Annotated in this window: 58 protein-coding genes and 1 tRNA gene (1 of these 59 only partly in view); 27 read left to right on the forward strand and 32 right to left on the reverse strand. The window is 68.3% G+C overall.

Annotation, left to right across the window (positions count from 1 at the left end):
• The 3 genes from ACYVJJ_RS11015 to ACYVJJ_RS11025 form a co-directional block, all read right to left on the reverse strand.
• Positions 1 to 1350 (reverse strand): pseudouridine synthase (locus ACYVJJ_RS11015; protein ID WP_460833558.1); only part of this gene is annotated, 1350 nt, incomplete at its 3' end.
• Positions 1343 to 2455: an SMC-Scp complex subunit ScpB gene (gene scpB, locus ACYVJJ_RS11020; RefSeq protein WP_460833559.1), complete on the reverse strand. Its 1113-nt coding sequence runs from the start codon at positions 2453 to 2455 to the stop codon at positions 1343 to 1345. The genes scpB and ACYVJJ_RS11015, both read right to left, overlap by 8 nt.
• 67 nt (positions 2456 to 2522) lie before the next feature.
• Positions 2523 to 3440 carry a segregation and condensation protein A gene (locus ACYVJJ_RS11025; protein ID WP_460833561.1) on the reverse strand — a complete coding sequence of 306 codons (918 nt, stop codon included), beginning with the start codon at positions 3438 to 3440 and terminating at the stop codon, positions 2523 to 2525.
• Between the two features lie 295 nt (positions 3441 to 3735).
• Here ACYVJJ_RS11025 and ACYVJJ_RS11030 point away from each other — a divergent pair, with 295 nt between their 5' ends.
• Together ACYVJJ_RS11030 and ACYVJJ_RS11035 are read left to right on the forward strand one after the other, a co-directional pair.
• Complete coding sequence (locus ACYVJJ_RS11030; RefSeq protein WP_460833562.1) at positions 3736 to 4035, forward strand: YciI family protein; 300 nt, start codon at positions 3736 to 3738, stop codon at positions 4033 to 4035.
• A complete protein-coding gene (locus ACYVJJ_RS11035; protein WP_460833564.1) occupies positions 4032 to 4310 on the forward strand; it encodes a BolA family protein in 279 nt (92 codons plus the stop codon). The genes ACYVJJ_RS11030 and ACYVJJ_RS11035 overlap by 4 nt, the downstream gene beginning before the upstream one ends.
• Positions 4311 to 4312: 2 nt before the next feature.
• Here the strand turns inward: ACYVJJ_RS11035 and ACYVJJ_RS11040 are convergent, their stop codons facing one another.
• Positions 4313 to 5077 carry a 6-phosphogluconolactonase gene (locus tag ACYVJJ_RS11040; protein WP_460833565.1) on the reverse strand — a complete coding sequence of 255 codons (765 nt, stop codon included), beginning with the start codon at positions 5075 to 5077 and terminating at the stop codon, positions 4313 to 4315.
• A 140-nt stretch (positions 5078 to 5217) separates the two neighbouring features.
• On the opposite strand from ACYVJJ_RS11040, the gene smc reads away from it, so the two are divergent.
• The 6 genes from smc (at position 5218) to ACYVJJ_RS11070 (ending at position 11027) form a co-directional block, all read left to right on the forward strand.
• Positions 5218 to 8721 (forward strand): chromosome segregation protein SMC, encoded by a 3504-nt coding sequence (gene smc, locus ACYVJJ_RS11045; protein WP_460833567.1) that lies wholly within the window; start codon positions 5218 to 5220, stop codon positions 8719 to 8721.
• Positions 8722 to 8743: 22 nt separating this feature from the next.
• Entirely contained in the window at positions 8744 to 9466 is a 723-nt protein-coding gene (gene zipA, locus ACYVJJ_RS11050) for a cell division protein ZipA (protein ID WP_460833568.1), read from the forward strand.
• A gap of 63 nt (positions 9467 to 9529) precedes the next feature.
• The gene (locus ACYVJJ_RS11055; RefSeq protein WP_460833570.1) at positions 9530 to 9727 is read left to right on the forward strand and encodes a PspC domain-containing protein; all 198 of its coding nucleotides are present in this window, start codon (positions 9530 to 9532) and stop codon (positions 9725 to 9727) included.
• A 6-nt stretch (positions 9728 to 9733) separates the two neighbouring features.
• A complete protein-coding gene (locus ACYVJJ_RS11060) occupies positions 9734 to 10294 on the forward strand; it encodes a hypothetical protein (RefSeq protein ID WP_460833571.1) in 561 nt (186 codons plus the stop codon).
• A gap of 62 nt (positions 10295 to 10356) precedes the next feature.
• The gene (locus ACYVJJ_RS11065; protein ID WP_460833573.1) at positions 10357 to 10611 is read left to right on the forward strand and encodes a hypothetical protein; all 255 of its coding nucleotides are present in this window, start codon (positions 10357 to 10359) and stop codon (positions 10609 to 10611) included.
• 137 nt (positions 10612 to 10748) lie between these two features.
• Positions 10749 to 11027 (forward strand): hypothetical protein, encoded by a 279-nt coding sequence (locus ACYVJJ_RS11070; protein ID WP_460833574.1) that lies wholly within the window; start codon positions 10749 to 10751, stop codon positions 11025 to 11027.
• 39 nt (positions 11028 to 11066) lie between these two features.
• On the opposite strand, the gene ACYVJJ_RS11075 is transcribed toward ACYVJJ_RS11070, so the two are convergent.
• From ACYVJJ_RS11075 to metX, 4 genes are all read right to left on the reverse strand, one after another.
• Positions 11067 to 11153, reverse strand: a tRNA-Leu gene (locus tag ACYVJJ_RS11075).
• Between the two features lie 29 nt (positions 11154 to 11182).
• Positions 11183 to 11629 carry a DUF2214 family protein gene (locus ACYVJJ_RS11080; RefSeq protein WP_460833576.1) on the reverse strand — a complete coding sequence of 149 codons (447 nt, stop codon included), beginning with the start codon at positions 11627 to 11629 and terminating at the stop codon, positions 11183 to 11185.
• A 1-nt stretch (position 11630) separates the two neighbouring features.
• Positions 11631 to 12218 (reverse strand): cysteine dioxygenase family protein, encoded by a 588-nt coding sequence (locus tag ACYVJJ_RS11085; RefSeq protein WP_460833578.1) that lies wholly within the window; start codon positions 12216 to 12218, stop codon positions 11631 to 11633.
• Positions 12215 to 13384 carry a homoserine O-acetyltransferase MetX gene (gene metX / locus ACYVJJ_RS11090; RefSeq protein WP_460833580.1) on the reverse strand — a complete coding sequence of 390 codons (1170 nt, stop codon included), beginning with the start codon at positions 13382 to 13384 and terminating at the stop codon, positions 12215 to 12217. The genes ACYVJJ_RS11085 and metX overlap by 4 nt, the downstream gene beginning before the upstream one ends.
• Positions 13385 to 13519: 135 nt before the next feature.
• On the opposite strand from metX, the gene ACYVJJ_RS11095 reads away from it, so the two are divergent.
• Positions 13520 to 14290 (forward strand): hypothetical protein, encoded by a 771-nt coding sequence (locus ACYVJJ_RS11095; protein WP_460833581.1) that lies wholly within the window; start codon positions 13520 to 13522, stop codon positions 14288 to 14290.
• A gap of 31 nt (positions 14291 to 14321) precedes the next feature.
• Here ACYVJJ_RS11095 and ACYVJJ_RS11100 read toward each other — a convergent pair whose 3' ends face one another.
• Complete coding sequence (locus tag ACYVJJ_RS11100) at positions 14322 to 14957, reverse strand: type 1 glutamine amidotransferase (RefSeq protein WP_460833583.1); 636 nt, start codon at positions 14955 to 14957, stop codon at positions 14322 to 14324.
• Entirely contained in the window at positions 14954 to 15547 is a 594-nt protein-coding gene (locus ACYVJJ_RS11105) for a hypothetical protein (protein WP_460833584.1), read from the reverse strand. Before ACYVJJ_RS11105 ends, ACYVJJ_RS11100 begins: the two co-directional genes overlap by 4 nt.
• 205 nt (positions 15548 to 15752) lie before the next feature.
• Here ACYVJJ_RS11105 and ACYVJJ_RS11110 point away from each other — a divergent pair, with 205 nt between their 5' ends.
• Positions 15753 to 16631: a LysR family transcriptional regulator gene (locus tag ACYVJJ_RS11110; protein WP_460833585.1), complete on the forward strand. Its 879-nt coding sequence runs from the start codon at positions 15753 to 15755 to the stop codon at positions 16629 to 16631.
• 326 nt (positions 16632 to 16957) lie between these two features.
• On the opposite strand, the gene ACYVJJ_RS11115 is transcribed toward ACYVJJ_RS11110, so the two are convergent.
• Positions 16958 to 17107: a hypothetical protein gene (locus ACYVJJ_RS11115; protein ID WP_460833587.1), complete on the reverse strand. Its 150-nt coding sequence runs from the start codon at positions 17105 to 17107 to the stop codon at positions 16958 to 16960.
• Between the two features lie 205 nt (positions 17108 to 17312).
• Between ACYVJJ_RS11115 and ACYVJJ_RS11120 the strand changes: the two genes are divergently transcribed.
• From ACYVJJ_RS11120 to ACYVJJ_RS11130, 3 genes are all read left to right on the forward strand, one after another.
• The gene (locus tag ACYVJJ_RS11120) at positions 17313 to 17591 is read left to right on the forward strand and encodes a heavy-metal-associated domain-containing protein (protein ID WP_460833588.1); all 279 of its coding nucleotides are present in this window, start codon (positions 17313 to 17315) and stop codon (positions 17589 to 17591) included.
• Complete coding sequence (locus ACYVJJ_RS11125) at positions 17581 to 17817, forward strand: GDCCVxC domain-containing (seleno)protein (RefSeq protein ID WP_460833589.1); 237 nt, start codon at positions 17581 to 17583, stop codon at positions 17815 to 17817. Before ACYVJJ_RS11120 ends, ACYVJJ_RS11125 begins: the two co-directional genes overlap by 11 nt.
• Before the next feature lie 611 nt (positions 17818 to 18428).
• Positions 18429 to 18968 carry a hypothetical protein gene (locus ACYVJJ_RS11130; RefSeq protein ID WP_460833590.1) on the forward strand — a complete coding sequence of 180 codons (540 nt, stop codon included), beginning with the start codon at positions 18429 to 18431 and terminating at the stop codon, positions 18966 to 18968.
• A 365-nt stretch (positions 18969 to 19333) separates the two neighbouring features.
• On the opposite strand, the gene ACYVJJ_RS11135 is transcribed toward ACYVJJ_RS11130, so the two are convergent.
• The 4 genes from ACYVJJ_RS11135 to ACYVJJ_RS11150 all read right to left on the reverse strand — a co-directional run bounded on the left by ACYVJJ_RS11135 (position 19334) and on the right by ACYVJJ_RS11150 (position 22195).
• A complete protein-coding gene (locus tag ACYVJJ_RS11135; protein ID WP_460833592.1) occupies positions 19334 to 20155 on the reverse strand; it encodes a hypothetical protein in 822 nt (273 codons plus the stop codon).
• Positions 20156 to 20159: 4 nt separating this feature from the next.
• A complete protein-coding gene (locus ACYVJJ_RS11140) occupies positions 20160 to 20345 on the reverse strand; it encodes an antitoxin Xre/MbcA/ParS toxin-binding domain-containing protein (RefSeq protein ID WP_460833593.1) in 186 nt (61 codons plus the stop codon).
• A 162-nt stretch (positions 20346 to 20507) separates the two neighbouring features.
• Positions 20508 to 21236 carry an SseB family protein gene (locus tag ACYVJJ_RS11145; RefSeq protein WP_460833595.1) on the reverse strand — a complete coding sequence of 243 codons (729 nt, stop codon included), beginning with the start codon at positions 21234 to 21236 and terminating at the stop codon, positions 20508 to 20510.
• Positions 21237 to 21247: 11 nt separating this feature from the next.
• Complete coding sequence (locus ACYVJJ_RS11150; protein ID WP_460833596.1) at positions 21248 to 22195, reverse strand: DNA-binding protein; 948 nt, start codon at positions 22193 to 22195, stop codon at positions 21248 to 21250.
• 106 nt (positions 22196 to 22301) lie between these two features.
• On the opposite strand from ACYVJJ_RS11150, the gene ACYVJJ_RS11155 reads away from it, so the two are divergent.
• From ACYVJJ_RS11155 to ACYVJJ_RS11180, 6 genes are all read left to right on the forward strand, one after another.
• Positions 22302 to 23393 (forward strand): site-specific integrase, encoded by a 1092-nt coding sequence (locus ACYVJJ_RS11155; RefSeq protein ID WP_460833598.1) that lies wholly within the window; start codon positions 22302 to 22304, stop codon positions 23391 to 23393.
• Between the two features lie 233 nt (positions 23394 to 23626).
• The gene (locus ACYVJJ_RS11160) at positions 23627 to 24136 is read left to right on the forward strand and encodes a toll/interleukin-1 receptor domain-containing protein (RefSeq protein ID WP_460833600.1); all 510 of its coding nucleotides are present in this window, start codon (positions 23627 to 23629) and stop codon (positions 24134 to 24136) included.
• Between the two features lie 8 nt (positions 24137 to 24144).
• Complete coding sequence (locus tag ACYVJJ_RS11165; protein ID WP_460833601.1) at positions 24145 to 25290, forward strand: toll/interleukin-1 receptor domain-containing protein; 1146 nt, start codon at positions 24145 to 24147, stop codon at positions 25288 to 25290.
• Positions 25287 to 25892, forward strand: coding sequence for an SLOG domain-containing protein (locus ACYVJJ_RS11170; RefSeq protein ID WP_460833602.1), 606 nt, complete (start codon positions 25287 to 25289; stop codon positions 25890 to 25892). Before ACYVJJ_RS11165 ends, ACYVJJ_RS11170 begins: the two co-directional genes overlap by 4 nt.
• A 9-nt stretch (positions 25893 to 25901) precedes the next feature.
• Positions 25902 to 26396 carry a TIR domain-containing protein gene (locus ACYVJJ_RS11175; protein WP_460833604.1) on the forward strand — a complete coding sequence of 165 codons (495 nt, stop codon included), beginning with the start codon at positions 25902 to 25904 and terminating at the stop codon, positions 26394 to 26396.
• A gap of 389 nt (positions 26397 to 26785) precedes the next feature.
• Entirely contained in the window at positions 26786 to 27496 is a 711-nt protein-coding gene (locus tag ACYVJJ_RS11180; protein WP_460833605.1) for a hypothetical protein, read from the forward strand.
• A 58-nt stretch (positions 27497 to 27554) separates the two neighbouring features.
• On the opposite strand, the gene ACYVJJ_RS11185 is transcribed toward ACYVJJ_RS11180, so the two are convergent.
• On the reverse strand, positions 27555 to 27839 hold the full coding sequence (locus tag ACYVJJ_RS11185; RefSeq protein ID WP_460833606.1) for a helix-turn-helix transcriptional regulator: 285 nt from the start codon (positions 27837 to 27839) through the stop codon (positions 27555 to 27557).
• Between the two features lie 139 nt (positions 27840 to 27978).
• Between ACYVJJ_RS11185 and ACYVJJ_RS11190 the strand changes: the two genes are divergently transcribed.
• Positions 27979 to 28752 carry a hypothetical protein gene (locus ACYVJJ_RS11190; RefSeq protein WP_460833608.1) on the forward strand — a complete coding sequence of 258 codons (774 nt, stop codon included), beginning with the start codon at positions 27979 to 27981 and terminating at the stop codon, positions 28750 to 28752.
• A gap of 54 nt (positions 28753 to 28806) precedes the next feature.
• Entirely contained in the window at positions 28807 to 29592 is a 786-nt protein-coding gene (locus ACYVJJ_RS11195) for a hypothetical protein (protein WP_460833609.1), read from the forward strand.
• 64 nt (positions 29593 to 29656) lie between these two features.
• Here ACYVJJ_RS11195 and ACYVJJ_RS11200 read toward each other — a convergent pair whose 3' ends face one another.
• The 6 genes from ACYVJJ_RS11200 to ACYVJJ_RS11225 form a co-directional block, all read right to left on the reverse strand.
• The gene (locus tag ACYVJJ_RS11200) at positions 29657 to 30490 is read right to left on the reverse strand and encodes a DUF4198 domain-containing protein (RefSeq protein WP_460833611.1); all 834 of its coding nucleotides are present in this window, start codon (positions 30488 to 30490) and stop codon (positions 29657 to 29659) included.
• 194 nt (positions 30491 to 30684) lie between these two features.
• A complete protein-coding gene (locus tag ACYVJJ_RS11205; protein ID WP_460833613.1) occupies positions 30685 to 31083 on the reverse strand; it encodes a copper-binding protein in 399 nt (132 codons plus the stop codon).
• A 127-nt stretch (positions 31084 to 31210) separates the two neighbouring features.
• Positions 31211 to 34387 (reverse strand): efflux RND transporter permease subunit, encoded by a 3177-nt coding sequence (locus ACYVJJ_RS11210; protein ID WP_460833615.1) that lies wholly within the window; start codon positions 34385 to 34387, stop codon positions 31211 to 31213.
• On the reverse strand, positions 34384 to 36030 hold the full coding sequence (locus tag ACYVJJ_RS11215; RefSeq protein WP_460833617.1) for an efflux RND transporter periplasmic adaptor subunit: 1647 nt from the start codon (positions 36028 to 36030) through the stop codon (positions 34384 to 34386). Before ACYVJJ_RS11215 ends, ACYVJJ_RS11210 begins: the two co-directional genes overlap by 4 nt.
• Entirely contained in the window at positions 35985 to 37334 is a 1350-nt protein-coding gene (locus tag ACYVJJ_RS11220) for a TolC family protein (RefSeq protein ID WP_460833619.1), read from the reverse strand. The genes ACYVJJ_RS11215 and ACYVJJ_RS11220 overlap by 46 nt, the downstream gene beginning before the upstream one ends.
• Positions 37335 to 37405: 71 nt before the next feature.
• A complete protein-coding gene (locus ACYVJJ_RS11225; protein ID WP_460833620.1) occupies positions 37406 to 37786 on the reverse strand; it encodes a hypothetical protein in 381 nt (126 codons plus the stop codon).
• Between the two features lie 214 nt (positions 37787 to 38000).
• Between ACYVJJ_RS11225 and ACYVJJ_RS11230 the strand changes: the two genes are divergently transcribed.
• Positions 38001 to 38747: a DUF305 domain-containing protein gene (locus ACYVJJ_RS11230; protein WP_460833622.1), complete on the forward strand. Its 747-nt coding sequence runs from the start codon at positions 38001 to 38003 to the stop codon at positions 38745 to 38747.
• Positions 38748 to 38818: 71 nt separating this feature from the next.
• On the opposite strand, the gene ACYVJJ_RS11235 is transcribed toward ACYVJJ_RS11230, so the two are convergent.
• From ACYVJJ_RS11235 to ACYVJJ_RS11250, 4 genes are read right to left on the reverse strand one after another with little or no spacing between them, the layout of a single operon-like run.
• A complete protein-coding gene (locus tag ACYVJJ_RS11235) occupies positions 38819 to 39391 on the reverse strand; it encodes a hypothetical protein (protein WP_460833623.1) in 573 nt (190 codons plus the stop codon).
• Positions 39388 to 40578, reverse strand: coding sequence for a Swt1 family HEPN domain-containing protein (locus ACYVJJ_RS11240; RefSeq protein ID WP_460833625.1), 1191 nt, complete (start codon positions 40576 to 40578; stop codon positions 39388 to 39390). The genes ACYVJJ_RS11235 and ACYVJJ_RS11240 overlap by 4 nt, the downstream gene beginning before the upstream one ends.
• A 10-nt stretch (positions 40579 to 40588) precedes the next feature.
• Complete coding sequence (locus ACYVJJ_RS11245; protein ID WP_460833626.1) at positions 40589 to 41290, reverse strand: RES family NAD+ phosphorylase; 702 nt, start codon at positions 41288 to 41290, stop codon at positions 40589 to 40591.
• A complete protein-coding gene (locus ACYVJJ_RS11250; protein WP_460833628.1) occupies positions 41290 to 41691 on the reverse strand; it encodes an antitoxin Xre/MbcA/ParS toxin-binding domain-containing protein in 402 nt (133 codons plus the stop codon). The genes ACYVJJ_RS11245 and ACYVJJ_RS11250 overlap by 1 nt, the downstream gene beginning before the upstream one ends.
• A gap of 341 nt (positions 41692 to 42032) precedes the next feature.
• Between ACYVJJ_RS11250 and ACYVJJ_RS11255 the strand changes: the two genes are divergently transcribed.
• The 3 genes from ACYVJJ_RS11255 (at position 42033) to ACYVJJ_RS11265 (ending at position 44296) form a co-directional block, all read left to right on the forward strand.
• A complete protein-coding gene (locus tag ACYVJJ_RS11255) occupies positions 42033 to 42857 on the forward strand; it encodes a zinc metalloprotease (protein WP_460833630.1) in 825 nt (274 codons plus the stop codon).
• A 68-nt stretch (positions 42858 to 42925) separates the two neighbouring features.
• Complete coding sequence (locus ACYVJJ_RS11260) at positions 42926 to 43711, forward strand: zinc metalloprotease (RefSeq protein WP_460833631.1); 786 nt, start codon at positions 42926 to 42928, stop codon at positions 43709 to 43711.
• 75 nt (positions 43712 to 43786) lie between these two features.
• Positions 43787 to 44296: a YybH family protein gene (locus ACYVJJ_RS11265; RefSeq protein WP_460833633.1), complete on the forward strand. Its 510-nt coding sequence runs from the start codon at positions 43787 to 43789 to the stop codon at positions 44294 to 44296.
• Between the two features lie 62 nt (positions 44297 to 44358).
• Here ACYVJJ_RS11265 and ACYVJJ_RS11270 read toward each other — a convergent pair whose 3' ends face one another.
• The 6 genes from ACYVJJ_RS11270 to ACYVJJ_RS11295 are packed head-to-tail and all read right to left on the reverse strand — an operon-like array spanning position 44359 to position 51796.
• Positions 44359 to 45255, reverse strand: a complete 897-nt coding sequence (locus ACYVJJ_RS11270) for a cation diffusion facilitator family transporter (protein WP_460833634.1) — start codon at positions 45253 to 45255, stop codon at positions 44359 to 44361.
• A gap of 1 nt (position 45256) precedes the next feature.
• Entirely contained in the window at positions 45257 to 48451 is a 3195-nt protein-coding gene (locus ACYVJJ_RS11275) for an efflux RND transporter permease subunit (protein WP_460833636.1), read from the reverse strand.
• Between the two features lie 10 nt (positions 48452 to 48461).
• Positions 48462 to 49460, reverse strand: coding sequence for an efflux RND transporter periplasmic adaptor subunit (locus ACYVJJ_RS11280; protein ID WP_460833638.1), 999 nt, complete (start codon positions 49458 to 49460; stop codon positions 48462 to 48464).
• Complete coding sequence (locus tag ACYVJJ_RS11285; protein ID WP_460833639.1) at positions 49457 to 50731, reverse strand: TolC family protein; 1275 nt, start codon at positions 50729 to 50731, stop codon at positions 49457 to 49459. Before ACYVJJ_RS11285 ends, ACYVJJ_RS11280 begins: the two co-directional genes overlap by 4 nt.
• Before the next feature lie 55 nt (positions 50732 to 50786).
• Positions 50787 to 51179, reverse strand: coding sequence for a hypothetical protein (locus ACYVJJ_RS11290; protein WP_460833641.1), 393 nt, complete (start codon positions 51177 to 51179; stop codon positions 50787 to 50789).
• Positions 51176 to 51796, reverse strand: coding sequence for a cation diffusion facilitator family transporter (locus tag ACYVJJ_RS11295; RefSeq protein ID WP_460833642.1), 621 nt, complete (start codon positions 51794 to 51796; stop codon positions 51176 to 51178). The genes ACYVJJ_RS11290 and ACYVJJ_RS11295 overlap by 4 nt, the downstream gene beginning before the upstream one ends.
• 64 nt (positions 51797 to 51860) lie before the next feature.
• Between ACYVJJ_RS11295 and ACYVJJ_RS11300 the strand changes: the two genes are divergently transcribed.
• Both ACYVJJ_RS11300 and ACYVJJ_RS11305 read left to right on the forward strand, forming a co-directional pair.
• A complete protein-coding gene (locus ACYVJJ_RS11300) occupies positions 51861 to 52253 on the forward strand; it encodes a MerR family transcriptional regulator (RefSeq protein WP_460833644.1) in 393 nt (130 codons plus the stop codon).
• 274 nt (positions 52254 to 52527) lie between these two features.
• On the forward strand, positions 52528 to 54408 hold the 5' portion of the coding sequence (locus ACYVJJ_RS11305) for a TonB-dependent receptor family protein (RefSeq protein WP_460833646.1). 231 nt of this gene lie beyond the right edge of the window; 1881 of the gene's 2112 nt are visible here — the first part of the coding sequence; its start codon is at positions 52528 to 52530; its stop codon lies off the right edge, out of view.

Here is a 54408-nt window from a genome sequence, read left to right on the forward strand (position 1 = left end):
GTAGGGACCGCCCGCGCCGCCGGCGCGGTCGTCGCGCATGCCACCGCCCGGGCGCGCGCCTCCGCCACCGGGGCGCCCCGCGCCCCCGGGTCGCGCACCGCCACCGCCGGGCCGTGCACCGCCGCCGCCCGGCTTGCCGCCGTAGGGCTTGCGCGCGCGGCCGTCGGGGTTGCGGTGCCCGCTGGGGCCGGTCTCCACGCCGTCGGGCACGTACCACGTGCGGAACGCGGCCGGATTGCCATCGGGCAGGTCACGCGGACCCTTGTCCTTGCGCTGCTTGAACGGCTTGTTCGCCTGCTTGGCCGCCATCTCTCCGGTGACCGTGAGGGCGCCGGGCTTGCGCGGGCCGCCGCGACCCCGGCCGCGATCCTCGCGTACGTGGTCGAAGCGGCGCAGCTCGCGCGCCTCGTCCGCCGACGTCGTGTGCCCGCCGACATAGCCGCTCTGGCTGCGCTCGCCATTGAAGTGGATCGTCGACTTCGCCGCGCGACGCTGGCCGATCACCGGCTGCAGCGTGAGTGCCGACGGCGCGCCATCCTCGAGGCCGAGGTCCGTGCGCAGCTGCTCGACGCGTGCGGTCGGCACTTCCTGGGACTGCCCGCGCAGCAACTCGCGCGGCAGCTCGATCGAGCCGTAACGCACGCGCTTGAGGCGGCTCACCTGGCAGCCCTGCGACTCCCACAGGCGACGCACCTCGCGGTTGCGGCCTTCCTTCACCACGACGCGGAACCAGTCGTGCGACTCGCTGCCGCCGATGCGCTCGACCTCGTCGAACTTCGCGGGGCCGTCCTCGAGGGCGACGCCGCGCGCGAGGCGTTCGATGATCGCGTCCGACACCGTCTCCTGGCCTTCCGGCGCCCGCACGCGGCAGACGTACTCGCGCTCGACCTCGCGCGACGGATGCATCAGCGCGTTCGCGAGCTCGCCGTCCGTGGTGAGCAGCAGCAGGCCGGTCGTATTGATGTCCAGGCGGCCGATCGCGATCCAGCGCGCGCCCTTGAGCGGCGGCACGGCCTCGAAGATCGTCGGGCGCCCCTCGGGATCCTCGCGCGTGGTCACTTCGCCTTCGGGCTTGTTGTACATCAGCACGCGCGCGGGCTCGGTCAGCGCGGTCGCGACGAACTGGCGCCCGTCGATGTCGACCTTGTCGCCGCCGCCGATCGACATGCCGACCTGCGCGACCTCGCCATTGACCTTGACCAGGCCGTCGGCGATGCGCTGCTCGAGCGCGCGGCGCGAGCCGAGGCCGGCCTGGGCGAGCACCTTGTGCAGGCGTTCTTCCTGGCGCGGAGCGGGGGCGGCGGGCTGTTCCCGGCGCAGGGTGAGCTTGCGGCTCTTTTCTTCAGTCATCTGTATCGGACTCCGCCGCATCCTCGGATGCGGTCGTCAGTGCGGGAACGGTCGTCGTCTCGACGGCGTTGTCTTGCTCGTGATCGTTCTCGGTCGCCGCGCGCGTACCCGGCGCGGCTTCGGGGTCGACGTCGCCCGGGGCGTCGTCGGAATCGTTTTCATCGCTCGTTTGGTCGGTGTCGTCCTCGAAGACGACGGGGCGCTCGCGCCGGAAGTCGAGCTCCTGATCCTCGTCGGTGTCGACTGCGTCATCGGACGCCTCGTCGTCATCGCGCGCCTCGGCCAACGCGTCGCGTGTCGCCGTGGGCTCGATCGCTTCGGCGTCCGCATGTCCCGCCATTCCGGCATCGGCGGAGGCTTCATGGTCCGACGTGCGCGCCGATGCGGCATCGCGTTCGGAAACATCACCATCGTCGGCACGGTCCACACCGTCGCGCGTGCCATCGGAATCATCGTTCGCAGCCGAATCGCCGACGTGCGGCACATCGCCCGGATCGCCTGCCTCGGCGTTCAAGCCGACTGCGATCCTGGGCGCCACGCCCGCGGCCTCCTCGAACTGCAGCTGCGGCTCGAGCTCGCCGATGTCCTTGAGTTCCGACAACGGCGGCAATTCGTCCAGGCGCTTGAGCCCGAAGTAGTCGAGGAAGGTCTTGGTCGTGCCGTACAGCGCGGGGCGACCGGGCACGTCGCGATGGCCGACGACGCGGATCCACTCGCGCTCCTCCAGCGCCTTGATGATGTTGCTGCTCACGGAGACGCCGCGCACCTGCTCGATCTCGCCGCGCGTGATCGGCTGGCGGTAGGCGATAAGCGCGAGCGTCTCGAGCGTGGCGCGCGTGTAGCGCGTCTGCCGATCCGTCCACAGGCGAGCGACCCAGGCGTGCACGTCGGCCTGGACCTGGAAGCGGAAGCCCGAAGCCACCTCGACGAGCTCGACGCCGCGCTCGGCGCTGGCCTCGCGCAGGTGCTCGATCGCGGCCTCGAGCATGCCCGCCGGGGCCGGCTGGTCGTCCGGGAACAGCTCGCGCAGCTGCGCGAGCGTGAGCGGCTGGCTCGAGGCGAGCAGCGCGGCTTCAACGATTCGGTTGACGAGGGTCTGGTCCATTCAGCGCAGGCTAGTGGGCGTCGGCGTCGGCCGACTGGATTCGTTGACGGGCGGCACGCGCAGCGCCTCATGCGCCGTCGTTCGCCGTGTCGGCGTCGAACTCGCTGGAGAGCTCGATCTCCGCCGGATCGCGCGTAAGGGCGAGCGACTTCACGTAGATCGGCGCGAGCGGTGCGTCCTGCACGATCTCGACGAGCTGCTCCTTGGCGAGCGTGAGCATGCCGAGGAAGGTGACGACCACGCCGAGCCGGCCTTCGACGGGGTCGAACAGCGTCTCGAAGCGATGGAAGCCACCGTCGGACAGCCGCTCCAGCAACTCGCCCATGCGCTGGCGCACGCTCAATGCGTCGCGCTTGATCGCATGTTGCGAGAACAGCTCGGCGCGCTTCATCACGTCGCGCAGCGCGAGCAGCATCTCCTTCAGGTCTACCGGCGGCGGCAGGCGGATCGCGGCGCGGTCCGGAACATGCGCCTGCACGGCGGCGGTGTCGCGGTCCTGGCGGGGGAGGGTGTCGATGTCCTCCGCCGCCTTCTTGAAGCGTTCGTACTCCTGCAGGCGCCGCACCAGTTCCGCGCGCGGATCCTCTTCCTCGCCTTCGTCGTTGGTGACGCGCGGCAGCAGCATGCGCGACTTGATTTCCGCGAGCATCGCGGCCATCACGAGGTAGTCCGCGGCGAGCTCGAAGCGCATCTCGTGCATCGCGGCGATGTAGACGACGTACTGCTTGGTGATGTCCGCGACCGGGATGTCGAGGATGTCGAGGTTCTGCCGGCGGATCAGGTAGAGCAGCAGGTCGAGCGGGCCCTCGAAAGCCTCGAGGATGACTTCAAGCGCGTCCGGCGGGATGTAGAGATCCTGCGGGATCTGCAGCACCGGCTGGCCGTGCACCACCGCCAGCGGCATCTCCTGCTGCTGCGGGTGGCTCGGGGCTACCGGGCTGGCGGAATTGTCGTCGGACGCCTGCGGCGCCAGCTCGTCGGTCATGCGGGACCGGCCCCCTCCGGGCCTGGGCACTTCGTACTGCGATCTGGGCCGGACTGCGGCCCACGGGTAACGCGCACTTGCTGGGCCGTGCGCGACGTTCGCCGGCGTGCGGCGACTCGGATTGCAGTCGGCAGGGCCTCGATGCCGGTCGGGCGGAGCGGTCGCTCCGCATCGGCGTCCGTCCTGCAGGGGACGGCGGGGAGGCCCTAGCGTACGGGCGCACCCGGGCGGTGTCCAGCGAGCCCGTCGGCCGCAGCCGCTAGAATCCGGCTCCATTCGCTCGAGGCTTCCGCCCATGTGGTACGTGATCGACGCGCGCGACGGCGCGGATGTCCTGGCCCGGCGCCTGGAGGCGCGGCCCCGTCACCTCGCGCGCCTGGAGGCGCTCCGCGACGCCGGCCGCCTGTTGCTCGCCGGCCCGTGCCCGGCGATCGACAGCGAGGATCCGGGTCCGGCCGGGTTCTCGGGCAGCCTGGTGATCGCGGACTTCGCCTCGCTTGACGAGGCCCGCGCCTGGGCCGAGGCGGACCCGTACCGCGAGGCCGGGGTCTATGTCTCGGTGGACGTCCGCCCGTTCCGGCGCGTGCTCCCGTGAACCGCGAGGAGCGGCTCCCGGCGATCCGCGCCGCGCTCGAAGCGGCCTTCGCCCCCCAGTTGCTCGAGGTCGTGGACGAGAGCCATCGGCATGCAGGACACGCCGGTGCGCGTGACGGCCGGGGGCACTTCCGCGTCCGCATCGTGAGCCCGGCCTTCGCCGGTCGCCTGCCGCTGGCGCGGCATCGCGCCGTCTACGCGGCACTGGGCGAGCTGATGACCACCGACATCCACGCGCTCTCGATCGACGCCCGCGCCCCGGCCGAGGCCGGTTGACGTCAGGGATGCCAGTGCACCTGCAGCGGCGCGCCGCCGGCCAGCCGGACGGCCGCGAGCGGTGAGTGCGACGGATCGGTGGCGGCCATCGCCGCCTCGAACACCTGACGCTGCGCGGCGCCGCGCAGGAGCAGGATGCGGCACTGCGCGCGCATCAGCCCCGCGGGCGTGATCGTGATGCGCCGCGGCCAGGGGGCAGCGTCGGGGCTGTAGCTCGCGTCGATGCCGACGTAGGCCTGGTTCGAGCCGAGGGCACGCGCGTAGTTGGGCGAGTCGGGAAACAGTGCGGCCACGCGGCCGGCGTCCGACATCGCGAGCACGATCACGTTCGGCGGCTGCTGCGCATGGGCATTCGCGGCGGCGACGGCGTCCTCGATCCGGCGGCCGAGCAGGGTGATCGGCTCGAGCCGGGCGGCTGCAGCGTGCTCACGGAGAAGATGGCGCCGCACCGCCGCGGTGTGGCTGTCCGGGTCGTCCGGCTGCAGCCAGCGCTCGTCGGTCATGGCGACGTCCACCCGTGCCCAGTCCAGCGGCGCCCGCGAAAGCGCTTCGAATACCGGCCACATGTGCGCGGAGCCGTCCACGAGCAGCCGCGAGCGCGGTCGCAGCTCGAGGTCGCGCCGCAGTTCGCCGGCGATGGCGACGGCCGCGGCCCACGTCCAGACATGCGCGTCCCGGTGGACGTGGAGCTGGTAGGCCCCGTCCGGATCAGGAACACGCTCGGTAAGGGGCGTGGCGCTCGCAAGTCCGAAAACCATGCCGCGCATGATGCATATTCCGTGCCCCGGCGCATCTGCCGATCTCCGGGCGCCGACCGGCGGCCCGGCCGCCGCTATACTCGCCAGCCGCGCGCGCCGGCCCCGCCGGCCTCCCACCGCGAGCCCGCTGCCAGAGGCCGCTTCGCCGCATGCGTCTTTCCACGATCAAGCTGTCGGGCTTCAAGTCGTTCGTCGACCCGACCACGCTCCATCTCTCCGGCAACATGACCGGCGTCGTCGGCCCGAACGGCTGCGGCAAGTCGAACATCATCGACGCCGTGCGCTGGGTCATGGGCGAAAGCTCGGCCAGCCGCCTCCGCGGCGATTCGCTCACCGACGTGATCTTCGCCGGTTCGTCGGCCCGCAAGCCGGTGTCGCAGGCGACCGTCGAGCTGATCTTCGACAACTCCGACCACACCATCACCGGCGAGTACGCGGCGTTCAACGAGATCTCCGTCAAGCGCACGGTCTCGCGCGACGGCCAGAGCCAGTACTACCTCAATGGCACCAAGTGCCGGCGCCGCGACATCACCGACCTCTTCCTCGGCACGGGCCTGGGCGCCCGCAGCTACTCGATCATCGAGCAGGGGATGATCTCGCAGATCATCGAGGCGCGTCCCGAAGACCTGCGCATGTACCTGGAGGAGGCCGCGGGCATCTCCAAGTACAAGGAGCGCCGCAAGGAAACCGAGACGCGCATCCGCCACACGCGCGAGAACCTCGACCGCCTCAACGACCTGCGCGAGGAAGTCGGCAAGCAGCTGCAGCACCTCGCGCGGCAGGCCCGCCAGGCGGAGCAGTACCAGACGATCCAAGCCGAGCGCCGCGTCAGGGACGCCGAATGGCGGGCGCTCGAGCACCGCGCGCTCGACCGCAAGGTGCGGGCACAGCGCGAGAAGCTGTCGAGCTCCGAGACGCGTCTGCAGCAGCTCATCGCCGAGCAGCGCGAGGCCGAACGGCAGCTCGAGGAAGGCCGCGTACGCCGTGACGAGGCCGCCGAAGCGCTGAGCCGCGCGCAGGCCGACAGCTACGAGGTAGGCGGTGCGCTCGCCCGCGTCGAGCAACAGATCCAGCACCAGCGCGAGATGTCGTCGCGCCTGCAGCGGGCACGCGACGAGGCGCTCGCGCAGCTGTCGGAGATCGCTTCGCACATCGGCAGCGACCAGGCGCGCCTCGACGCGCTGCGCGACGCGCTCGAGAACGACGAGCCGCGCCTGGAGACGCTGCGCGAGGAAGAGATCACGCGCCAGGACGCCCTGCGCGACGCGGAGCAGAAGCTCGCCGACTGGCAGCAGCGCTGGGATGCCCATGCGCGCGCGCAGTCGGAGGCGTCGCGGGCGGCCGACGTCGAGCGCACCCGTCTGGAAGGTTTCGACCGGCAGTCGCTGGAGGCCGAAAGGCGCCGCGAAGCACTCACGGGCGAACGCGCGAGCCTCGACGTCGATGCGCTCGCCGAAGCGGCCAGCTCGATCGTCGAGCGGCTGGAGACGCAGAAGGTCGCGCTCGAATCGCTCACCGACGAGCTCGAGCAACGCAAGCAGGCGGTCGCCGCACTTCAGGAGCGCCAGCGCCTCACGCAGACGGAACTCGCCGAGGCCCGCAAGCAGGCGCAGGCCGCGCGCGGTCGCCTGTCGAGCCTGGAGACCCTGCAGGCCGCGGCACTCGGGCAGGAGAAGGGTCGGGCCATGGACTGGCTGCGTGCGCAGGGCCTCGAGTCCGCGCCGCGCGTCGGCGAGTCGCTCACCGTGGATGCGGGTTGGGAGACCGCGGTCGAGACCGCGCTCGGCCAGCTGATCGAGGGCGTGCTGGTCGACGACGCGCCGTCGCTGGCGCTCGCGCTCGGCGGCTTGAGCGAGGGTCGACTCGCACTTGTCTCGTCGGCGACGGCGCCGGACGAGTACGACGCGACGTCGCTCGCCGCGCGCGTGCGGGGCCCGGCCGCGATCCGCGCGCTGCTCTCCCGCGTGCACGGCGCCGAGAGCGTCGACGCCGCACGCGACCTGCTGCCGCTGCTCCCTGCGGGCGACGTCGTGATCACCCGTACCGGCGAGCGCCTCGGCGCGGGGTGGGTGCAGGTGGTCCGCTCCGCCAATGCGACACAGGGCGCACTGGTGCGCGAGCGCGAGATCCAGTCGCTGCGCACCGAGATCGAATCGCTGGTCGCGCGCGAGCGCGAGCTGGAGGGCGTGCTCGTCGAGCTGCGCGACCAGGCGCTCGCCGGCGAGCAGCAGCGCGAAGACGCCCAGCGCGCGCTGTACATGGCGCACCGCAGCGTCTCCGAGCTCGGCGGCCAGCTGCAGAGCCAGCAGGGCCGCGTCGACGCCGCGCGCGTCCGCATCGAGCGCATCGACGCCGAAATGGCGCAGCTCGCGGAGACGCTCGATGCCGCGCGCGAGCAGGCACGCCTGGCCCGGAGCAACCAGGAAGACGCGGTCGTCCGCATGTCCGAGCTGGAGGACGCGCGGCTCGCGCTCGAGGCCGAGCGCCGTCGCCTGTCGGAATCACGCGATGCAGCGCGCAATGCCGCACGCGAGGCGCGCGACGCGGCGCATGCACTCGCACTGACGGTCGAATCCCAGCGCGCCCAGCTGAGCGGCCTGACCCAGGCGCTGGACCGCATGACCGGCCAGCGCGGCCAGCTGGATTCGCGCCTGGGCGAGCTCGCCGCGCAGCTCGCCGACGGCGACGCCCCCGTGCGGGATCTCGAGCAGCAGCGACAGGTCGCGCTGGAGCAACGCGTGCTCGCCGAGCAGAAGCTCACGGCGGCACGCACGGCACTCGACGGCATCGACCACGAGCTGCGGGGCTTCGAGCTCATCCGCCAGCAGCGCGACGAGCAGTCGCTGCAGCAGCGCGAGTCGATCGGGCAGCGGCGCCTGGAGATGCAGGCGCTCGCGCTCAAGGCCGAGCAGCTCGCACAGGCGGTCGCGGAAGCCGGCTTCGACCTCGCCGAACTCACCGCGCAACTGACCGACGACATGGACGCCGCGGTCTGGGAGCGCACGGTCGCCGAGCTCGACGGGCGACTGCGCCGCCTGGAGCCGGTGAACCTGGCCGCGATCCAGGAGCATGCCGAGGCCGCGCAGCGCAAGGAGTACCTCGACGCGCAGAACACCGACCTCACCACGGCGCTCGAGACGCTCGAGGACGCGATCCGCAAGATCGACCGCGAGACGCGCGGCCGCTTCAAGGACACGTTCGACCGCGTCAATTCCGGCATCCAGGAGCTGTACCCGCGCCTGTTCGGCGGCGGCCACGCCTATCTGGAACTCACGGGCGAGGACCTCCTGGACACCGGCGTCGCGATCATGGCGCGGCCGCCGGGCAAGCGCGTCTCCAACATCACGCTGCTCTCCGGCGGCGAGAAGGCGATGACCGCCGTCGCGCTGGTGTTCGCGATCTTCCGCCTGAACCCCGCGCCGTTCTGCCTGCTCGACGAGGTCGACGCGCCGCTCGACGAGGCGAACGTGGGCCGCTTCACCGCGATGGTCAACGAGATGAGCGAGCAGGTACAGTTCCTTTTCGTGACGCACAACAAGGTCACGATGGAGGCCGCGCGCCAGCTGATGGGCGTGACGATGCGCGAGCCGGGCGTGAGCCGCCTGGTCTCCGTGGACCTCGCCGAAGCCGCGCGCCTCGCCGGCGCTGCCTGACCCGACCGCTAGGGAGCACACGATGTCGGACATGACGATGCTGCGGATCTGGATCCTCGTCGCGGGGGTCGTGCTGGTCGCGGCGATCATCTTCTTCGGCCGCCCCAAGAAGGCGGGGCAGGGCAGGCGCCTCTCGCGCGCGGACGCCGATCCGTCGCGCGTGGAGCCGACGCTCGGCGAGCAGCTGCAGGCCGAGCTCGACGCGGGTGAGCCCATCGAGACGCCGCGCGACGCGGTGCGACCCGCGCCCGCGGCCGCGGCGCCCGACGAGCTCGGCAAGCGAACCACCGACGAGTTCGACAAGATCGTGACGCTCTACCTCGCCGCACGCGCGGGCCATGTGCTGCAGGGCTCGGACATCGTGGTGGCCGCCGAACGCGCGGGCCTCGTGTACGGGCACATGGGCGTGTTCCACCGGCTCGTCGAGGGGCACCCCGAGCGCGGTCCCGTCTTCAGCGTCGCGAACATCATGAAGCCCGGCAGCTTCGACATGGCCGCGATCCACGAGATGCAAACGCCCGCGATCGCGTTCTTCCTGACGCTGCCCGCGCCCGTCGCCGCGCTCGACGCCTGGGACACGATGCTGCCGACCGCGCAGCGCATGGCCGAACTGCTCGACGGCGTGGTGCTCGACGAGCAGCGCAATGCGATCGGCCGCCAGCGCATCGCGCACATCCGCGACGAGCTGCGTGCCTACGACCGCCAGCGCGAGGCGCCGCCGCTCACGCGCCCCGGGCGCTGGTGACCGGCCACGGACTCCTCACGCGCACCGGCTGAGACTGTGGCCGTCGCATTCGGAGGCACCGACATGGCGAGTGGTCCCCTCAGGCGTTCGCGCAGCGACCGGATGATCGCGGGCGTGGTCGGCGGTGTCGCCCGCCACTTCGGCTGGAGCCCGTTGCTGCTTCGCGTGGTCTTCGTGCTGGTCTCGGTCCTGTCCGCCGGGTTCCCCGGGATCCTGGTCTACCTGATCGCCTGGCTGCTGATCCCGGACGAGGGTCGCTGAGCGCCGATGCCGCAGGACCGGGGCACCGCGGAACATGCGCCCGGCTCGCAGGACGCCGGCCTGCCCGCGGCCCCGCCGCCGCGTTCCTGGCCTGCCGGGCTGCTCGTCGCTGCACTGCTGTGGACGCTGCCCAACACGTTGATCGGGCTGCTGCTCGGACTGGTCGGCATGCTATTCGGCGCGCGGCCCGTGCTTCGCCGCGCCGACCTCGCCTGCGTCTTCCAGAACTGGCCGTGGGGGCCGGGCGGCGCGATGACGATCGGCAACGTGATCCTGCACACCGGCGACTGTCTCGAAGCCCGCTGCCGCACGTACACGCATGCCGCGGGGCTGCGCGACGAGCCGGCGATCCGCCTCGATGCCCACGAACGCGCGCATGTCTACCAGTACATGGTGCTCGGGCCGCTTTTCCTGCCGGCGTACGTCCTGTGCGGCGGCATCGGCGTACGCAACCGCTTCGAGCGTGCCGCCGACCGCTACGCCGCGACAGGGCAGGGCTGGTGGCCTTGGCCGGCGCCCCCCCTCGTGCGGCGGAATTCGCCCGACGTGCGGTCGCGCGACGCCTGACATCGGCGCTATGGTCGGTCCATGGGTCCCGACCGGGGAATCCGGGGCCCGGGAGGGGCGCGGTGTTCTTCGAAGCCTATCGACGACCGGACGGTGCACTGCTGCTGGTGCCCGACTGCATGCTCGCCTCGCGCGAGGCGCAGCTGCGCCACGGGCCGCTCGTCGCGCTCGGGCGCGTCCATGCCGACCCCGATCGTGACGACGCGCTGTGGCGGCGCGTGCTCACCGACATCGACCGACAGTCGTACTCGATCGTCCGTCGCGATCTGCGCCTCGATCCCGCCGGCCACGCGCCGCTCGCGCTGCTCGCCGGCTGACGCATTTAACCCGCAGGCGGGCCGCTTGCTCGGATCCGGGACGCGGATCGCGGCAGGCCTGCGCAGCGCCCGGCATGCTCGTGACCGGAACCGGCCGCCATGGGGAGCGCCCGGACCGACTGTCGAACGTCGTCACGATGAATCGTTTCGGTTACACCCTCCGGCCGATCGAACTCGAGGCCGGCTTCGCCGCGATCCTGCTCAGCCTGCTCGCGACCGTGCTGCTCGGCGCGTTCCTGATCTCGACCGGGCAGCCGGGCGACATCGCGCTGATGGCGTTTCCATCGCTTCTGATCGGATGCCTCGCCAATGCAGCGGGCATCTGCCATCGCCGCCATCCGGGCACGCTCGCTCTGCTCGGGATGCTCACGCTGCTCGCGTACCACGCCGTGCTGTCCGCATTGCAGATGGCCTGAGCCCGGAAATGCACGAGGCCCGCGGATGCGGGCCTCGACTGGTGCCGGAAGTGGGACTCGAACCCACACGCTTTTAAGGGCGGCGGATTTTGAGTCCGCTGCGTCTACCGATTCCGCCATTCCGGCGCGGGCCGGAAGTATAGCCTCCGCGATCGTCAGAGGCCGCCGTGGCGCGCCATCCCCGCCGCGAGGACGACGATGGCGGCCAGGAGCGCGAGTTGCAGGCGCACGAGCCGCGTGCTGCGGCGCCATTCGTGGGCCGGCGGCGCGGCGCCGTCGCGCGCGAGACGACGCCAGCGCAGGTAGGCGCGCGTCGCAGGAATCGAGATGACCGCGGCGAGCACGAACACGCCCACCTTGGCGTGGAACCACGGATTGTGCAGGTAGAAGTCCGCGCCCTTGACGCCGTACAGCACGCGCAGCGCGCCCACCGCGACAAGCAGCATCGCGCTGAGCCCGTAGCCCGCATCGAGGCGCGACAGGCGCGTCGCGGCGCCGCCGTCCGGCATGCCGCGCAGGATCGCCGCCTGTGTGGCGAGCATGACCGCCATGCCGAGGAACAGCACGTGGTGGAGCGCGGCCAGCGCGAAGTCCAGCACCACGTCAGGCGGCCTCGTCGGTACGCAGCGCGCGATCGGCACGCACGTACCACTCGCCCTCGGCCGGGGTGAAGGTCGAGCAGCACTGCATCTCGGCCTTGTAGATGTGCAGCGAGACCGCGACGCGCTCGGGGCTCGGATTGCGGATCGTGTGGTACTCGTGCGGCGGGATCAGGCTGCCGGCGCTGCCGGTTCCCGCCTGCATGCCGCCGGTCGCGCGGAAGCGGAAGCGGTCGCCGTGCTGCTCGAGCAGCTCGTACTGCGTGATCTCCAGCTCGCCGTCCCACACGCCTTCCACGCACCACAGGCCCGAGTGGTCGTGCACCGGCGTCCCCTGGCCGGGGCCCCACGTCATCGCGACGACGCTGTAGCCGTGCTGCGGGCTCCGGTAGATCTCGCGGCGCGCGTAGTGGTCCTCGATCGGCTCGTAGACGCAGTCGGGCAGGCGGATGTCGCGGTCACGGATCATCTCGCACAGCGCCTGGCGCACCGCGCTCGTGATCGCATGGCTGTCGCCGCCGGCCACCGCCGCGTCGAGGGTGGCGACGAGCTTGTCGTGGCCGGGGAAATCGATGTCGGGCAGCGCGTTCATGCCGGGGTCCTCTCGGCGGACGGAGCGGGGAAGGGGAGTGCTTCGAGGAACCCGCGCACGGCCGGTCCGAAGCGCGCGAAGTCGACGAGGAAGGCGTCGTGCCCCTGCGGCGACTCGAGCGGGAGGAACCGCGCATCGACGCCGCCACGGGCGAGGCCCTCGGCGATCTCCTCCTGCTGCTGCAGGGGGAAGAGGATGTCGGTCTGCACGCCGATCACCAGCGCCCGCTCCAGCTGCAGCGATGCGAGTGCAGCCAGCGTGTTCTCGCGGCTGTCGTCGCCGCGCGACGTGCAGTAGTCACCGAGGTCGAACCAGTCCATCGCGCGGCTGAGGTAGAGGTAGCAGTTCGGGTCGAAGCGGCGCACGAAGCGGCGCGCGTGTGCCTCGAGATAGCTCTCCACTTCGAACTCGAGCCCGAACGGGTCGCCTTCCTGCCGGTCGGAATCCAGCCGCACGCGGCCGAAGCGGCCGTCCCATTCGAGCGCGGAGCGGTAGGTGATGACGCCGAGCTTGCGCGCCATGCGCATGCCGGACTCGGGGTAGGTGGATTCATCGTAACGCCCCACGTTCCACATCGGATCGAGGCGGATCGCCTCGCGCTGCAGCGAGCGGATCGCGATCGAGAACGGCAGCGCACGCGCGGCGCCGGAAATGTTGACGTGGTTGCGCGCGAGCCCGGGATGCCGGAGCAGGAAAGCCAGGGCGACCATCCCGCCCATCGAGTTCCCCACCACGCAGGCGAGCTGGCGGATGCCGAGCGCGCGCACGACATGCGCCGCGGCGTCGGCGCAGTCCTCGACCGACAGCGGCGGAAACGCGAGGCGATACGGCTCGCCCGTCGCCGGGTCGACGGACGCGGGCCCCGTCGAGCCCTTGCAGCTGCCGAGCGTGTTCACGCAGATCACGTGCCAGCGATCGGTGTCGATCGGCCTGCCGGGCCCCACCATGGCCTCCCACCAACCGGGCTGCGGGTCCTCCTCGCTCGCGCACGCATGCGCATCGGGCGAGAGGCCGGTGAGGATCAGCACCGCATTCGACGCGTCGGGGGCGAGCCGGCCCCAGGTCTCGTAGGCCACCCGCGCACCGGTAAGGGCCCCGTCGCGCCGCATCGGGAAGGGCGAGGGCAGTTCGACGAAGCGGCTACCGGGAGGAACGAACTCGGTCATCGGCACGGGGCGGGGGAACCGGTCGCCATTGTGCCTGCTCGCCGCACGGGCCGGCAGGCACGCGGAATCTCGACCGATGCTACACACCGGCCGGCGCAGAGTCGGGCTTCCCCCAGCAGAACGCGGAGTCGTCCCATGGCGAACAACGAGAACAAGGACATGAATCGCGATCCGATCAGCGGCGCGCCGGGCTCGCATCCGGTCGGCACCGGCGTCGGCGGTGTCGGCGGTGCGGCCGTCGGTGCCGCGGTCGGCAGCGTCTTCGGCCCGATCGGCACGCTCGTCGGCGGCGCGATCGGCACCATCGCGGGCGCCGCGGCAGGCCATTCGGCTGCCGAGCGCGTCGACCCGACCGGCGAGACGGAGGCCTGGCGCAGCCAGTCGACGCAGCGTCCGTACTTCGACCAGACGATGGACTACGACCGCGACTACGCGCCGGCCTACCGCTACGGTACCGAAGCGCGCAACGACAACCGGGACGAGGCCTGGGACCGCGCGGAAACGCGCCTGGCGTCGGGCTGGAACGAGGCGAAGGGCGAGTCGCGCCTCGCGTGGGACAAGGCGCGCGACGCCGTGCGCGACGCCTGGGACCGCACCGATCGCACGCATCGCACCTACGACGCGACCGACCGGCACTACCAGGAGCGCTTCAACCAGGCCGACTACTACCAGGCCGACCATTCGTTCGACGACTACCGCCCGGCGTACCGCTACGGCACGTTCGCGCGCAGCCAGTCGCAGACGGGGACTTGGGACGAAAACACCGAGCGCGAGCTCGAGCGCGGCTGGGAAAGCGCCCGCGGCACGTCGCGCCTGGCATGGACGGATGCGAAGGACGCCGTGCGTGACGCCTGGCACGGCGTGGAGCGCATCGTTCCGGGGGACGCCGACCGCGACGGCCGCTGATCGCTACGCGTAACGGTCGGTACCGCTCACGCTAGCGCCGTAAGGCGACGGCCCAGCGGTCAAGCAGGGCCGTGAACCACAGGTCGACCTCGACGTCGAAGCGCTCCGGCGCTTCGACGTCGAACGGCATGTCGCCCGCAGCGGCGAGTTCGCGCCGGGTCGCCGGGTCCCACTCCGGGTGGAACTGCAGTCCGACGACGGGACCGAGGCGGAAGCCCTGCTCGCGCCATCGCTCACCGGTGGCGATTCGCGCGGCACCGGGCGGCAGCGCGAAGCCGTCCGCGTGCCACTGCAGCGCGCGGAAGCGCGCGGTGGGCGTGTTCGCGTCGATCCACGCCCAGCCCGCTTCCACGAAGCCGATCGGGGCCACCTCCGCCCCGAGCGCGCTTGCCAAGATTTGTGCACCGAGGCAGATGCCGAGCACGGGCAACTGCGGCCGACGCGCGAGGACGTCGCGCACGGCCTCGATCTCGTGCCTCAGGCGCGGCGACGGATCGGCGACCGACTCGGGTCCGCCGAGCAGGGCGAGGCCGTCGGCCGGCTCCTTGAACGCCTGATCCGCTGGCCGGACATCGAGGTCGATACCGCGCGCATCGGCCCAGGTGCGCAGCCGGCCGGGGCCCTCCGTCGGGGCATGCTGCACCACCGTGAGGCGCGGCATGCTCATCGGAGGTCGGCGCCATCGAAGTAGGGCACGGAGAGCGGAGTCCCGCTGCAGGACTTGTCGATTTCCACGCGCAGGAGCTCGATCGCGACAGCGCGCTCGTCGGACCATCGCGTCGCGATCTCGGCGCCCGGCGCGAGCGCCGGACAGTCGTCGATCGTCGCGACCAGATCTACATCGGGCCGCCCATCGACGAGCTTCCACAGATGCCGCCGCGTGCCGGACGCGAGCACGCGGTAACGGGCCCGCGACGGCGGCCCGGCAAATCGGGGCAGGGGTCGGAACTCGAGTCCGACGAGCGTCGCACGGACGCCGCTCCAGCGGGGCCGTCCGGCCCGCTCGAAATGGCCCTCGACCACCGTGGTCGTCAATTGCAGCCTCGCGGAGCCTTCGCCATCGAGGCGCTCGAGGTCGAAATGCTCCGGCACCAGGGTCCAGAGTCGCCCCGGCTCGCGCGCGACCGCGTCCCGCACGCGCGCATCGGTCGCCGCATCGTCGAACGTCGCCTGCACGAGGACCTGCACGTCGTGCGGCGCGCGATGGAGTGGCAGGTGCGAGGCGTACAACCGGTCGCGACCGCCGAAGAGGACCATGCCGTGCTCGCCGTGACGCGGCGCCCGGTCGCCCGTCGGAGGGGGCGTCGAGGGCGCACCCGGCATCGCAACTGCGACGAGAAGAACGGCTAGCGACGCGTGGGCAGGGTGCATATGGCCTCCGGGTGCCACGAGTCTGCCGCGCCCACGTTTTCCGGAAAAGCGAAAGCTGCGACACTGGATTTTCCCAATCGGACAACGCCGAATGGATATCGCCGACCTGCAGGCCTTCGTGCGTGTTGCCGCCGGTGCGTCGCTGGTGGAGACGGCGGCGGCGCTCCATGTCACGCCCTCGGCGGTCTCCAAGGCGTTACGCCGGCTCGAGGACCGGCTGGGGCAGGCGTTGTTCGAGCGCGGCGGCACGCGGCTGGCGCTTGCCGACGCCGGTCTCCGCCTGCTGCCGCACGCAGTGGCGATCCTCGACCAGGCCGATGCCGCGCGGCGCGCCACCGCGCGCACCCGGGCCGACCCGGATGCGCGGATCGCGGGCCCCGCGCTGCTGATGGAGGCCTGGGCCGTCGAGGCGGTCGACGCGTTCCGTACCGTCAGCCGGCACGGCCATCTGGAAATGCTCGACCGCTACGAGGACGAGGCGGTCACCATGGTGGCTTCGGGACGTGCGGATCTCGGGCTGGTCACGCGTACCGCGGTCTCTTCGCACGGCGCCGGCGTTCGCGTGCGACCGGTCGGCCGGTTCCGATACGTGGTCGGTCATGTCGCGAGTACCGCCGACGCTCGGCCGGGCGCTCGGTCCCAGACGGAACGAGACCGCGCATGCCTGACCGTCTCGCCGCTGTGTGGCCGCGAGCGGATCGCGTCTCGACCGGATGTTGCCGCGGGCAACGCCCGCCGCGCTGCGCTACGCATCGACGATTTCCACGTGCTGCTTCGCCTGGTGCGAGCGGGCCGCGTCGAGGCCATCGTCCCCGATTTCGTCGCACGCGCGAGCGGGCTCAGCTCCGGGGAGACGAGCGACGACGAGGAAGAACTCCTGGTCATCTGGCGCGAATCCGCGCCGCAGTGGGTGAGCGACTTTGTCGCGGCGTGGAGTTCCGAGGTACAGGGCACGCGAGCGGCTACCTAGAGCTCTACATAATAGACATTATGCGAAGTCTCAGAATTGTCTAGCCAGCGCCGACGGCACTCTGGAGCTCTAGCTGCGTGATTCCCATTTCTCGGCGCCCGGCTGCTGGGCACCGCACTCTTCAGTGCCCCGCGTCCGCACTCTCCGTGTACACCTCGCTCACAGTCGGGTGTACACGGAAATTCGATTCACACAGTCGGGTGTACACCTTACCGTCCTCTGCATCGATGCGTAGCCACTGATCCCTCTGCCACGCTTCACACTGGCGCAATCTAGCGCCCACCAGCGCGATCCGTCACTCTTCCAGATCGCGCCCGCCTGGCGCCTCAGGCAGCCCGCTCGTCCTCGTCCGGCACGTTGAGCTTCCATTCCACGTCCGGCCCCAGGTCCAGCGGCATGTCGATCGGCTGGTCATCAGGGTTCACGCGGTTCCAGTGCATCACGTCGAAGGTGAGCTGCAACGCATCGCCCACCATCTGCTCGCGCCGCTGGATGAAAGCCTTGTGCGCGCTCGCCGCCGCGTTCTGGAAGGCCTACGCCCCGCGCAAGTCGTGCGACGGGGCAGCCTGTGCGCCTATCGCCGTACGACGCAACCGAATCTGGCTTTGGGCGGCGACTGCGGCCATTGCCGCGCTCCTGACCTTCCCTTACTACGTTCCCTGGTTGATGTGAGCCCGATTCATGCGAACCCTTCTTCTCGCCGCATTTCTGCTTCTCTCCCAGGCGGCGCACGCTGCTGGCGCCCGCTCCGTCACGTTCAAGGTGGAGAACTTCACCTGCGCGGCATGCGCGATCACCATCACGACAGCTCTTGATCGAGTTGCCGGGGTCTCTGCACGCACAGTTGATGCGAAGTCGGCCACGGTGCGGATCACGTTCGACCCCGCACGCGTCAACGAAGCCCGGATCGCTACGGCACTGCGAGACGCTGGCTTTCCGGCGCGACGCCATGCCCGTTGAGGTCCAACTCTCGTGCGTACTCACGTGCCCGACCTGCGAGCACCGCAGCGTCCAGACGATGCCGGAAACGGCCTGCCAGTATTTTCATGAGTGTGCTGCGTGTGGCGCGATAGCGAGCCCTAAGCCGGGCAATTGCTGCGTGTTCTGTTCGTACGGAACCGTGGCATGTCCGCCGGTTCAGCTCGATGCGCCGTGCTGCGCCGGCCCGACCGCAAGAATCGTGTAGGCGACAACCACCCGGCGGCCTCCACGTTTCGTCGCGGATGAGCGCGACACCGTCGCGACGGGTGGCCTCAGAACTTTCCTGCGACTGCGCCAGTGAGCCGCCGACGCGGGTAGGCCTCGGCAGAAATACGCGCGAAACCCCACGACAGATCGCATGTGCTTCTGCGGAGCGTCACCCTGGCGGACAGTGGTCCGCAGTCGCGGCCTAGCCAATGTTCCGGCGTTTGATCGAGCTCCTCCTAAGCACCACACGGCATTGTCTGACTGCGCAGGCCTTCCGACCAGTTCATGATCTGTGCCGCCGGACCTGCTCCGTCCGGCACTCCCACTAGCCCGAGACCGCTCATGGACGAGTACCGCGATACCCTCATTTCCGCCGTGGATGCCGCTTGCCTTGGTGACTTGCAGGCCCTCCTCATAGCGCAATGGATGTTGGGCGCACTGCGATCGCAAATGCGCACCGGGCGTTCGGATCTTGGCGACGCGCCGGTTCGGTACGCATTCGGCGGCTCTGCCACCGCGGGCGCGAGATAACGCTTGGGTTTGCCCGAAGATCAATCCGAACGCGATGAATGCACGGAAGGCCGCGTATTGGTCTTCGAGAGGGCGCACATGGGAGTCACCGACCACAGCTTGCTTCTGCGGACGATGCTCCGCATCGGACCCTTCGCAGCACCTGCGATGCTGGCAGGCGTTCTTATCCTCGCCGGTGCGTGTTCACCGACCTTGCGGCCATCTCCTCGTACAGACCCCGCCCAGGCGGCGATTGCGCGCGTGTCGTCCGCCGATGCGGAGACGTGGCTCGACGCGAATGGCGCGAGCCTGGCGAAAAGTCTTTCGCCGTCCGAGGCCGAGCGCGTCGCAGCAGCAGCGCTTGCACATCCGTCACTGCAGGTCCGTCTCTTCGGGATCGGGCTGCTCTTTGAGCGGGTTGACGAAGACAAGGGGGCGCAGGTGGCTGCGGCCCGCGTTGTTCAAGGCGACGATCTGACGGGAATGTTCTGGGGATGGATGCACAGGCGGCCTGCCGACGTGGCCGATCGGCGCTTGGCATTGATTCGCAAGGAAGTTCAGGCACGTTTGCCGACTCTGGTCGGCGATGAACGCACCCGCGCAGAGCAATTGCTCTGCGCGCAGCCATCGGGTTGTTAACCACCCCGGGCAAAGTAAAACGACGACGAAGCATTCGACACCGCGCCTGCGCGCGGCGACGGCAGCGATCCGGACCGGGATTTCGCGACATTGGCTCCGAGCCCGGTCGTGTAAGACAGGGCCACCGGCGGTTCCACTGACGGCGTGGCGCTCGAGTCGGCGCAGTTCAGCGCGCGCGCCGAGCGCGACATGGGGATGGTCGCGTGCGCACGATCGGCTTGCGCGCGAACGACCCCAAGGGCGCGACGTGCACGGGTTCGACGAACGTGTCCGTAACCGATGACCGCTCCGGCCGGCCGCCTCTCCCGGCCCACCGGGACGCGTGCAACGCCCAGTGACCTAGCGCGGGCACGCATTGAGCGACATCAGGCGGGCGTGGAGCGTTGGAGCCGCCGGCCGACGCCGGTGTGCGTAAGCAACCTAATGGCATCGTCTGGCTGCCACACGTGGTCCAGTACGAGCGCGATCCCCTCGAGTCCCCCTGTCTCGATGAGCTCGATGGGCCGCTGCATGCCCAGCGCTGCTCGCGGCAGATGCACCCAGTGCGGATACCACAGCCCGGCGCGGACGTACCTCTGCGCGCCAGCATGCACCTTGAGCAGCACGTCCAAGCGCGCAGCGAAATCCGGGCCTGTCTGCCCGAGGACGCGCGGCCAGCGGCGCCGCGGAAGGCTCCACGCCGCCATTAGCGCATGGGCGCGCCAACGTGCCGCACGGTCGGGTGGCGGGCCGTCGCCCCACCACAGATCCGCGCCGAAGTAGCGCTCGAGGCGCGCGCGCAGCGCCTGCGAGATCGCGCCCGGGTCCTGCGGATCCGCGCATGCAGCCAGTGTGTCGCGCTGGCAGGCAGGCCATTCGTGGACGCCTGTCAGAACGGCCAGCCAGCTGGGCAGTCGCCACACGTACCGCCGGGTGAGCCAGTAGACGATGTGCTCGTACCCCGCCAGGGCAATCGGCGGCGCGTCGTCCCAGAGGTTGCCGGCGATCTGCGCCGGCCCCGCGATCGCGAGTCGCGCCTGGAGGGTCTCGAGCGGGCACTCGCGTGCCCACGGCGAGCTCACGACGACCTCCACCTGTTCCGCGTACGGGCCCAGCCCTTCGAGCAGCGACCGCAGGCGCGCCGGGGCCGCCTCCCGGGCCGCTTCGGGCGGCTCCGCAGGACGATCGAGGTCGACGAAAAGGAGCACGGCGTTATCGATAGAACGCGTGGGTGTAGTCGAGAAGGGCCGACGCGCCGCCCGCCTCGAGCAGCCGCTCGATGGGTGGCCGTCCGAGGCCGATGTTGGGCCCGCGGAGCCACTGCTGGGCCGCGTGCTGCCCTCCGCCAGATGCTCCAGCCGGAACGCGAGGTGGATCAGGCTCAGCGCGCTGTACCACGCCGTCGACCCGGCCTCGAGCTCATCGCACGGTCCCGGCAGCTCGAGCGCACGTCGCAGCTCGTGCTCGGTCAAACCCAGCCAGGCGCCGGCGCGGCCGGCTGCCTTGGCGAGCAGCTCGCCAGGCGCAGGAGAACCCGAAGGCGTACCCAGCCCATCCATATCAGTGGGGGACGGCTGGTCGGCGAACCCAGACGGGCTCGAAGCCCGGCGTGCCGACCCACGCCGGCGCCTGGGCGGGCTCATAGCTGGTCAGATCGACCGGCAAGCGCGGCACGCGGTCGCTGGCTTGGAGCGCGAGCGCCACGGCGCGCGCGACGCGCTCGGCGAACGCATCCGGGACGGCGACCACCGCGAGCAGGCCCGTGGGCTCAACTGAGCCGGCCACGTGCGCGTGAAGCAGGTAGACCGCCTCGGCGACCTCGATGGGCCGTACCGCCTGGGTCACCAAGTGGCCGATCCAGCTGTCCTCCGGCCCCGCTGGCGAGACATCGACGGGCGCGTCGGGAATGCATGTCGGTGCGGTCGCGGCCTCCCCGTCGGCGAGCAGCGCCAGGATCTCCTCCGGATAGAGCGTCGTCGAAACGTCGTTGGGATCGAGCATGAACGTCGCGCCGGGCGCGCTCATGAAGAGGTCCCAGCCGCGGACCGAGCCGACGCGCACGGCGCCCTGGGCCGCGACGGCGGCCTTGGTCTCGTCGGAGAAGATCGGAATCACCGTCAGTCCATCGGGCCGCGTGAAGCACACGAGCTGCAGGGCATGCGGCGAAGGCGTTATCGGCAGGTGCACGTAAAGCCGCGCCGTCAGCAGCGCACGCAGGAACTCCGGCTCGCACCGCGGATCGGCCACCGACAGGGAAATCAGGCGCTGGAGCTCGGCAGTCGACGTCATACCTCTCAGTATTACTTAGAGGTTTTGGCTCCTGCATGCTTCGCGCCCCTGGCCGGTCGGGGTTTCGCACTAGTGGGTGCCCGTGCGCGTTTGCCTGGGGGCGCGGGCGCAATCGCGACCTCCAGGCTGCGCCGAAGCGCGGCCTGTTGGGCCTCCAACGTCTCGCGTCGTGCCTGTTCGGCGGAGAGCTCCTTCGCGAGCTGCGCGGCGGCTGTCCGGACCTCGGAAAGCTCGGTATCCAGCTGGCGGACGCGGGCCGCATGCGCCTTCTCGGCGGCCGCGAGGCGCTGCTTGAGCTCCCGCGCTTCCTGCCGCGCCCGGTCGATCTCGCGGTGGGCGCGGTCCTCGACCGCACGCAGGTGGGTCGCCTGGGCCTCGCGCTCGGCGGCGGCTTCGACGTGGTGGGTCTCCAGCCGGGCGCGCAGGGCGGCTATTTCGGCGTCCTGGCCGGCAAGGCGCTGCAGTGCCTCGTCGCGTTGGCGGGTGAGGTCGTCGAGCTGGCCGGCCTGCTGGTCGATGACGCGCTGGCGCTCCAGCTGGCGCTCCTGGGCCGCGGAGAGGGCGGCGAGCGCCCGGGCTTCGGCCTCCTGGGCCGCCTCCAACGCCTGGTGCGCGGCTGCCACGCGGGCATCGGCCTCGGCGCGATGGGCCGCCAGCGCGGCGCGATCGTCCGCCAGTGCGGCCTGCGCATGCTCGCCAGCGCTGGCCAGCGCCTGCTCCCACAGCTGTGCGGCCAGCGACGCCACGGCCTCGGGCGCGTCCGGCAGCGGGACCCGGGCGCGTTGCGCGCTCAATCGCGGGCCGAGCGCCTTCCACCACACATCGAGCAAACGCGTCACCGTGTTGGGCGAACCGGTACCCAGGTGCTGACGCACGCGGTCGATGGTCGGGCGCTCGCCGGCCATCAGCAGCGCCTCGGCGGCCTGGTCGACGTCGAACTGGGTGATGCCGCGGGCCATTTGCGTCTCCTTTTTAGGTGCCCTACTCTGCGCTTTCAATACCCGCGATAATGGATTGTTATCGCGGGTATCGCACTATAAACGTAGTGGATACTACATATTACATATGTCCAAGAGTGCTGAGCTGGCCGTACTCACGGATACCCCGCTTCTTCTGCCCGATCAGCTGGCCGAGGCCGCCGAGAGCGCAGTCAAGGAAATCCTCGAGGAAGCAGCGTCGGCCAACACGACGCGAAGCTACGCCAGCGCGCTTCGCTATTGGGCGGCCTGGTTTCAGGGACGCTACGGGCGCGCGATCGAGCTACCCGTGCCCGAGGTCGCGGTCGTGCAGTTCATCGTCGATCACATCGCCAGGCGCTCGGCCAAAGGGATGACATGGGAACTCCCGGAGTCTCTCGATGCTCAGCTCGTGCGGGCTCGCTTCAAGCAGCGGCCGGGTCCACTGAAGTTGAGCACCGTGGTGCACCGGATCGCAGTGCTCTCCAAGGCCCATCAGCTACGCCGCGTCGAGAACCCCTGCGAGCAGCCTCCGGTGCGTCATCTGCTGGCGCGCGCTCGTCGTGCCGCCAACAAGCGCGGCGATCGGCCGACCAAGAAGACCGCGATCACCCGTCGAGAGCTCGAGGCGCTGGTAGCGACCTGCGATGAGACGCTCGAAGGGCTTCGCGACCGCGCCCTGCTCTACTTCGCCTTCGCCAGCGGCGGCCGCAGGCGCAGTGAGGTCGCGGCGGCGGACTTCGCCGATCTCAAGCGCCTACCCGAAGGCGGCTATGTCTACCGCCTGCAGCACAGCAAGACCCAGCAGGCCGGACCCAGTGCGAATTCAACACCCGACAAGCCGGTGCTCGGCGTCGCGGCCGAGGCGTTGGAGGCGTGGATCCGTGCAAGTGGACTGACGGAGGGCCGGATCTTTCGACGCCTCTGGACCAATCGCATCGGCCCAGGTCTGTCACCGGCGGCCGTCGCGGAGATCGTCCAGCGGCGCGCGGCCGCTGCGGGACTCGATGGCGACTTCGCCGGCCACAGCCTCCGTTCCGGATTCGTGACGGAAGGTGGCCGTCAGGGTGTTGCCCTGCCCGCCCTGATGGCGATGACAGAACATCGGGCCGTCAGCAGCGTCATCGGCTACTTCCAGGCCGGCGGCGTCGAGGACAACCCCGCCGCCAGGCTGCTGGATAAGAAAGTCGAGAAGCCCTAGTCGAGCCGGCGCTGTGAAGAGCCACATCGTTCGTCGAGGCGCGTGTCCCGACGCCAGCGGCCCGGGAACGATGCTGTCCAACGCCAAATACGCCGACGTGCATCTGCTTAACGACAGTTCGGATTTTTCCTACGCGGCCTGCCAATGTCACCCTACTCCTCACCCCTCGCGGCGCTTGCGACACTGGGCGCGAATGCACCCTCGCTCCCCGCACCCATGATCGGACGGACTTGATGGCCATCAAGCTGACAGCGCTCGACGACGCATCGCGCCGTTACCGCGCAGCGCGCGCACGCACTCTGACGGAGGCGAAGGGGTACGGCATCCGCACAGCGTTCCTCTGTCACAGTCACCTCGATCAGGAGCGGGCTCGCGGATTGATCACACTCCTCGCCGAGAAGGGCTTGGAGCTCTATGTCGACTGGAACGACACGCGGATGCCGGCTACGCCCGACCAGACCACCGCACGCGTTATCAAGCGTGAGATCCGCGATCGCGACCTGTTTATCTTTCTGGCGACACCGAACTCGATGGCGTCACGATGGTGCCCATGGGAAATCGGCTACGCGGACGCTACCAAGAACCATTCATCCATCCTGTTGGTGCCGACGGAGGACGACTCCGGGCGCTTCCATGGCAACGAGTACTTGCAGCTTTACCGTCGCGTCGATCGCAACTATGCCGCGGATCTAGTTCTGTACGAAGTGGGTGCAACCGCCGGCGTGCGCGTCGCACAGCTATAGAGTCGATGATGCCCTTCTACCGTATTGGCGTGCTCGGCGCGCCGTCGGCCGACCAGCTGAATGAGTTCAGCGAGCTGCTGCTGCGAGCGCTCGCGTCCTACCAGCTCGCGGTCCCGGCCGACGTCGAAGTGCTCGTCCAGCCGGCCCGCCTGGCTCCGCTTCCGGAGGGATGCACGGTCGCGGTGTTCTTCGGGGGCGAGGTGGCGGTGAGCCAGACGATCGGCAGCGTCCTGAACATCGAGGAGATGACGGTCATTCCTGTGGTCAGTACGGAAACCCGCGTTGCCCAGGAGATCCCCGCCGATCTGCAGGCGCGCAATTGCCTCGCGCTCTCTCACGGCGGCATGGAGCGCGTGGTGTCGGCGACCCTCGAGTGCCTGGGCCTCCTGCGGCGACAGCGGCAAATTTTTTTGAGCTACCGCCGGTCAGAATCGACCGCGGCGGCCCTGCAGCTCTTCGACGAGCTCTCAGCGCGTGGATACGAGGTCTTCCTAGACACGCACGGCGTACCGCCTGCTGTCGACTTCCAGGACACGCTCTGGCATCGGCTCTGCAATGTCGATGTCATGGTCATGCTCGACACGCCTAGCTACTTCGCCAGTCGCTGGACCACCGAGGAATTTGGCCGGGCGTTGGCAAAGAATATTGGCGTGCTGCGCGTCGAGTGGCCGTCGACAACGGCGGATGCGGTGACCGAGACCTGCAGCCGGGTCGAGCTCACCACGGACGATCTCGACGCGATCAGTGGGGAGCTGTCACCCTCGGCGATTCGTCGGATCGTCTGCCAACTAGAGGAGTTTCGCGCGCTGGCCCACGCCGTGCGTCGCCAGAGCGTCCTCACGCAGCTGCAATTTGCGGTCCAGACCATCCGCGGCCGCATCAAGCACGTCGGGCCCGGTCCATCGGTCGACGTGGACCTGCCGGGCAACCGGCACATGACGATTACGCCGGTGATCGGAGTGCCGGACTCGTCGGCGCTAGAGCAATCTGTGCAGGTGGCGAAGGGTCGCGATGCAGCGGTGCTTTATGACCACGTCGGCGTGATGCCCTCGTGGAACAACCACCTCGATTGGCTAGGTAAAAACGTCACAGGCGCGCGGTGGGTACGCCTGTCGCAGGCTGCGTGGGACCTGGCTGGTGGAGGGCGCCGATGAGAGAGATCTTTCTCAGCGCGAGCGTACCAACGGATCGAAACCGCGCCTTCCAGAAGTCGGCCAATCCGTTCCTGATCCAATTCGCAGTCCGTGAGCTCGTGGCAACGTGCCTCGGCCGGGTACGCATCGTGTGGGGCGGACACCCTTCGATTACGCCGATGGTCCACGCTGTATGTAGCGACTTCGGCATGGAATTCGACGCCCCGGTCGTGCTGTACCAATCTGAATTTTTCACGCAACGGTTTCCCATAGAGAACCGTTTCTTCCAGACTGAACTGGTGGCGGCGGTAGAGGGCGACGAGCGCAAGAGCCTGACCGCGATGCGGCACGCCATGCTAGTACGTCCCGATATCGACTGCGCTGTGTTCATCGGTGGAATGGAAGGCATTGTCTTCGAGCACGAGCTGCTCGCAATGAGCAACCCCCGGGCCCGTCAGTTTTTCCTCTGCGCGCCGGGTGGTGCAGCAGCGGCGATCGCAGCCGACCACCCCGAATGGGCGCTCGAAGGGCTGGATTTTGGACGCCAGTTCCATCGCGCACTCGACATTGACCCTACTGCGCCAAGGGACGTCATCCCCCGCAGCCCCCGTCCTTTTAAGTGAGGTCCGACCGTGGCTAAGAAGGTGTTCTACAGCTTCGACTTTGGGCGCGACGCGTACCGCGTAGGGCAAGTCCGCAATATTGGGGCTGTAGAGGGCAGCACCCTGCTGGCCGACAACGCCTGGGAGGCTATCGAGCGCGGTGGTGACAAGGCCATCCAGGCGTGGATCGACTCGCAGATGAAAGGTCGCGTTTGCATGATCGTATTGGTCGGTGCGCGTACCTCGAAGCGTCGGTGGGTCGACTATGAGATTAAGAAGGCGTGGAAGGATGGAATGGGCTTGTGTGGTATCCGGATTCATGCGTTGCAGGACGGCAAGCAACAGACCGACCGGGCCGGCTTGAACCCTTTTTCGAACTACAACATCGATGGCACTGCCTTGGACCGAATCGTGCCGCTTCATGACCCAGCGGGTGCGACCAGCAAGGATGTCTACGCTTCGATCGCGAAAAACATCGAGAATTGGGTCGATGATGCGATCAAGATCCGCAAGCGCTACAAGTGATCGAACCGCTCCGCCGACATCCGGCGGTCGTTCGCAGGCCGCCAGATCTGTTTCGGTGGCATCCTCTTAGGCGAAGGTCCGATTGGGAAGTAAGAGCCCACGGGCAACGCTCGTCATCGTCATTCGATTCGTGATGGTGTGCCCGCCTACCCTTAGGGCCGGAGGCTGACCCGAGATCTCAGGGGTGGATGCATCGAGGGCGGGTCGGTCGACATCTGTGATGCCTTGGCTAGCTGCCCGTGCACGTTACGTTTGAGCCGAAAACCCCGCGTGCACTGATGCAAAGGTCGACAGCCCAGCCACCTCCCGAGACACAGGACACGGTCCCAACCACGACGTCCGCACCAACGCCGGTCAGGCCCAAGGGGATCGCGGAGGTCGTCCTCCGATTGTTTGCGATTGTCGTGCCAGCCCTATACGCCATGGGACGCTTCTACGCGTCCAGCTGGTGGCAAGGCATCGGGCTGCCCTCCTCGCTCGAACGCTACGCGTTCGAGGACTACCTGTTCCTCGGCTTCTACGCAGTCCTCGGCAGCGTCGGCGAGTACTACATCGGCGAGGTGGGCTGGCGCCTGCTGCAGGCACCGCTTGTGGTCGCCCTATGCGTGCTGTTTTACCTGACGATCAATGGCGCGATGGATTGGCTCGCCCGTGCGAGCCGGCTGGCGGCGACCCGATTGCTCGCGATGCGCCGCTTCCGATGGCTCGCGCCGGTCGTGCGCACGCCATTCGTACGGGTGCCTGCGATCTCCGCCGCGATCACACTGCCCATCCTCTCCGCGCTGACCACCCTACTCTTCTTCATCCTTCTCCCGCTCGTGCTCGCCGAGAAGGCAGGCGCACGCGATGCGCGCCGCTTGAAGGAGCGACTGGCAAAGGGCGTGGATGTGAGCGCATTTCCGAAGGTGCACGCCTCACAGGGCTTGCGCCTTCCTGACGATGCGCGCCTCGTCCAGTGCACACCCGAGTGGTGCGTGGTGTTCACGAACGGGGCATTCCATGCGCTGCCCAAGGCATCGATCGCCCAAGCCGGTCCCCGGCCGATGCTCTCGACGAATCCGCATGTAGCGCCAGCTCTCAAGCAGCCGACGACCCGATAGCCAGATCGGCGGTGGGCGAGCACGCCCGCATACGCGTAAAAGAGGCCGGGCGAGTGGCCTACTCCCGCGACTCGAGCTCCTTGAGAAGGCGCCGTCGCTCGGCGGCGCTCAGCTCCGTCCACACCAGGATCCACCGGGCGAGTTGGTCGTCCTCGGCGTAGAGGTAGGCCAACGGCACACCAAGCTCTCGCGCGATCCGCGCCGCCGTGGTGTGGTGCGGGACATGTACGCCGTTTTCGTACTGGTTGATCCGGGGGCTGGCCACGCCTGGGTCCATGCCGACGCGTCGGCCGAGCTCGACCTGAGCGATACCGAGCCGCTCTCGCGCTTCGCGCAGGCGCACAGCAAGGATCGGCAGTTCCCCAGCCTCGGACGCCACAGACCACCCCAATAGGACAGGCCCATAGGGTGGAAAACTCCGAGCGGCTTCGATACTAAGTTATCCTGATAGGCGCGTTCAACGACGGGGCTGAGCCCGCGCGATGGCCCCCACGCCCCCTGCCACGATCGACGACCTCGGCCTGCCGGGAGCGCTCTACCTGGGCGCGCTCATGGAGAGCTGCGGACGACGCACGCGCGTCGCGCCGACCCGCCGCATGACCCTCGCGGCCATGGGCCAGCTCCGCGAGCTCGGGCTTATCGACGTGCCCTGGCCCGAGCCTCGCTGGGAGGCCTCGCCCGAGGCGCGCGAAACGCCGATCGAAGGGCTGCAGTGGCGCTTCGCGTGGCAGGCGTACGAGCCGGATGCATTGGCCCCTGCCCTGCGGGACTACCTGCAGTCCGTCCCGCGCGACGATTTCGCCATCGCCCTGCGCCTGAAGATCTGGCGCGAGCTCGTCGTCGCCGAAGGCGAGCGCTACTTCGAGGCCCAGCTCAGCAAGCATCAGTTCGACCCGAGCTGGGCCCAGGACCTGGTCTTCGTCCACCGCGAATGCGGACTCGAGCTGTCGGCCGCGCAGTGGCGCTACTGCGCCTGGGCTGCTACTCGCCAAGGAGCCTCGATCGCGCAGCAGCAGCGGCTGCCCGACCCCGCCCGCGTGCGCGAGGTGATCTTCGCCGAGCTGCGAAGGCGCGTGGGGCCGGTCGCGTCGGGCCAGTGGACCAACACCTCGTTCATGCCGTTCAACGCGCGACCCGACAGCGCGCTGAGCGCGCTGTTTGCCGAACACCTCACCACGCTGAGCGAGCTCTTCTGGGCGCTCGTGCCCAGCGAACTGGCCCTGCTCGCGCCCGCCCGGGCCCGGCAGGTGTCCTGACCCACCGCTTTTCACCACGGGCCACACGGGCCCACTCAACCCAAGGGGACTTCCATGGATCGTTCGTTCTCCGGCGCCTGTCGCCGCTCACTCGCCGCGCTGGCGCTATTGGCCCTCGCCGCCTGCAGCGGACCTGCGGACGAGAAGCTCGTGACCTCGCGGGGCTTGGAGGCCTATCGGGCCTCGCTTGCGCCGATCGTGCCCAAGCTCTCGCCGGAAGAAGCCAAGGCGCTGGACTGGGCCGTGTCCGACCTCGACCTGGACAAGCTCCACGCTCGCTATCCGGATGGAAGCGTGCGCGACATCATCCGCGGCGAAGCCAAGCTCGTGCTCGACACCTACCCCGCCGCGATCAAGACCCTCGAGGCGCGCCAGCGCACCCAGGCGCCGATCCGCGAGCAGCTATCGCGCATTTCGGCGATCGATCCGCACTTTTTCATCGACAAGAACTTCTTTGGGCTCCAGCCCCGGATCCGCGCCACGATCGTCAACGGCGCGAACCTGCCGATCAGCGGGCTGAGCTGGAAGGCCGCGCTCTACATTGACGATCGCGGCGTACCGGAGGCGACGACGACACTGACGAACGACTACCGCGACCACGGTGGACTCAAGCCTGGTGGTCGCTTCGCCGTCACCTTCAACGTCGGCTTCGTGAGCGGGGACGAGGGCTGGACGACGCTCGCGATCCGCAATGCCGGGACCCGGCGCGTGGTGCTGACCCCCGTGCTCGAGTCAGTCAAGGACTTCTCCGATCGACCCTTCGTCGAGGGCGACACGACGGCACAAATCGCCCAACACAAGGCGGCGCTGCAGAAAGCCGCTGAGTACGAGTCGCTTTGAGAACTGGCCGCGGAACGTAGGGCGGCGGATACAACAGGCCGCCGCCCTCCCGGCACTGCCTGGATCAGTTCGACCGCTCGGGGCGCCCGATGTCGAACGTCAGCGATGCGCGGTCGGAGAGGAAATCGAACCCGGCCCCGGTCGATGGAACCATCCGATTCGCGTGGATGTACCAGGTACCCGGGCTCGTCACCTCGAACGACGCCTGGCCTTTTGCATCCGTTCGCATCAGGGTGGCACCGTCGTGGCCGCCTTCGGCGGGTGCGTGCGCCGCGGCGCCGACATAGACGCGCAGGCCCGGGACGGGGACGCCCTCGTGCAGGAGCTGGAAGGTGATGCGCTCGCCGACGCGGACGCTGCCCGGATTACGGTCGAGCCGGATCTCCAGCGGGTAGCCCAGCGTCGCAGCGAAGTCACCCGTCAAGTCGCTGCCGACCTGGCCGATGGCACGCGCGTGCTTCATGTACCCGTAGGTGACGCCCTTCGGGTACTTGCTGGCATCAAATGTAGCCAACGTGTCGGGCAGGTCCTCGATCGCCAGGTATTCAGCAAACTCCTTGGCGGTGCGCGTGCTGCTTGAACGCTTCGAGGACAGGCCGACCATGAACGTCCCTGTCGCGCCCGGCTTGACCGTCAGCCAGCTCTGGTTGCCGTCCTCCGTCCAGGTCGTGAGGTCCGGCTTCGACGCAACCCCGCCCCGGTGCAATGTGAGGTCGCGGATTCGGTCTTTGCGCACGGCAGCCGCGCTCTGATGAAACGTGCCGTTGTTGATGACGACCACCTGGTCGCGAGAACCCGAGGGCGCCGGCTTGAGCGTGATGAAAAGTTCATGGGCTTCAGCAGTTGCTGCTGCAGCGAGCAATAACAGTGTTGCTGCGGCGTTCAGAACAGTTTTCATTTTTGGTCCGTACAAGGATTTTATTGGCGAGCTTTGAACGGGGGGTCTTCAAGGGCATCGTGCACGCTCCAACGCCAGCAGAAAACTCTGACGTCGGGTCCAAGTTTTGAGCGCATGCTCGGACGGAAGCGATCGACCTGACCGGATCGACACGCTTCCCAGCCGCCCGCCGAATGTCGGCAGGCGGCACCAAATCACTTGGAGGGCGACACTTTGCTCAAGCGAGCTTGGCCATTCACTTGCTCAAATTCGAAGTGAATCGCGTCCCCGGGCTTGACGCTCGCGATCTGCTCCGGCGTGGCCTGGAATGCCATGGTCATGGCCGGCCACTTCACGGCCTCGATGGGGCCGTGCGAGATGGTGATGGTGCCTGCGGAAGCGTCCGCCGCCGTGACCTGGCCCATCCCCATCACTATGCCGGCAGCAGGCGGCGAAGTCGGCGAAGCCGCCGGCGCGTCCGCGGCAGTCGCCGGCGGCGTCTGCTCGGTAGCCGCCGGCTCTGCCGGTGCGTCGGCAGTTGGTGCGGTGTCTGAAGCGGGTTTCGTGCAACCCGCCAGCAGTGCCAGCGAAACAAGGGCGATGTGCAGTTTCATCAGTAGTCTCCAGGATCGTGGGTGGGGAAGCGCTGTAGGGCTGCAGAGGTGCTCCGCGGCAGCCTCGCGGTCGTAAAAATTTCTTCGTCAGTACAGCAGGACGCGGAGAGCGACGCGCAAGTCATGTCTACGGCGATAAATCGTTTCCATTTGGAGCCGCACCAGCAGGACGCGAGTTCCTGCGCATGCGGCGGCGCTCCAGCAGGCGATACGCCACGGGAATCACCAGCATCGACAGCAACGGCGCGCTGAGCATGCCGCCCACCATCGGCGCGGCGATGCGCTGCATGACTTCGGCGCCCGCGCCGCCGCCGACGAGGATCGGGAACAGGCCCGCGAGGATCACCGCCACAGTCATTGCCTTCGGGCGCACGCGCTGCACCGCGCCTTCCCGGATCGCGTCGTCGAGCTCGGCAAATCCAGCCGCTGGATTGCGCGCGACCTGCGCCTCCCACGCGTGCCGTAGGTACAGCAGCATGATGATGCCGAACTCCGCGGCCACACCGGCCAGCGCAATGAAGCCGATCAGCGTCGCGACAGACACGTCGTGCCCGAGCAGCCACACCAGCCACAGCCCGCCCACCAGCGCGAACGGCAGGCTCAGCATGATGATCGAGGCCTCCGCCAGCTTGCGGAACACGAGGAAGATCAGCCCGAAAATGATGAGCAACGTAGCGGGCACGACGATTCGCAGGCGCTCGCTCGCGCGCTTTAAGTACTCGTGTTGGCCGGACCAGCCCACCGCGTAGCCGGCCGGCATCGGCACCTGCTCGGCGACCGCTTTCTGAAGATCGCGGACGACCGAGCCCAGGTCGCGATCGACAACGTCGACATAGACGTAGTTCGTCAGCCGCGCGTTGTCGCTTCGCAGCATCGGCGGGCCGTCGGAGTAGCCGATGTCGGCAACCTGCCCCAAGGTCAGCTGCACGCCGCCAGGCGCGATGATCGGCAGGTTTGCCAGTGCCTGCGGCGAGTCGCGCATCCCGCGCGGATAGCGCACCACGACCGGATAGCGCTCGCGGCCCTGGATCGTTTCCGCGACGGGTTCGCCGCCGATGACGGTCGCGATGATGCGCTGGATGTCCGCCTGGCTCAGTCCGTAGCGCGCCGCCGCCTCCGGACGGGCGGTGATGTCCAGATAGCGTCCGCCCGCGATACGTTCGGCCAACGCCGAACTCACGCCGGGAACGGTCTTGGCGACCTGCTCGATCCGATCGCCCAGCCGGGCGAGCACGTCGACATCGGAGCCGGAGATCTTGATGCCGATGGGGCTCTTGATGCCCGTGGCCAGCATGTCGATGCGGTTGCGGATGGGCGGAACCCACAGGTTCGTAAGCCCCGGCACCTTCACCGCGGCGTCGAGCTCCTGACGAAGCTTCTCCGGCGTCATGCCATCGCGCCATTCGCTGCGTGGCTTGAACGTGATCGTGGTCTCGAACATCTCAAGCGGCGCGGGGTCGGTAGCGGTCTCGGCGCGCCCGGCCTTGCCGAACACGTGCTCCACCTCCGGTACCGTCTTGATCATGCGGTCGGTGACCTGCAACAGCTCGGCGACCTTGCCGGCCGACAGCCCCGGCAGTGCGGTGGGCATGTAGAGCAGCGTGCCCTCATCCAGCGGCGGCATGAATTCGCTGCCGAGCTTGGCGTAGGGGATCGCGGTGGCCATGAGCACGAGCGCCGCCGCGGCCAACGTCGAGCGCGGGTGCTTGAGCACGGCCTCGAGCAACGGGCGGTAGCTCCGGATCAGGATCCGGTTGAGCGGATTCTGTGCTTCGGGCCGGATCTTGCCGCGGATCAGGTAGCCCATCAGCACAGGCACCAGCGTGATCGACAGGCCCGCACCTGCGGCCATCGCGTAGCTCTTGGTGTAGGCCAGAGGCGAGAACAGGCGACCTTCCTGCGCCTGAAGCGCGAACACCGGCACGAACGAGAGCGTGATCACCAGAAGGCTGACAAAGAGCGCCGGGCCTACCTCGATCGAGGCTTCGGCCATGAGCTTCCAGCGCTCCTCCCCTTCCGGGTCGCGCCCGGTCCGATCCTTGAAGTGCTCCAGGTGCTTATGCGCGTTCTCGATCATGACGACCGCCGCATCGACCATCGCCCCAATGGCGATCGCGATGCCGCCGAGCGAAAGCAGGTTCGCGCTCAAGCCCTGCTGGTGCATGACGACGAAGGCGGCGAGCACGCCCAGCGGCAGGCTGATGACCGCCACCAGTGCCGACCGCAGGTGCCAGAGGAACAGCGCGCAGACAACGGCCACCACGACGAACTCTTCCGCCAACTTGTGCGTGAGATTCGTTACAGCTTCCTTGATGAGTTCGGAGCGGTCGTAGACCGGAACGATCTCCACGCCCTCGGGCAGGCTCGCCTTGAGCCCTTCGAGCTTCTCCTCGACCGCCTCGATCGCGGCCAGTGCGTTCTTGCCCGAGCGAAGGACGATGATGCCGCCAGCGACTTCGCCTTCGCCGTCCAGCTCGGTGATGCCGCGGCGAAGCGCAGGGCCACGCTGGACCAGTGCGATGTCGCGCAGCAGGACCGGGATGCCGTCGGCACCGGTCATCACTGGTACCTGCTCGAAGTCCTCACGGGACTGCAGGTAGCCCTCACTTCGCACCATCAGCTCGGCTTCGCCCTGCTCGATCACCGAGCCGCCGGTCGCGCCGTTGGCGGCTTCGATCGCCTCGATCAGGGCGGCAACGGTAATTCCACGAGCCGACAGTGCCTGCGGGTCGGGCACGATCTGCCAGGCCTGCACCATGCCGCCGATGCTGGCGACCTCCGCTATATCCGGAATTGTCTTGAGGTCGTAGCGCAGGAACCAGTCCTGCATCGCGCGAAGCTGGCCCAGGTCGTGCTTGCCGCTGCGATCGACGAGCGCGTACTGGTAGATCCAGCCCAGGCCCGTTGCATCCGGCCCGAGCGAAGGGCTGACCTGCGCCGGCAAGCGGTCGCGCACCTGGCTCAAGTACTCGAGCACGCGCGAGCGCGCCCAGTACAGGTCGGTCTCGTCGTCGAAGAGGACATAGACGAACGAGTCGCCGAAGAACGAAAACCCCCGGACCGCCTTGACGCCCGGCACCGACAGCATCGTCGTGGTCAGCGGGTACGTGACCTGGTCTTCGACGATGCGTGGCGTCTGCCCCGGCCACTCGGAGCGGATGATTACCTGCGTATCGGACAGGTCGGGCAGCGCATCGAGCGGCGTGTTCTTGACCGACCAGATGCCCACCGCGGCGAGCGCCACGGCCGCGACCAGCACGAAGACGCGGTTCTGGATGGACGCGAGGATGATCCGGGCGATCATCGATCCGCCCCCGTTTTTGCCTCGTCCGCGTATTTGGGCACCAGCTCCATGTCCATGAAGGGCGACTTGCCCGGCTTGTCGAAGTGCTGGTCCGGGACCATCGGGTCGTACCAGTACAGGACCTTGCGCGTAGCGGGCTTGGCCGACGACGGCGTCGGTTTGGGCGCGTTCGCGCCGGCTGACGGGCGGGGGATACTGGACTTGGCCGAAGCCGGGGGCTTCATACCCGCGCCTTGCGGCTTGGCCGGCGCCGGCTCGTCGGGCGCGCCGACACCCAGGCGCGTGAGGGCACCGGAGAGGTTGGCTTCCGAGTCGATCAGGAACTGCCCGGAGGTCACGACGCGCTCGCCACCGGACAGACCCTCGAGGATCTCGGTCTTGCCGCCACCACTGCGTCCGGTGCGCACGAGCACCGGCTTGAAGCGGTCATCCGGCCCGAGCACGATGACGCGCGCCTGCGTGCCGCTGCCGATGAGCGCATCGGTGGGCACCAAGGGAACTTCGATGCCATCGACCGGCTGGATCGTGACCTGCGCGAACATGCCCGGCGCCAGCGTTCCAGCCGGGTTGTCCAGCACGATGCGGGCCTTCTGCGTGCGGCTGGTCGCATCAAGCTGCGGCAACAGTGCCTCCACCCGGCCCTCGAACGTCTGTCCCGGCATCGAGGTGACCGTCGCGGTGACGGGCGTGCCGCGCACGATGTCGCCGACGCTCGCCTGCGGGATCGAGGCCTCGAGCCAGACGGTGTCGGTGCCGTTCACCCGAAAGAGCAGCGTGCCCATGCCAGCAGACTCGCCTTCGCGCACGCCGATCTCGCTCACCACGCCGGAGACGGGCGAGGTCAACGTGACCGTGCCGCCGGCGCCTGCGCGCGCGCCGGCCGGCATGCCGAGCACGCGAAGCCGCTCACTGGCCGCCGAGCCCATGCTGCGTGCGGCGGCGGTCCGCGCACCGCGCAGCGCGCGAGCCTCGGCCATCGCCGTGCTCCACTCGCGCGCGATCACGCTGGCCAGCGGCTGCCCTGCCCGGACGGTCTCATACGGGGCCTTGACATGCAGGCGCTCGACGATCGAGTCCACGCGCGCGCTGACCACCCGCTCCTTGCGCAGGTTCCACGTCACGGTGCCCGGCGCCTGCACGGTGCCGGCCAGGCTGCCGCGCTCGACGATGGCTGTGCGCATGCCCAGGTTCTGGCGCACGCCCGGAGTGATGCTGATGCCGCTGTCGGCGCCCGCATCGCCGTCGGCGTACTTGGGCACCAGCTCCATGTCCATGAAGGGCGACTTGCCCGGCTTGTCGAAGTGCTGGTCCGGGACCATCGGGTCGTACCAGTACAGGACCCTACGCTCCCCGCCCCCGCCGCCTTCGTCGGCGTACTTGGGGATCAGCTCCATGCCCATGGATGACTTGCCGGGCTTGTCGTAGCGCTCCTGCGGGACCATCGGGTCGTACCAGTACAGGATCTTCCGCTCGGTCGAGGCGGCAGCGGTCGAGCCACTGGCCTCCCGCGACTGGCCCCACCAGTAACCGGCAACCAGGCCCGCGGCGACAAGGAAGAATGCGGCAGCGGCGAGCGCCAGCGGTTTCATACGAGGGTTCATCGGGCGCCCTCCTCGGGCAGGAGGAATGCAAGCGCGGCCCATGCCCGGCCCAGTTCGGCCAGCAGTTCGGCGTGGGCGACCTGCGCTTCGACCTCCGCGCGCCTCGCGTTGATCCACGGCTGCAGCTCACCGCCGGCGCGGTAGCCGGCCAAGGCCGTCGCGCTTCGATCGCGAGCAAGCGGAATCAGCGACTCGGACTGCAGCGCCACCTGCCGCCTGAGGCCCTGCCAGCGCGCGAGATCCGCCCGGATCCGCGCAGCCAGCTGGCGGCGCAGATCCTCGCGCTCGTGCACCGTCGCGTCGTACTCCGCCTGGCGCGCGGCGATGCCGCGGTCCTGACGATTACGCGGAAACAGCGGCAGACCGATGCCCACCTCGAGCATGATCATGTCGCTGCGCCCGCCATCGCGCTGGCCGTAGGCGGCGCCCACGCTCCAGTCGGGGCGCTTCTCCGCGCGCGCGGCATGGATCGCGGCGGCGGCGGTCTCGACCTGCGCGTGGGTCTGCACCAGCGGGCCCAGCCGATCGACCGATGCGAGCAGGCGCTCCGCCGGAACGCGCAGCGTGTCGAGGTCCGGTCCATCGCTGGCCCCGGGCCCGATCTGGACGCCCGTCCACCGAGCGAGGGCGGCGAGCGCTGCATCGCGCTCGGCTTCGACGCCCGCGATGCGGTTTTGGAGCTCGATGATTTCGGCCTGCGTGGCGAGTGCGTCGGAGGGCGACTCTGCGCCGGTGCGGACGCGCGCCGTGGCCAGCTTGGCGGCGAGCACCGCCTCCTCCCTCAACAGGCCGAGCGCGTGCAACTCACGGGCGGCGGCCCACGCGTCGATCCATGCCTGGGTCGTGGCACGGCGGACGTCGATCGCTTGCGCCCTGCCACTGGCCAGCGCTTCGTCGACCCGACGGGCCGCCAGGACACGCGCGGCGGCGCGCTTGGCGCGAGCGGGCACGACCTGGCGCAGGCCGATGCGCTTTTGCGTCATCTCGTCGGCACGGAAGCTCAACGCATCGGGGCCGGTGATCGGCAGGTTGTCGATCCCGAGCATCAACTCCGGATCCGGAAGCTGCCCCGCCCGGACTGCGTCCTGTCGGGCGGCTTCGGCCCGGGCCTGCCAGGCGTGGAGCATCGGGGCGCGGGCCAGTGCCAGGGCGATGGCCTGATCGAGGGTGAGCGAACCTTGGCTCGCCGCGGGTGAGGCTGCCGGGCCCGGCGCAGGCTGGCCCGCAGGTGCGACGGCGGCTGGCGCCGCGAAAGCGAAAAAGGTGGTCAGCAGCAGGCTGACAGCCCCAGCGCATAGGCGCCGGGACACCGCGCGCAGCGGGCGCGGCGACAAACACACAGGCATGGGAGTACTCCAATCACGAGATCGGACCGTCACGCACGGTGACGGCGCCGGGCATCAGCGATCGGGGTGACTCAGATCAACCAGCAGCAGAGCCGAGGTCGGGGTGGTGCCCTGCCCTGCGGCAACGCGTATCGCGCCAGCGCGGCACGCGCCGTGCGGTGTACGTGCACGAGCGCATACGCCTGCGCGGGTAGCGGGAGGAACACCGGCAGCTTAGCGCCGTCGGAGGTCGCATCCTCGGCCGGGCAATCGGTGCCGCCGAGGTCGGCGTCGGCGGCCATGCCATCGCAGCCCGGCATCGCCTCCATGGCCGCGGATGTACCCGCCAAGCTGGCGAAGGCACTCGCCGAGGCGTGGGCGGTCGCGACCGCCTGGCACCAGACGAACACCAGCATCACCAACAGCATCAGGCTGCGGTGGCGGGCTGGCGTGCGGGCGGTGCGGCGGATCATCGTGCAATGAGGGTACGACGTTTTCGCCTCCCCGCATTGATCGAGATCAATGTTGGGGCAAGAAAAGTCTTGAGTAGGGTCACGACTTCACACTCAGCCAGTCCATCGTTATGTCGTCCGCCGATCGGTGCGGCGAGGCGGTGGGATTCCTCACTGCGTGTCGATTGCGGCCGTGGCACCTATGCAGACTTCCCCCACGCGCATGGAGTTCGCAATGAACGCTCGGAAGCCCCTGAACGTCGCCGTTTCAATGGTGCTCGGCACGGCACTCGCTGTCGTCGCCACCGGATGTGCCAAGTCCGACAACGCAGAGGCGCCGGCGGCCGATACGTCGACCGCTGCTGCCTCCACCGATGCCGCGGCATCTGCCGCGGCAAACGCGAGCGCGGGGGCCGACACTGGCGCCCAGAGCCCGGGCTCGATGGAGCTGCACCGCGTCATGGAAGAAGGCGAGGCCATGCCGATGACGATGTCGGGCGACGTGGACAAGGATTTCGCGTCGATGATGACGATGCACCACCAGACGGCGATCAAGATGATCGACGTGCTGCAGCAGAACGGGCAGTCCGCCGAGCTCAAGGCATTGGGCGCCAAGATGAAGGCCGATCAGCTGGAGGAGATCAAGAAGATGGCGCCGCATGCCTCGGCTGCGGGCGCGGCTGCGACCGGTCACGAGGGCATGGCCGGGATGGACCACAGTCAGGGTACGGATGCACAGGGCGGCACCGCCGCAGCCGAGCTCCACCGGATTATGGAAGAGAGCAAGGCCATGCCGATGACCATGTCGGGCAATGTCGACAAGGACTTTGCCACGATGATGACGATGCACCATAAGGCCGCGATCAAGATGATCGACGTGCTACAGCAGAACGGGAAGCATGCCGACCTCAAGGCGCTCGGCGCGAAAATGAAGGCTAATCAGCAGGCAGAGATCGCGAAGATGGAGCCGTTCACCAAGTGACGAACGCGCGCCGCCCCGCGACTACGGGGCGGCGTGCCTGCGGGAGTGGGTTTTTCACCTCGCAGCACTGGTCACTTCGTCGGAGCCGGTGACGCGTCGTCGCCGGGTATGTCCACCAACCAGATGGCGTGCGACGCCTGCAGCTCCGGGCGCCCCGCATGGATCATTCCGCGAAGGCAGGCCAGGCGTGCATGGCCCTCGATCAGTTGCAGCGGCGTCTTCATGCGCTTGCCGCCGCTTCGCGGCAACTCCACATGGCCGGCGTCCTTGGCCACGATGATCGGCACGGGAAAGGTGCCGTGGGTGAGCATGTACTGCCCCAGCCGCGTGCGTGCCCGCGGAAAGTCGCCTACATATTCGACGCCTTCGGCGTCGAGCTCGGCGATCCACGTGCCGACATGGTCGATGGCCAGGATCTCGTCGTTGGAGAATTGGGCGAGGCCAAAGCGCCACGTATGCGGCGCGAGGTCGATCCACCGGTCCGAGAAGCAGCGCCAGTGGCGATGGACCCAGTCGCGCACGATGGGTTCGGGCAGGCCCGCCAGCGCCTTGGGCCACCGGGCGTAGTAGGTCTCGAAGGACTCCATGTCCAGGTCCCCGTAGCGCGCGACCGCCGGGTAGAGATCGGGCGCCGTCCTGCTCATGGCCGCATCGCCCGCATGAGACGGTGGATCTCCACACACATCAGCAGCAGGTCCTGCGGGGTGATGAGCCCTGCGTGCATCGTCGCGTTGCGCACGGGCTTCAAGCGATGGAACGATTCGGACACGTTTTCCTTTCGAGCGAACACCGGCTGGAATACGTCCCGCCAGTTGTCGCTGCGAATGATGATCTGCGGGTAGTCCATGAAGTCGGCATGGTCCAGCAGGGAACTGCGAGCCATCCGCGCGGCCTCGGCATCCCGCTGCCGGGCCTGCCAGCGCGCGATGATGTCGGCGTGCACGCGCTGGCGGATCCAGCCGGGCCCGATGATCTGCGTCATGCGCTCGTCGATGAAACGCCGCACCGCGTGCTCGAAGTGCAGCAGCCAGGCATAAGCGGACTTGGAGCCTTCGAAGTCGGTGGAGTCGGCGGCATCACCCTGCCCGCTCGGCAACGCAGGCAGCACCAGGCCTGCGCGGTCCAGCAGGTCGGTGAACGTCGTCGCCGGGAACGCGGTGAGCGCAGGCTCCACGCCACGCTCGGTGTAGAGCACGGTCCGCGCGTTCACATCGCGGGGATCGATGGCGTCATCGACCGGGTCGCGCCAGTCGCCCAGATCCTCACGAAGCGTGCGGGCAAATGCGGTGTCAAAGCCGAGGTTCTGCCTGACGGCCAAGCCGATGGTCTGCAGCTCGAGCGCGGCGTTGAAGGAGGTGATCTCGCGTCCGAGGTCCAGGTAGGGCTGCCGTATCGCCGCCATGGCCTCCTGCAACTGGCGCTGGGAGCGCGCCTGCTCGCTTTGCCACCAGTCGGCGACCGGATTGCGCGTGAGCTCGGCCATGAGCCGGCTGATTTCGGCGGGTGCGGGCGTGCGGAACTGCTCGACGGGGAAGGCGGTGAGGGCGCGCAGCTGGGCCTGCGCCGCCTGCATGTCGCGCACCAGCGTGCGCATGGGACTGTCCGCGATCAGCGCGCGTGCCTGCGCCATCGCGTCGCCGATGTGGGGCATCTGAAGAGCCTTCAATGCCTCCCGGACGGAGGCGGACGGACCGAGCGCAAGCTGGCGCATCTGCTCGGCGATCAGGGTCCGCGTGCGAAGTGCCTCGCCCGGAATGACCGCCAGCGCCCGTGCGGAGCCCTCGGCGAAGGGCGGCGGATCGGCGGCAGGAAGATCGTCATCGGCGCTCATCCACGGCTCCTCATCGGTGGCGGCGCAACTCGCGCTCGTGCAGGACGCGCTCCACGCGCCCCGGTGTGCGTTCGACCGTCACGGTGCCTGCCACCGGGTCGATCCGGTAGGTGAGGAAGTAGAGCTGGCGGGCATCCGACAGCGGTTCGGGGCGGAATGCGGCGAGGCAACTCCCCTCGGGCCAGCGTGCGGCCGGATACAGAAGCCCGGGCAGTCCCTGCCCCGCCGCGTGACGGGCGATCGCCTGGGTCGCGGCGTAATCATTGTCCAGGAGCTCGGGATGGGCGAGCTCCTTGCCGCGCAGCTCGAGAAACAGCCCGTTCGCCTCGACGGAGAACACCTTGCGATAGCGCACCACCGTCTCGGTGACGCCTTCGATCGCGCGCAGCTGTGCCAGCTGGTGCCAGCAGGTCTCGGCGAGCGCCGTGTCCTCCTCCAGCGCGCCGTACCAGACGCGCAGGCGGCCATCGCCGTAGCGGCTCGATAGCGCCGAATCCGCCGCAAACGGGTATTCAATCGCCTGCGAGTAGGCCAGTCCCCGCGCGATGACGCCCGTCTCGCTGATGCGCATGCGAAGGTCCGCCGCCACCGCCGCGGCGCGGGCGCCTGCGTCGGTCAGGAGGTCGTCGAACAGGTCCTCGGAGACGCGCAGCGAGGTGATATTGCGAAAGACGCGACCCTTGAACTCGGTCAGGCGGTCGAACAGGGCCATTACTGCCCGCGCTGGAAGTCGACCAGGCGCGCGATGCGGGCCAGACCCACCAGTCCGTCCTCGAGCATCACCTCGAGCGGCGTGCGTCCCTCGAGCACCTGGTTGCGGCGCGTCACCCAGCTGTAGCGCAGCTCGGGATTCTCCGGAAACAGAAGGCGCAGCCCCTTGTGGATGCCCATGAGGTAGCCGGCCCGGTCGAGCGCGTCGCGCTGGTTGGGCAGCGCGCGCTCGCCCCTGCGATAGAGGCCCAGCAGCTTTCGGCTCTCGGGGCTCAGCCCCAGCAGCGAAAGCTGCGCATCGGTCGATAGCGACCAACGCTCGAAAAGCGCCATCAGCATCCGGGCGAGGTCGCTCCGGGTCTGGTCCTGCGCCAAGGCCGGCGTTTGCAGCGCGGTTTCCATGGCCACAGCATATGTGGACATATCCCCATTTGCAAGGCGTCAGCTGGCGCAGCGTCTCGTTAACGCGAGATGGTCAATACGTGATAGAGGCCCGAAAAAACTGAATACCAGCGCAACCGAATGACGCATCGCGTCATTTACTGACCTGCCTCGTGATCTACGGTCAAGGGTTTAGTGAGGCGCCAGTCACACTTCTGAAGTATTGAATGGCCTACCTCGCCGTTCAATTTCGTGGCAGTTCGTCGCAGCGCCTAGCGTCGACGCCGCAGGCATTGACGCCTGCCTTCCGGCGCCCCTGCCCCCGGCGCCTTCCTCCACGTTACAGGCAAGGAAACGCAACGATGAAGTTGAACCGCATTGCCGCCATCGCCCTCGGTGCCGCCGCCGTTCTCACCGCCTCGATCGCGACCGCTAGCCACAGCTGGAACAACTACCACTGGGCCCGCACGGGCTCCTCCTTCACGCTCCAGATCATCGACAGCAACACGTCGAACTGGGACGACGAGCTGGCACGCGCGGTGTCGGACTGGTCGAAGTCGACCAAGCTCGACATGCGCGTGACCAGCTACAACGACGCGGCCAGCACGCGCCAGAGCTGCCCGATGTCCGCCGGCAAGGTGCGCTCGTGCAACTACACCTACGGCAACAACGGCTGGCTGGGCCTGGCGTCCGTCAACCTCGACTCCCGCGGCCACATCTCGCAGGGCACGTCGAAAATGAACGACAGCTACTCCACGTCGTTCGCAAGCCAGAACCAGCGCTGGCACGTGATGTGCCAGGAGCTCGGGCACACGATCGGCCTGGGCCACACGTCCGAGGACGGCTCCTCGCAGAACACCTGCATGGACTACTCGACGTCATCGACGAGCGTCTCGCCGAACTCGCACGACTACAACCAGCTGGCCTCGCAGTACGGCCACACCGACAGCTACAACAGCTACTCGCTGTCGTCGGCCGCATCGGCCGCCTACGTGGCGCCGGCGCAGGCCAATGCGCGCCTGGCGCCGTCGCAGCGCGCGATGATGGGCAACGTGCCGCTGGGCAACCGCATCAAGAAGGGCATCTTCGACGAGGTCTACGTCGCACCCGACGGCAAGGGCGGCGTGTTCGTCACCCACGTGTTGCTGGCCCCGGGCTTCGAGAACACCGATCTGCTCGGCGACTGATCGACCCACTGCACCTCCGGAAGGACGCCACGGCGTCCTTCCGGCTTTTCGACCTGACGGATAACGCCATGAAGATCGCACGCAAGAGCCTGGTCCTCGCGACCGCCGCCGCCACGCTGGCGGTGTCGCTTGCCGCCAGCGCGGGCCATACCTGGAACAACTACCACTGGGCGCGCACGACCAGCGAGTTCACCCTGCAGGTCATCGACAGCAACACCGCCGACTGGGACGACGAGCTCAGCCTCGCCCTCTCGCAGTGGTCCAAGTCGACCAAGGTCGACATGCGCGTCACCGGCTTTGATGACACCAGCCGCACGCGCAAGCGCTGCGCGGCCGTGTCGGGCAAGGTCCGCTCCTGCAACGCCGCCTACGGCAACAACGGCTGGCTGGGCCTGGCGTCGATCAACCTCGACTCCAAGGGGCACATCATCCAGGGCACGTCCAAGATGAACGACAGCTACTCCGCCTCGTTCGCGAGCCAGGACGAGCGTCGCCACGTGATGTGCCAGGAGCTCGGGCATACGCTGGGCCTGGGGCACACCTCCGAGGACGGCTCCTCGCAGAACACGTGCATGGACTACTCGCAGTCCGCGACCAGCACGGCGCCAAACCCGCACGACTACGACCAGCTCGTGGCGCAGTACGGCCACCTGGATTCCTACAACAGCTACTCGACCGCCTCGGCGATGACCACCTCGCAGGGCGCGATGGCCGGCCCCGTGCCGATGGGCCAGCGCGTTCGCAAGGGCGTGTTCGAGGAGACCTGGGTGGCACCCGATGGCCGCGGCGGCATCTGGGTGCACCACGTCACCCTCGCCCCAGGCTTCGAGAACACCGACCTGCTCGGCCACTGATCGGGGGATGGCCGGTCGGCGGGCATGGACGCCCGCGACCGGGATCCTTGATACCCCTTCCTACGAGACCCACTGATGCCGCTGCACCGCCAACCGCTGATCGCCCTCGCCTTCGCCCTCGCCGTTGCGGCGCTGCCATCCCCGTCGCCCGCTGCCGAGCCGGCGACAGACGACACCCGGGCTGTCGAAGCCGTGCTGCGGCAATACAAGGATGCGCTCGAGCGATTGGACCTGAAGGGCGTCGACGCGCTGTTCGCTGCGGAAAACACCGTGGTCGAATCGGGCAAGGTCGAAGGCAGCTATGCCGACTATCGGGTCCACCACATCGGCCCCGAGCTCGGCCACTTCAAGTCGTTCAAATTCTCCGACTACAAAGTCGACACGCGCATCGAAGGCGACATCGCGCTGACGACGGAGACCTATCGCTACACGATCGTGCTCAAGGACAAGCAAGAGCCGATCGAGCGCCAGGCGGTCGCCACCAGCGCCCTCAAGAAGATCGACGGCCGGTGGCAGATCCTGTCGATGCACAGCTCCTCGCGTGCGCCGCGGCCTCCGAAGCCCGCCGCTGCGCCCAAGCATTGACAGCCACGTCATACCCGAAGCGACACCGAGCACAAGGAGCGGTGGCACCTCGAGAGCACGCCTCATGCATGTCCTCCATGGTCCCCACAGCTCGCGGCTTCCACCTGCAAGGTCGCATGCTCGATGTGGAACTGCCTCGCCAGCATGCTGACAGCTGTCGCACGGACGGCATCGGGCCCGGTGGTGGCATCGCTCAGCACCAGATGCGCCGTAAGAACCGGCTCCTTCGAACCCAGCGCCCAAACGTGCAGATCATGAACTTCGCTCACGCCCTCGAGAGCTTGCAGCGCGCTGCGTATCCTGCTGGTCTCGAGCCCCTGCGGCACGCCCTGCATCAGCACCTGCCCCGCCTCACGCAGCAAGGTCCAGGTTCTCGGCAGGACCCACAGGCCGATCAGCACGGCCAGGATGGGGTCCACGACCGTCCACCCCGTCAGCTTGATGACGACTGCCGCGACGATGACGCCGACCGAGCCCAGCATGTCAGCCCATACTTCGAGATAGGCCCCTTTCACGTTGAGGCTCTGGCCGCTGCCCGCCTTGAGGAGCCGCATCGAGACCAAGTTGACCGCGAGGCCCAATCCCGCGATCACCAGCATCCCGGTCGAGGCGACCTCCGGCGGTTCACGGAATCGTCCGACTGCCTCCCACATGATGTAGAAGGCGACGACGAACAGCAGCACCCCGTTGATGAGGGCACCGATCGCCTCCATCCGCGCGTAGCCGTAGGTTCGCTTTGCATCCGGCGGCTTACGGCTTAGCCGGACCGCAACAAGGGAGATTGCGAGCGCGATGACGTCGGTCGCCATGTGCGCTGCATCGGACAGCAGCGCGAGGCTGTTGGTCAGGATGCCCCCGGCGACTTCGGCGACGAGGAACACCGCGGTCAATGCGAAAGCGATCCAGAGGGGCTTTTCGTGCTTGATCTCGCCGGTGCCGTGATCGTGTCCCGCGCCCATGTCAGGCCTCCTTCGTAAGAGCGGTTGGCGTCGCAATATCCGGCTCGCGATGCAGCCAGCGATACAGCACCGGCAGCACGAGCAACGTCAGCAGGGTTGAGGACACGATGCCGCCGATCACGACCGTCGCCAGCGGTCGTTGCACCTCGGAGCCGGCACCCACGTTCAGCGCCATCGGTACGAAACCCAGTGAGGCCACCAGAGCCGTCATCAGCACCGGCCGCAGCCGGCCGATCGCGCCGTCGACGACGGCGGTGTCGAGCGACTGGCCCTGCTCACGCAAGCTCCGGATGAAGGCGATCATGACTAGACCATTGAGGACGGCCACGCCCGACAGCGCGATGAAGCCGACCCCGGCCGAGATCGACAGCGGAATGCCGCGCAGCGCAAGCGCGATGACACCCCCGGTCAGCGCCAAGGGAACGCCACTGAACACGATTCCGGCGTCCTTGGCTGATCCAAACGCCATGAAGAGCAGTCCGAAGATCACCAGCAGCGTCACCGGGACCACGACGGCCAACCGCTGGCTCGCGGAGACCAGCTGCTCGAACGTTCCACCGTAATCGAGCCAGTAGCCCTCGGGCAGACGGACCCTGGCGTCGACGGCCGCCTGCAAGTCCTCGACGAAGCTGCCCAGGTCGCGCCCGCGGACGTTGGCGGTCACGACGATACGGCGCTTGCCGTTCTCGCGATTGATCTGGTTCGGCCCGAGTCGTGATTCGATTCGGGCGACCTCGCGCAGGGGAACGGTGCGTGCTTCGCCGCCGCGCCATGCGGCGCCCCGGCTCGACTCGTCGCCATGCCCGGTGCCTGCGCCCAACGCGATCGGCAGATCGGCCAGCGCAGCGGGGTCCTGGCGCACCGACTCAGGCAAGCGAACCACCAGGTCGAAGCGTCGATCGCCCTCAAACAGCTGGCCGGCCTCTTCGCCGCCCACCGCGGTGGCCACGGTCTCCTGCACGTCCGACGGGTTAAGGCCGTAGTTCGCCAGAGCCTGCCGGTCCGGCTCCACGGTCAGCAGCGGCAGACCGGTGACCTGCTCAGTCTTGACATCCGCCGCGCCCTCGACCGAGCTCATCACCGACTGCACCTGGGCTGCAGTGCGCACCAGCTGGTCGAGATCGTCGCCATAGATCTTCACCGCCACGTCCGCACGGACGCCCGAGATCAGCTCGTTGGTGCGCATCTGGATCGGCTGCGTCACCTCGTAATTGCTACCCGGGATCTCGTCGATGAGCGCTTGGACCTCAGCGACCAAGTCCTCCTTCGTTTTGCGCTTGTCGGGCCAGTCCTCGCGGTCCTTGAGCATCACGAAGGTGTCCGCAATCGACGGAGGCATCGGATCGCTGGCGACCTCCGCCGTACCGATCTTGCCGAACACGCGCTCGACCTCGGGGAGGGTTGCAAGCGACTTCTCGAGGGTCTCCTGCATCTGCACCGACTGGGTCAGGCTCGTGCCGGGGATGCGCAGCGCCTGCACGATGACGTCGCCCTCGTCGAGGTTTGGGATGAACTCCGAGCCGAGCCGGGTGGTCAGCAGGCCCGTCAAGACGACCAGGCCCGCCGCCCCACCCAGCACGGTCAAGCGGTGTCGCAGTGACCAGTGCAGCAGCGGTGCATAGCGGCGCGACAACCAGGCCATCACCTTGTTCTCGTGCTCGGCGACCCGACCGCCCAAGAACAGCGCCACGGCTGCGGGAACGAACGTGAGCGACAACAGCATCGCGCCGGTCAACGCCAGCACGACGGTGATCGCCATCGGATGGAACATCTTCCCTTCGATGCCTGACAGGGCAAAGATCGGGAAGTAGACGGCGGTGATGATGCCGATGCCGAACAGGCTGGGCCGGATGACTTCGGCCGTTGCACTGGCCGTGGCGTTGAAGCGTTCGTCCTCCGTCATTGCCCGCCCGAGGCGCTGTTGGATCTCGCCAAAGCGCTTGAGGCAGTTCTCGATGATGATCACCGCGCCATCGACGATGAGGCCGAAGTCGAGTGCACCCAGGCTCATCAGGTTGCCCGACACGCCGCCGCGCACCATGCCGGACAGGGTGAAGAGCATGGCGAGCGGAATGACCGCCGCGGTGATCAGCGCCGCACGGAAGTTTCCGAGCAGCAGGAACAGCACGACCACGACGAGCAACGCGCCCTCGACCAGGTTCTTGGCCACCGTCTTGATGGTGCGGTCCACCAGCGACGTGCGGTCGTAGACCGATTCCGCGCGCACCCCCTTGGGCAGGCTGGCATTCGCCGCTTCGAGCTTGGCGCCCGCTGCCTGCGACACATCGCGGCTGTTGGCGCCGACGAGCATGACCACCGTGCCGATGACGACCTCTTCGCCGTTCTCGGTGGCGGCGCCCGAGCGCAGTTCACGCCCTTCGCCCACGCTGGCGACATCGCGGACCCGGATCGGCACGCCCTCGCGCCGGTCCAGCACGATGTTGCGGATCGCCTCGAGGTCATCGACTTGGCCGGGGACGCGGACGAGCAACTGCTGACCGTTGCGCTCGATGTAGCCGGCGCCGACGTTCTGGTTGTTGGCCGCCAATGCGGTGACGATGTCCTCCAGCGTGAAGTCCAGCGAGACCAGCACAGCCGGATCCGGGGTGATGTGGATCTGCCGCTCGAAGCCGCCGATCGTGTTGACCTCGGTCACGCCCGGCACGTTGCGAAGCTGCGGGCGGATGACCCAGTCCTGCAAGGTGCGGAGGTCGGTCGGTGTGTACTTCGACCCGTCCTTCTTCCGCGCGGTCGGCTCAGCCTTCACCGTGTACATGAAGATCTCGCCCATGCCCGTCGCGATTGGGCCCATTGACGGCTCGAGTCCCGCGGGGAGCTGAGAACGGGCCTGCTGCAGGCGCTCGGACACCTGCTGACGCGCGAAGAAGATGTCGGTGCCGTCCTTGAAGACGACGGTCACCTGGGACAGGCCGTAGCGGGACAACGATCGCGTGTAGTCGAGCGCAGGCAGACCTGCCAGCGCGGTTTCGATTGGGTACGTGACCCGCTGCTCGGCCTCCAGCGGCGAGTAGCCGGGGGCCTCGGTATTGATCTGCACCTGGACGTTGGTGATGTCGGGAGTGGCATCGATCGGCAGCTTGGTGAAGCTCCAGATCCCGACGGCGGCCAAGGCCAGCGTCAGGATGAGCATCAGCCACCGATGCGCGATCGCGAATCGGATGATTTTCTCGAGCATGGTCGCGTCCTCAGTGATCGTGCTCGGCGGTCGACTTCTCGATGTCCGCCTTGATGAGGAAGCTCTGCTCGGTCACGACCGACTCGCCTGGCTTAAGCCCAGCCAAAACCTCGACCCGCCGTGCATCTCGCTTGCCCAGTCGCACCGGGCGCTGTGTGTACTTCTCGCCGGAAACCACGAATACGACGTCCTCGGTTCCTGCGGTCTGCAGGGCCGTCAACGGGATGGCGATCGCACTGCGCTGCTCATCGACTGTGATCCGCGCACGCACCGCCGAGCCCGGACGCCACATGCCGTCGCTGTTCTTGATGCGGGCGCGTGCGACCGTGCTCTGGCTGGCCGTGGCGGTGCTCGGCAGGATTCGCTCGATCCGCGTCTCGGCGCTCTCGCCGTCGCTCATGCGGGTGATTACGACACCGTTGCCGGGGCGAATGTGTTGCGCATCGCGGCCGAAGATGTGCAGGTCGACCCACAGATCACCAAGGTTGGCGATCTCGTACAGCGCCATGCCTTCGGTAGCGACCGCGCCGACCGACGCTTCTCGTGCGAGCACGACGCCGGAGATTGGTGCGTTGATCGTGTAGGTCGTCAGGCTCAGGTTGCTTTCGATCGTCGCCAGCGGTTGGCCTGCGCGGACCGTGTCGCCGACGTTGGCCCGCAAGGCGCGGATTGGCCCGGGGAAGCGCGCCTGCACCTTGGCGATGCTCCCCTCGACAGGCGTGAGCAGACCTTGCACCTCATGCTGGTCCGCAATCACGCCTTGGCCCGCGTGCTCGACGCGAACGCCCATCGCGGCAGCCCGCTGGGTCGGGATCGTGGTCGACGGCACCTCCTCGGCGTGGCCTTCGCCTTCGTGCTTCTCGCCTTCAGCGTGCTCGCCTCCTTCATCGGCGTGGCCTTCGGTCTCGGCGTGCTCGTCGCCTCCGCCTGGCTTCGCCGCCTTGTCTCCGCAGCCGGCGAGCGTAAGCGCGGCAAGCAACGCCGCCATGGTGATAACGAAACGGCTCATGGGGACTCTCCGGGCATGCGCTCGGCCGGGCCTGCCACGAAGGGCTGGCCGGTCAGGCGCTGGATTTCGATCAGGGCGCGCTGGGCTTCGAGCGCAGCTTCGAGTTGTTGCTTGCGGGCGCTGGTGCGCTCGGATTGGAGCTGCGCCCACTCGAGGTAGCTGATGGCGCCGGCGCGGTACGCCCGCTCGGCCGCACTTTCGGCGCGTCCGAGTTTCGGGATGACCTCGCTGCCCAGGCGACGGACCTCGAGCTGCGCCGACAGGTAGCGCCCATGGGCGTCCGCCAGCGTCGAGTACAGCGACAGGTTCCGCGACTCGCGCTCGATCTCCAGCAGCGCGAGCTCGGCTTCGGCGACGCGGATTTCGGGCTCGGCGCGGCTCCGCGTGCCCAGCGGCATGGAGGCACTCGCGACGAAGCCGAATTCGTCCGTGGCTTGGAGGCGACGGACGCCCACTTGCCAATCGATGTCAGGCGTCGCCTGCGTGCGGGCCAGCTGCAGGCGCGCCTCGCGAATGCGCTGTTCACCGGCAAACTGGGCGATCTCAGGCGTGCGGGCCAACCATGTGGTCAGTTCGTCGAACGACGCAACCTTCGGCAGAGCGAGCGGGCTACCGGCAACGACTTGGAAGCTCGGGTCTCGCTCACCCCAGAGGGCCGCGAGGTGCTGCCTGGCACCGGCCTCTCGCTGGACGGCGCGGGCACGTTCGAGTTCCGCCCGTGCCAGCGCCGCTTCGGCGGTGAGCACCACCGACTCCGGTGACGCGCCTGCCTGCAAGCGGTGGCGGGCACCCGCGACGGTGCGCTTGCGTTGGCCGATGTCGAGGTCAGCGATATCGCGCTGCCGCTGGGCCGACACGACCGCGAGGTAGCGGCGGGCGACCTCTGCCAGCAGGTCGAGCCGCTTGGACTCACGCTGCAGTGCCAGCGAGTCGATGCGCGATTGCACCAGCGCTCGTCGGGCATCGAGCTTGCCCCCGCGCTCGAGCACCGAGGCCAAGGTAAGGGTGAGCTCGGCCCCGGAGAGGCCGCTGGCTCCACCGGTGCCGAGGATGTTCTCGGCGGATGCCCCGACCACGAGCGGCGGCTTGAAGCTTGCGCGGTCCAGTTCGGCGGTCAGGACGGTTCGCTGGCCTCCGGCCAGGCGGAGGTCGGGATGGGCTTGTTCAACGCGCGCGAATGCGTCGTCGAGGGTGAGGCGGTCCGCTGCGAGTGCCGGCAAGGCAAGCATCGCGGCGACACACGCGGCCAAGGCCGCGAGTCGTGCACGCATGGGATGTACTCCGTAAGGCGAAGACGGGAAAACGCCGGCGTAGCCGGCTGTCGCGTCAGACCTGGATCGGAGGACGGAATGGGGCCAGGCGGGGCTCGTCGGCAGGTCGCTCGAGAGCCGAACAGATGGCCAAGGACCCTGCCGCGACGGGGACTAGCGCAGCGTCGAAGCTGACCGCGGGCACCGCGGTCTGCCCGCAGCAATGCGCCATGTGGTGGACCAGATGCAGCGTGGTCGCCTCGCGGTCGCCCGCCTCGCCCTGGGCGGCGAGCTCGGCCCGGACGTCGTCGTGGTCGTTCCCCGATACGTGCGTCTCGGCCAAGCCATGGGCCAGCTCGTGCATCTCGCCGATCGACGCGAGCACCGGCTGCACGATCATCGCCAGCACCAGGCAGGTCGAGACCAGCCAGTGCAGGAGGGATCGGCGGCGGCGGGTGAGCACGCTCATCGTTGATCGTCGGCGACGGCGGGTCGCCGTGCCTTGCGTGCCTCGGACAGGATCTCGACGGCTTCTTTGACCACGTAGAGGGCAATGAGGCTGCCGATGACGTGGTCAGGGTATGGTGAATCAAGGAGCATCACCAACACGCCCGCGGCGATCACGCCCACATTGGCGATGACGTCGGCCCGGGTGAAGATCCAGGTGGCACGCAGGTGCACCTCGCCCTGCTTGAGGGGTGCGAGCAGGCGAAGCACGGTGAGATTGACGGCGAGCGACAGGGTCGCCGTCGCGATCATCCATCCGCTCTCGGGCTCGGCCTCGGCGGCAATGCGCCGAACGACTTCAAACAGCAGGCCCAAGCCAAGTACCAGCAATGCGATGCCGCTCGCCGTCGCCGCGTTCGCCTTGAACCGTGCCGAGCGGCCGATCGCGGCGAGGCCGATCGCGTAGGCAGCGGCGTCGGACAGCATGTCCAAGGCATCCGCCAGCAGGCCGGTCGACTGGCCAATCCAGCCCGCTACGCCACCGACGACGGCCATGAGGGCGTTCAACGCCAGCGCGATCACCAGGATCTTGCGCTCGCCTGCGTCCTTCGCTTCGTGGTGGCAACCGCAGTCGCTCATGGTCGCTATCAGAGGTTGGAGCGGGCATCCTAAAGTCTGTAGTCGCTACAGGGTCAAGCCTCAAATGAAGATCGGCCAAGTGTCGGCGGCCAGCGGCTGCCAGATCGAAACCATCCGCTACTACGAGCGGATCGGGCTGCTTAGGGCGCCTTCCCGTACACAAACCGGCTATCGTCAGTACACCCGCGATGACGTGGACCGCTTGCGGTTCGTCACACGAGGACGCGCGCTGGGCTTTAGCCTCGATGAAATTGAGAGTCTCCTGGGGTTAGCCGAGGAAGATGGCCTTGCATGCGATGACGTCGATCGGATCGCTCGGGCTCACTTGGCCGACGTTCAAAGGCGCGTAGCGGATTTGCGGCGAATCCAGGTCGAGCTGGAGCGAACCATCAAACGATGCAAAGGCGGCGAGCGCGCGCAATGCAGCATCTTGGGGGCCCTGCGAGACGCAGGGTGACCTGCTGCGCCCTCTCTACACGCTGCGCCATCGATTGATTGCATCCGAATTGCTTCGTGAACCCTCGATCCGAATGAGCGAGTCGCGCTTTAGAGCCGTGCGGGTAGTAGTAACCGTTTGGAGCAACTCCGTCGTCGGCCATTCGGGATAAGACATCTCGTACTGTGCGGCAGCGCTTGAAAACCCTAGGGCTAGATCAAACGTTGTAGTTGCGAATGATTCGCATCATCACGTAGAGTCCGCGCGCCGCGCATCGCGCCTTCGACCTACGCTCATGCATCCGCTCCGTCGCACCCTGCTCAGCCTCAGCATCGCCGCCGTCTGCGGCCCCGCCTTCGCCGACGATGCCGCCGAGCTCGACCGCGTCGTGGTCGTCGGCACCCCCGAGCGCGCCGCCGCGCAGCCCGGCAGCGCACAGGTGCTCGACCAGGCCGACCTCGAGAGCGCCCGCGTGCTCTCGGTTGGCGAGGCCCTTCGCAAGGTGCCGGGCGTGGTCGTTCGCGACGAGGAAGGCTTCGGCCTGCGGCCCAACATCGGCATCCGCGGGCTGAACCCGACGCGATCGAGCAAGGTGCTCCTCCTCGAGGACGGCCTGCCCTTTGCGTTCGCCCCCTACGGCGATAACGCGAGCTACTTCCACCCGCCGATCGAGCGCTATGAGCGCATCGAGGTGCTCAAGGGCACCGGCATGCTCCGCTTCGGACCGCAGACCATCGGCGGGGTGATCAACTACATCACGCCCGAGCCGCCGCAGGCGTTCGAAGGCGAGATCGATGCCGCCATGGGCAATAAGGGCTATCGGCGCCTTCGCGTAGCGCTGGGCGCCGACGGCCACCGCTTCGATGCCATGGCAAAGGAAGGAAACGGCGCACGCGACAACCAGTCGTTGCGCCAGGGCGACTTCAACTACAAGTTCAGCACCCGCCTCGGCGAGACGCAGTCGCTGACGCTGCGCGCGACGTACCTTCGCGAGGACTCGCAGGTCACCTATTCGGGCCTGACCGACGCCGAGTACCGCGCCTTCGGCGCGCGCTACAACCCGTTCAAGAACGATCGCTTCGACCTGGAGCGCTTCGGCGCTTCAGTCACGTGGGGCTTGGCGCTCAGTGACGCGGCGAGCCTCTCGGCCAACGCCTACTACTACGAGTTCCACCGCGACTGGGGACGGCAGTCGAGCTCGACGACCGACGGCCAGTGCGGCGCCGCGTTCACAAACGCGCGCCTGACGGGTCAAGCCGTCAACGTCGATGCCTGCAATTCGCGGCAGATGCGCAACCGCGACTTCACCACCTGGGGCATCGAGCCGCGCCTGCGCGCGCACTACACCCTCGGGGCCGTACAGGGCGAGCTGGAAGCCGGCGTGCGCCTGCACCGCGAGCGCCAGGCGCGCCTGCAGCTCAATGGCACCAGCCCGACGGCCACCACGGGCACTCTGGTCGAGCACAACCTGCGCGACGTGGACGCCTGGTCGGTCTTCGTCGAGAACCGCTTCGACTTCGGGCGCCTGGCGGTCATTCCGGCCGTTCGATTCGAGTCGATGGAGTTCACGCGCGAGAACCGTCTCGGCGCCGGTGCCCGCGGCGCCGAGCGCATCAGCGAGTGGATCCCGGGCATCGGCGCGACATTCGAAGCCTCGCCGAGCGTGCAGGTCTTCGCCGGCGTACACCAAGGGTTCGCGCCGCCGCGCGTGGAAGACCTGATCGGCAATACGGGCACCGTGGTCGCGGTGGACGCCGAGCGCAGCCGCAACGCGGAACTCGGCGTGCGAGGCCGGCTGGGGCGTGTATTCAGCTATGAAGTCGCGGCGTTCGACAATGACTTCGACAACCAGATCGCGGTCGGGTCGATCGCCTCGGGCAGCACGCCGCTGGCCGAGGGCCAGGCGCGCTATCGCGGACTCGAGGCCGCCGCGCGCGCTACGTTCGGCACGGCCGATGCGGGCCGCCCGTACCTGCAGCTCGCCTACACCGCCCTGCCCGTCGCCGAGCAGAGTTCCGCGCTCGTTCGGGTCGACAACGGGCAGCCGGTGGCCGGGAGCGCGCCGGGGCGTCGCATGCCGTATGCACCGCGTCACACGGGGAGCCTGCGCGCGGGTTACATCCTCGGCGGCTGGGACCTGTCGGTCGAAGGCGTCTACACCTCGCGCCAGTTCGCG

Source organism: Lysobacter humi (ex Lee et al. 2017) (assembly GCF_054781815.1).

Coding starts and splice junctions, on each gene's coding strand:
- scpB (WP_460833559.1), bottom strand. CDS start 2,455: ATGGACCAGACCCTCGTCAACCGAATCGTTGAAGCCGCGCTGCTCGCC.
- ACYVJJ_RS11025 (WP_460833561.1), bottom strand. CDS start 3,440: ATGACCGACGAGCTGGCGCCGCAGGCGTCCGACGACAATTCCGCCAGC.
- ACYVJJ_RS11030 (WP_460833562.1), top strand. CDS start 3,736: ATGTGGTACGTGATCGACGCGCGCGACGGCGCGGATGTCCTGGCCCGG.
- ACYVJJ_RS11040 (WP_460833565.1), bottom strand. CDS start 5,077: ATGCGCGGCATGGTTTTCGGACTTGCGAGCGCCACGCCCCTTACCGAG.
- smc (WP_460833567.1), top strand. CDS start 5,218: ATGCGTCTTTCCACGATCAAGCTGTCGGGCTTCAAGTCGTTCGTCGAC.
- zipA (WP_460833568.1), top strand. CDS start 8,744: ATGTCGGACATGACGATGCTGCGGATCTGGATCCTCGTCGCGGGGGTC.
- ACYVJJ_RS11055 (WP_460833570.1), top strand. CDS start 9,530: ATGGCGAGTGGTCCCCTCAGGCGTTCGCGCAGCGACCGGATGATCGCG.
- ACYVJJ_RS11060 (WP_460833571.1), top strand. CDS start 9,734: ATGCCGCAGGACCGGGGCACCGCGGAACATGCGCCCGGCTCGCAGGAC.
- ACYVJJ_RS11070 (WP_460833574.1), top strand. CDS start 10,749: ATGAATCGTTTCGGTTACACCCTCCGGCCGATCGAACTCGAGGCCGGC.
- ACYVJJ_RS11085 (WP_460833578.1), bottom strand. CDS start 12,218: ATGAACGCGCTGCCCGACATCGATTTCCCCGGCCACGACAAGCTCGTC.
- metX (WP_460833580.1), bottom strand. CDS start 13,384: ATGACCGAGTTCGTTCCTCCCGGTAGCCGCTTCGTCGAACTGCCCTCG.
- ACYVJJ_RS11095 (WP_460833581.1), top strand. CDS start 13,520: ATGGCGAACAACGAGAACAAGGACATGAATCGCGATCCGATCAGCGGC.
- ACYVJJ_RS11100 (WP_460833583.1), bottom strand. CDS start 14,957: ATGAGCATGCCGCGCCTCACGGTGGTGCAGCATGCCCCGACGGAGGGC.
- ACYVJJ_RS11105 (WP_460833584.1), bottom strand. CDS start 15,547: ATGGTCCTCTTCGGCGGTCGCGACCGGTTGTACGCCTCGCACCTGCCA.
- ACYVJJ_RS11110 (WP_460833585.1), top strand. CDS start 15,753: ATGGATATCGCCGACCTGCAGGCCTTCGTGCGTGTTGCCGCCGGTGCG.
- ACYVJJ_RS11115 (WP_460833587.1), bottom strand. CDS start 17,107: ATGGTGGGCGATGCGTTGCAGCTCACCTTCGACGTGATGCACTGGAAC.
- ACYVJJ_RS11120 (WP_460833588.1), top strand. CDS start 17,313: ATGCGAACCCTTCTTCTCGCCGCATTTCTGCTTCTCTCCCAGGCGGCG.
- ACYVJJ_RS11125 (WP_460833589.1), top strand. CDS start 17,581: ATGCCCGTTGAGGTCCAACTCTCGTGCGTACTCACGTGCCCGACCTGC.
- ACYVJJ_RS11130 (WP_460833590.1), top strand. CDS start 18,429: ATGGGAGTCACCGACCACAGCTTGCTTCTGCGGACGATGCTCCGCATC.
- ACYVJJ_RS11145 (WP_460833595.1), bottom strand. CDS start 21,236: ATGACGTCGACTGCCGAGCTCCAGCGCCTGATTTCCCTGTCGGTGGCC.
- ACYVJJ_RS11150 (WP_460833596.1), bottom strand. CDS start 22,195: ATGGCCCGCGGCATCACCCAGTTCGACGTCGACCAGGCCGCCGAGGCG.
- ACYVJJ_RS11155 (WP_460833598.1), top strand. CDS start 22,302: ATGTCCAAGAGTGCTGAGCTGGCCGTACTCACGGATACCCCGCTTCTT.
- ACYVJJ_RS11160 (WP_460833600.1), top strand. CDS start 23,627: ATGGCCATCAAGCTGACAGCGCTCGACGACGCATCGCGCCGTTACCGC.
- ACYVJJ_RS11165 (WP_460833601.1), top strand. CDS start 24,145: ATGCCCTTCTACCGTATTGGCGTGCTCGGCGCGCCGTCGGCCGACCAG.
- ACYVJJ_RS11170 (WP_460833602.1), top strand. CDS start 25,287: ATGAGAGAGATCTTTCTCAGCGCGAGCGTACCAACGGATCGAAACCGC.
- ACYVJJ_RS11190 (WP_460833608.1), top strand. CDS start 27,979: ATGGCCCCCACGCCCCCTGCCACGATCGACGACCTCGGCCTGCCGGGA.
- ACYVJJ_RS11195 (WP_460833609.1), top strand. CDS start 28,807: ATGGATCGTTCGTTCTCCGGCGCCTGTCGCCGCTCACTCGCCGCGCTG.
- ACYVJJ_RS11200 (WP_460833611.1), bottom strand. CDS start 30,490: ATGAAAACTGTTCTGAACGCCGCAGCAACACTGTTATTGCTCGCTGCA.
- ACYVJJ_RS11205 (WP_460833613.1), bottom strand. CDS start 31,083: ATGAAACTGCACATCGCCCTTGTTTCGCTGGCACTGCTGGCGGGTTGC.
- ACYVJJ_RS11210 (WP_460833615.1), bottom strand. CDS start 34,387: ATGATCGCCCGGATCATCCTCGCGTCCATCCAGAACCGCGTCTTCGTG.
- ACYVJJ_RS11215 (WP_460833617.1), bottom strand. CDS start 36,030: ATGGGCCGCGCTTGCATTCCTCCTGCCCGAGGAGGGCGCCCGATGAAC.
- ACYVJJ_RS11220 (WP_460833619.1), bottom strand. CDS start 37,334: ATGCCTGTGTGTTTGTCGCCGCGCCCGCTGCGCGCGGTGTCCCGGCGC.
- ACYVJJ_RS11225 (WP_460833620.1), bottom strand. CDS start 37,786: ATGATCCGCCGCACCGCCCGCACGCCAGCCCGCCACCGCAGCCTGATG.
- ACYVJJ_RS11230 (WP_460833622.1), top strand. CDS start 38,001: ATGAACGCTCGGAAGCCCCTGAACGTCGCCGTTTCAATGGTGCTCGGC.
- ACYVJJ_RS11235 (WP_460833623.1), bottom strand. CDS start 39,391: ATGAGCAGGACGGCGCCCGATCTCTACCCGGCGGTCGCGCGCTACGGG.
- ACYVJJ_RS11240 (WP_460833625.1), bottom strand. CDS start 40,578: ATGAGCGCCGATGACGATCTTCCTGCCGCCGATCCGCCGCCCTTCGCC.
- ACYVJJ_RS11245 (WP_460833626.1), bottom strand. CDS start 41,290: ATGGCCCTGTTCGACCGCCTGACCGAGTTCAAGGGTCGCGTCTTTCGC.
- ACYVJJ_RS11250 (WP_460833628.1), bottom strand. CDS start 41,691: ATGGAAACCGCGCTGCAAACGCCGGCCTTGGCGCAGGACCAGACCCGG.
- ACYVJJ_RS11255 (WP_460833630.1), top strand. CDS start 42,033: ATGAAGTTGAACCGCATTGCCGCCATCGCCCTCGGTGCCGCCGCCGTT.
- ACYVJJ_RS11260 (WP_460833631.1), top strand. CDS start 42,926: ATGAAGATCGCACGCAAGAGCCTGGTCCTCGCGACCGCCGCCGCCACG.
- ACYVJJ_RS11265 (WP_460833633.1), top strand. CDS start 43,787: ATGCCGCTGCACCGCCAACCGCTGATCGCCCTCGCCTTCGCCCTCGCC.
- ACYVJJ_RS11270 (WP_460833634.1), bottom strand. CDS start 45,255: ATGGGCGCGGGACACGATCACGGCACCGGCGAGATCAAGCACGAAAAG.
- ACYVJJ_RS11275 (WP_460833636.1), bottom strand. CDS start 48,451: ATGCTCGAGAAAATCATCCGATTCGCGATCGCGCATCGGTGGCTGATG.
- ACYVJJ_RS11280 (WP_460833638.1), bottom strand. CDS start 49,460: ATGAGCCGTTTCGTTATCACCATGGCGGCGTTGCTTGCCGCGCTTACG.
- ACYVJJ_RS11285 (WP_460833639.1), bottom strand. CDS start 50,731: ATGCGTGCACGACTCGCGGCCTTGGCCGCGTGTGTCGCCGCGATGCTT.
- ACYVJJ_RS11290 (WP_460833641.1), bottom strand. CDS start 51,179: ATGAGCGTGCTCACCCGCCGCCGCCGATCCCTCCTGCACTGGCTGGTC.
- ACYVJJ_RS11295 (WP_460833642.1), bottom strand. CDS start 51,796: ATGAGCGACTGCGGTTGCCACCACGAAGCGAAGGACGCAGGCGAGCGC.
- ACYVJJ_RS11300 (WP_460833644.1), top strand. CDS start 51,861: ATGAAGATCGGCCAAGTGTCGGCGGCCAGCGGCTGCCAGATCGAAACC.